The following is a 57,671-nucleotide window of genomic DNA, read 5'->3' as shown; positions in this document are numbered from 1 at the left end:
GAAACTTTCATGCAACAACGATATTTGCCGTAAGACATAACGGAAAATGTGCGATGTCAGGTGATGGGCAAGTAACTTTTGGTAATTCAATTGTGATGAAACATAGCGCAAAAAAGGTTAGAAGATTATTTCATGGAAACGTAATAGCAGGCTTTGCGGGGTCAGTAGCAGATGCTTTTACTTTATATGATATGTTTGAGGGAAAACTGGAGGAATACAATGGCAATCTCCAAAGAGCATCAGTAGAACTGGCGAAAAAATGGAGAAGTGACAAAGTATTGAGACAGCTTGAAGCGATGCTGATTGTAATGGATAAAGACAATATTTTGCTCATATCTGGAACAGGCGAGGTTATCGAGCCGGACGATGATATATTGGCAATCGGCTCTGGAGGAAGTTATGCATTAAGTGCGGGAAGAGCGCTGAAACGATATTCAGGAGATACGTTATCGGCTCGTGAGATTGCGGAAGCAGCGCTTACAATTGCTGGCGAGATATGCGTATACACAAACTCTAATATTATAATTGAAGAATTATAAAGGAGATATGAATAATGAAATCAAAACATGTCCAATTAACTCCGAGACAAATTGTCGAGAAGCTTGATCAATATATTGTCGGCCAAAAAGAAGCAAAAAGAGCGGTTGCCATTGCGCTTCGCAATCGGTATAGAAGAAGTTTGCTGAAAGATCATTTGAGAGATGAAGTTGTACCGAAAAACATTTTAATGATTGGCCCAACGGGTGTCGGAAAAACAGAAATTGCCCGTCGCATTGCAAAATTAGTCAATGCGCCGTTTGTGAAAGTGGAAGCAACGAAATTTACAGAGGTTGGATATGTCGGTCGTGACGTAGAATCTATGGTTAGAGATTTAGCGGAAACGGCTTTTAGGCTTGTGAAAGAAGAAAGAATCCAAAGTGTGAAAGAAGTAGCGGAAGCGAATGCGAATAAGCGTCTTGTCGATCTTCTTGTCCCGTCTATCAAAAAATCCCAACAAATGAAAAATCCATTCGAGATGTTTTTCGGCGGTGGGAACAATGTTGAAGAAGATGATGCGAAACCGACAGCTGAAGAAGAGACAATCTTGAATAAAAAAGCATCGATCCGAGCAAAACTTGCAGCAGGCGAACTGGAAAGCGAGCTTGTAACAGTTGAGATTGAGGAGCAGCCTCCATCTATGTTCGATATGCTTCAAGGTTCAGGCATGGAGCAAATGGGACTGAACATGCAAGATGCGTTAAGTAATTTAATGCCTAAAAAGAAAAAGAAACGTAAAATGAAAGTTTCTGAAGCACGTATTGTCTTGACGAATGATGAAGCTTCTAAATTAATCGATATGGATGAAGTTGCTCAAGAAGCCGTTGTTCGCACGGAACAAATGGGCATTATATTCATTGATGAAATCGACAAAATTGCCAGCAAGTCATCCGGCAGTTCTTCTGCAGACGTTTCGAGAGAGGGAGTACAGCGAGATATCTTGCCGGTAGTTGAGGGGTCAACAGTCGTAACGAAATATGGTGCAGTAAAAACTGATCACATTTTATTCATTGCAGCCGGGGCATTCCATATATCTAAACCTTCTGATTTAATACCGGAGCTGCAAGGACGTTTCCCGATTCGTGTAGAGCTGCAAAAACTGTCTGTCGAAGATTTTCAGCGTATTTTGCATGAACCGGATCACGCTTTGACAAAACAATATATTGCTTTATTAGAAACTGAAGGTATACAAATAGAATTTTCAGACAATGCTATACGTAAGATAGCTGAGGTTGCCTATGAAGTGAACCAAAATACCGATAACATCGGAGCGCGTCGATTGCATACAATCTTAGAAAAACTTTTAGAAGATCTGTCATTTGAAGCACCAGATATTACGATGGAGAAAATTATCATCACACCTCAATATGTTGAAGAAAAATTGGGAAGCATTTCGAAAAATAAAGACTTAAGTCATTATATTCTTTGAATTCAATGACAAATATGTTCTAATACTATAATTAAACGTAACAACGTACCGTTATTATCTAGTGAAAAGACAACCACTTGACATATACCAATAATGGTAGCATCTACTTAGGAGGAACTTTATCAATGAACTTACTTGAAAAAACAAGAAAAATTAATGCTATGCTTCAAAATGCAGCTGGCAAGCCGGTAAACTTTAAAGAAATGGCTGAAACATTAAGCGAAGTAATCGATTCAAATGTTTACGTAGTAAGCAGACGAGGAAAATTACTTGGAATTGGTATTAATCAACAAATCGAAAATGAGCGCATGAAGAAAATGTTCGAAGATCGCCAGTTCCCTGAAAATTACACAAATTCTTTGTTTAATCTGCAGGAAACATCTTCAAACCTTGGCATCGACAGCGAATATACAGCATTCCCTGTTGAAAACAAAGAGTTATTTATCAACGGATTAACAACAATCGTACCAATCATCGGTGGTGGAGAGCGTTTAGGAACATTAATTTTAGCTCGTTTGGAAGAAGAATTCCGTGATGAGCACTTAATCTTGGCTGAATACGGTGCTACAGTAGTTGGTATGGAAATCCTTCGTGAAAAAGCGGAAGAAATTGAAGGCGAAGCAAGAAGCAAAGCAGTTGTTCAAATGGCAATCAGTTCATTATCATACAGTGAACTTGAAGCGATTGAACACATTTTCGAAGAATTAAACGGCCACGAAGGTTTGCTGGTTGCTTCTAAAATTGCTGACCGTGTCGGTATAACACGTTCAGTAATCGTAAATGCATTACGTAAATTAGAGAGCGCTGGTGTAATTGAATCCCGTTCACTTGGTATGAAAGGGACATATATTAAAGTTATGAATGACAAATTCCTTGTTGAATTAGAAAAATTAAAAAATCAATAATAAAAACAATAAAGCGGCATCTATAAAGATGTCGCTTTTTGTTGATTAAAAATGAAAAAGTAGAAAAATTTGTTGAAAATTCTTGAAAATTTGTAACAAAAATAGATACTATATTCCTATTGATATAAAGTTCGTTTTTGCACCTCGTAAGATGAATTTGAGTTAAAATGCGATTTTATCGACAATAAGGAGAGAAAAACACGCTGGAATACATTTTTTTGGTATTTAGATGTAAATTTGTAAAATAGGACAAAAGTTTGCAGTCTTTTTAAAGTTTTTGCCTTATTATGTATAAGTAACGGAAATTATGTCGAAAAAACGCTGGAAAATTAAGAAAATTGACATAATAAGTCGATTAATCGATAGACAATGCCAAATTACTCCTATAAAGTAAGATTTATATGGATATAAAGTATTTCTGTGGTAATTGAGATGTAATTTTCCAAAAATATTGAACAATAGAGGTGAAGAAGATGTCGCTTTTTTCAGGAACCATTACATCTTTAGAATACGCACTAGATTATGCATCACAAAAGCAAAAGGTAATCTCGAATAATATTGCCAATGCTGATACACCCAATTATAAAGCTAAGTCTGTCAGTTTCAGCAAGATGCTCGAATCTGAAATGAACAGTTCATTATCTGCGAATAAAACAGATAACAGGCATTTTGATTTCACTTCAACGACAGGTACAAATGGAGTATATGTGAACAAAAATGTTTCTTACAATCATAATGGCAATAGTGTAGATATTGATCAGGAGATGAGCTCTCTTGCGATGAACCAAATATACTACAACGCAGTTACAGACAGAATAAACGGGAAGTTTCAATCGTTGCAAAATGTCATTAAGGGAGGAAGATAATAATGACAATATTCCATAGTATGAATAATACAGCTTCCGCTTTGACTGCCCAGCGCCTGAGAATGGATGTCATATCGTCGAATATGGCCAATGTAGACACCACTCGGGGAACGTATGAAAATGGTGAATGGGTACCTTATAAACGGAAGTCTGTTGTGTTGCAATCAAAAGAAAACGGATTCTCAAGTTTTCTGAATACAGCAAAGGGTAAAGAGACAGCCGCCGGAAACGGTGTGAAAGTAACTGAAATAGTGGATGATGAGGAAACACCGTTTAAGCTGGTTTATGATCCGACACATGCGGATGCCAATGGGGATGGTTATGTAGAAATGCCGAACGTCGATCCGCTGAGGGAAATGGTAGACTTAATGAGCGCCACACGTTCTTATGAAGCGAATGTCACTGTGTTTAATGCTTCGAAAAGTATGATGATGAAGGCACTTGAAATCGGTAAATAGATAGGGGAATGAATTATGTGGGTATCAGGGATAACTTCCGGCAGTGAGGCTTCAACTATCAGTGCTGCAGGAACAAAACAAATAGCAACAACAGCAGAGGCACATAAAAAATTTTCAAGCTTTTTAAAAGATTCCATTGAACAAGTAAATGCGGCGCAACTTCAGTCAGACGCTGTTACAGAAAAACTTGTGCGCGGTGAAAATGTCGACTTGCACACAGTAATGATTACATCACAAAAAGCAAGCGTTATGATGCAAACAACTTTGGAAATGCGAAATAAAGCAGTGGAAGCATACCAAGAAATTATGAGAATGCAAGTTTAAAGTGCATCATATCCTTTTACATTGACTATTAAACGTACATAACAGAGAGAAAACAAGGTTGCATGGGGGATTATGATGAAAGAAAAATTTACGTCTGCCAAAGACAAATTCGTCGCATTTTGGAACAGCAGGCAGAAAAAACAAAAAATTTTGCTTATCAGTACAGTCAGTATTGCCATTATTATTATTGTTATTGCATCAATCTTTGCATCTAAACCACAGCTAGAGCCTCTGTATTCAAATTTGACTCCTTCTGAAACAGGAACGATTGTTGAAAACTTGACCAGTAGAGGAGTCATAACCGAAATAACAGAAGGAGGAACAGGGATTCTTGTTCCAAAGGAAATGGTAGATACATTGAAGGTTGAACTGGCTGCGGAAGGTATTCCGTCATCAGGCAGTATAGACTATTCATTTTTCAGCCAAAATGCCAGTATTGGAATGACTGATAATGAGTTCAATGTCATTAAACTGGAAGCTATGCAATCTGAGCTTGGCAATTTGATTAAAGGCATACAAGGCGTCAATGATGCAAGGGTGATGATTACATTGCCGGAGACAGGGATTTTTGTAGCAGATACTACAGAACAAGCTTCTGCTTCAATAGTGCTCGATACGGCCCCTGGGTATAAATTTGAGAATGAACAAATTCAATCACTTTATCATTTAGTCTCAAAAAGCGTGCCGAACTTGCCGGTTGAAAACATTGTCATTATGAATCAATTATTTGAATACTACGATTATAAAGGCGAAGAAAACAGTAATGGCACTGTTATAGCCAATCAATTGGACGTAAAGCGAGAAATTGAGAGAGACATACAGCGCCAAGTGCAAAATATGCTTGGAACAATTATCGGAAGAGATAAAGTGGTAGTTTCGGTTACGTCAGATATCGATTTTTCACAGGAGAAAAGCGAACATAGTTTGGTTGAGCCGGTTGATGAGGACAATATGGAAGGCATCACAATTAGCGCTCAGCGTCTTACAGAAACATTCAGCGGAGAAAATGCTGCCGGTGGAGTTCCTCAAGGTGAAGACAATGGAGATTCATTAGATACATATTTAGAAGGCGATACCGGAGACGGCGATTATGAAAGAGTCGAAGAGACTATTAATAATGAAGTCAATCGCATTCGAAAAGAAATTGAAGAAAGCCCTTATCGGGTAAGAGACTTGGGAATTCAAGTAATGGTAGAACCGCCCTCAGCTGATGATCCAAGTTCTTTATCTCAGCAAAGTGTGGATGATATCACGCAAATACTTGGTTCAATCATACGGACAAGCATTGATAAAAAAACTTTAGAAGCTCCGTTGACAGAAGAGGAATTGCAAGAACGTATATCTGTATCTGTTCATGAATTTAATGGGAAACCGGAAACCGTTCCGCAAGAGACAAAATACATCCCATGGTGGGTTTATGTGATTGGTGCCGCTCTTTTATTGGCACTGATAGCCGTATTAATACTTTATATTCGTAACCGTAAAAAACAGCAGCAGGAAGAAGAACTTCGACTTCTTGAAGAAGGGCAACTTGCCGAGCAAGAAATCGATGTTCCAGATGTCACTTCGGAAGTTGAAAATGAAGCGACTGTTAAGAGAAAGCAATTGGAGAAATTGGCAAAAGAAAGACCGGATGAGTTCGCGAAACTATTGCGAACTTGGTTAACAAAGGATTAGGAGGAAATAGAGTTGAAAAAAGAGAAAAAAGGTGAACTGACCGGCAAACAAAAAGCAGCAATTCTTCTCATTTCCTTAGGTCCTGATGTATCTGCTTCTGTCTATAAGCATTTGTCGGAAGAGGAGATAGAAAGGCTAACTCTTGAAATATCAAGTGTGCGCAATGTCGATTCAGCCGAAAAAGAGAGGGTTTTAGATGAATTTCATAATATTGCGCTAGCTCAAGATTATATAACGCAAGGCGGAATCGGCTATGCAAAGGAAGTGTTAGAGAAAGCACTTGGGGCAGAACAGGCTGCAGCCATCATCAATCGCTTAACATCATCGTTGCAAGTAAGGCCATTTGATTTTGCAAGAAAAGCTGATCCGGCACAAATATTAAATTTTATTCAAAATGAGCATCCACAAACAATCGCGCTAATTTTATCGTATTTAGATCCGACACAAGCCGGGCAAATTCTTTCTGAACTTCCTCAAGAAGTTCAGGCTGATATTGCTAGAAGGATTGCGACTATGGACAGCACTTCTCCTGAAATAATTAATGAAGTTGAGCAAATTTTGGAGAGAAAGCTTTCAACAACTGTAACGCAAGACTATACTCTGACCGGCGGCATCGAATCGGTTGTCGATGTTCTAAACGGTGTAGACAGAACGACTGAGAAGACGATACTGGATGCATTAGAAATTCAGGATCCGGAGCTTGCTGAAGAGATCAAGAAGAGAATGTTTGTATTTGAGGATATTGTTACATTGGATGGCCGAGCAATTCAGCGTGTAATTAGAGATTCTGAAAATGAAGATCTGAAACTGGCTCTTAAAGTTGCTAGTGAGGAAGTTAAAGAAATCGTGTTCAAAAATATGTCAAAACGTATGATTGAAACGTTTACAGAAGAAATGGAATATATGGGACCTGTTCGTTTACGTGATGTAGAAGAAGCGCAAACACGCATTGTTTCAGTAATCAGACGTCTGGAAGAAGCTGGAGAGATTATCGTGGCTCGCGGCGGAGGAGATGATATCATTGTCTAGGATCATTAAATCCGCATGGGCGAAATCAGACTTAGTCGAGCAAAAAAAAATTAAAATTAAGACTGTTAAAATGAATACGGATTTTGAAATTACTGAAGAAATCGTTCAGCCGAGCTTCGACCAAGAAGAAATAGACCTTATCTATAAGAATGCACAAGAAGAAGCACAAGCTATTATTCAAAAAGCTATCCGGGAAGCGGAAGCAATTCGTAAACAGGCGGAAGCTGAAAAGGAAAATTGGTTTCAAATAGAAAGAGTCAGCTTGGAAGAGGATGCAAGGCAGATTGGGTACAGTGAAGGTCACGATATGGGAATGCAGCAAGGATATGCAGAGATGCATGAACAAATTTTGCAGGCACAAAAAGTCATTGAGCTAGCAAAAGATGATTATCATCGGTACTTGGATGCATCTGAAAAAACGATTTTAGAACTTTCAGTTGAAATAGCCAATAAAATCTTGAATGCGGAAGTAGAAGAAAAACAAGAACTTTACATCAATTTAGTCAGAAAAGCAATTAAAGAAGTCAAAGAACATAATAATATTCGTCTGCGCATTCATTACTCGAAATATGAATTGATTTTATCGCAAAAGGAAGAGTTAATGAGCATTATGCCAAAAGAAACAGATTTTCACATTTATCCGGATGAAGAGCTAGATGAAACAAGTTGTGTAATTGAATCTTCTAACGGCAGAATAGATGCCAGCATCGATAGTCAAATTCAAGAAATAAAGCGAAAGCTGCTAGAACTGTTGGAAGGGGAATAATGCATTGAAAGTAGAGCAATTATTGCCTTTTATACAAGAGATCGATACATATAAGCGATATGGAAGAGTAAAAAGGGTAGTAGGGCTAATGATTGAGTCACAAGGCCCTGCCAGCTCAATCGGTGACCTATGTTACATACATGTTGGTGTAAAATCATCTAAAAGACTAATCCGTGCGGAAGTAGTAGGTTTTAAAGAAGAAAATGTTTTGTTAATGCCATATACAGCTTTAAATGATATTGCTCCCGGCTGTATCGTCGAAGCAACGATGAGACCATTGGAAATCAAAGTGGGAGCAGATCTGATTGGCAGTGTCGTCGATCCTTTAGGTATGCCTCTTGACGGTTCACCTCTTCCAAAAGGATTGGCGACAATTGGCACAGACCAAAATCCGCCTAACCCGATGAATCGACCGCCCGTTAACGAGCCGATTGAGGTAGGGGTGCGTTTAATTGACAGTTTATTGACTGTCGGCAAAGGGCAACGGGTCGGTATTTTTGCCGGAAGCGGGGTAGGAAAAAGCACCTTGCTTGGCATGGTTGCCAGAAATACGACAGCAGATTTGAATGTTATCGGATTAATTGGGGAACGTGGCCGGGAAGTACGGGAGTTTATTGAGAAGGATTTAGGACCGGAAGGCTTGAAGCGTTCCATCATTGTTGTAGCGACATCTGACCAGCCTGCGTTAATGAGGATTAAAGGTGCTTATACAGCAACAGCAATAGCGGAATATTTTCGCGATAAAGGCTTAAATGTCATGCTGATGATGGACTCGGTAACCCGTGTGGCTATGGCACAAAGGGAAATAGGCTTAGCAGTTGGTGAACCGCCGACTACGAAAGGTTACACTCCGTCTGTTTTTGCAATATTGCCGAAATTGCTTGAAAGAACCGGAACCAACCAGCTCGGATCAATTACAGCATTTTATACTGTGCTGGTTGACGGTGATGATATGAATGAACCGATCGCAGATACAGTACGGGGGATATTGGACGGACATTTTGTATTAGATCGACAGCTTGCCAACAAAGGACAATATCCGGCTGTTAATGTATTGAAGAGCATTTCGAGGATTATGAGCAATATTATAACGTCTGAACATAAGGAAAGTGCCATCAAATTCAGGGAACTGTTGGCGAAATACATCGAAACCGAAGATTTGATTAACATTGGCGCATACAAAAGAGGAACTTCAAAGGAAATTGATGAAGCAATTTGGAAATATCCACAAATCATTGCGTTTTTAAAACAAAGAACAGACGAAGCAGTTACAAGTGAAGAAGGCATTCAAGCGCTGATTAATCTAATAGGAAGTGTGGAATAGATGGGCTCCTTTCAGTATAAATTTGAGAAGATTCTTGCAGTGCGCGAAAAAGAAAAAGCCGATGCGCAAGCAAAGTATAGTGAATCGGTAAACAAATTTGAGGAAGTTGCCAATAAACTATACAAGCTTCTAAAAAAGAAAGAAGACTTGCTTGATTATCAGCAAGAAAAGATGATTGGCGGTTTATCTGTTATCGAATTGCGACAACATCAAGTGTTTTTAGATAATGTCGAAAAAACAATCGCACACTGCCAGCAGCAAGTCATTGTTGCAAGACAACGGATGGAAGCGTACCAAGCTGTTTTGATTGAAAGAAATATAGAAGTAAAGAAATATGTAAAAATAAAAGAAAAGCAGTTTGAAAGATTTGTAAAAGCCAACAAGGCACAAGAGTCGATACAAATGGATGATATTTCAATCCAAACATTTATAAGCAAAGAAGATTAGGTGATTGTATGGGAAAGAAAATAAATGAAGAATATGTAAATGAAGAAAAGCCATACAATAAATTCCAATGGGTGTTGATTGCAGTTATTCCGTTATTTTTTGTAATTTTAGTCACTCTTATTTTAATGACTGTAGCAGGCGTAAATGTTTTTCAATACGGAAAAGAAATAGGCAGTAAAATTCCCGGGATTTCGACGATGGTGCAGGAAGAAGAGGAAGAGAAAAAATCTGTTGTCCAAGATGGACAGAAGATTGTAGATCTGGAAGCGGAATTAGCGGATGCCAATGCTCAAATGGCAAAGATGGAAGAATCAATTGTAAATAAAGATGAAGAAATCCAGAGCTTAAACATACAAAAGCAAAGATTGGAACGGGAAGTCGAAGAGCTGAAGCTGCAACATGAAGATAGTAAGCGGGCTTTTAAGGACATTATCCGTACTTACGAGACCATGTCTCCAAAGAAAGCGGCACCGATTATTACTGCGCTAGAAGAAGATGAAGCGATAAAAATCCTATCGAAAATGAAGGCTGATACTTTATCGGCAATCCTTGAAAAGATGGAGCCGGCTGATGCAGCAAGATTCACACAGAAGCTGAGTGAAAATAGTAACGATGATATTCAATAGATTTGGAAGGGGGTGAATACATGAATGTGTCGATAATCCAAACATTGCAACCGGCTAAAAAAACAGTTGAACAAACTTCCAATGCTGCAGCTAATAAGGGTGTTTTTGGAGCGGTGCTGTCGAAAACAATGGAGACTGCAGGCTCAAAAGAAACTGCTTCTTCTATTAATAGTAATGAAACAGAGACAGCTGCAGAAAAGCGATTGCAGTCTTTGCTGGATATCTTGCAGCTGGAAGACTTGAATCAATTGGAAAATGGCCGACAGCTGGCAGAAGCTTTGTTATTTGCGACGCAAGATCAACAACTGACTGCCATATTTGAGAATGCAGGCGATATATTTAGTTCGGAATCACTTGAACAACTTCAAGGTCTTCTATCTAATCTGACAAATGAATCTGATTTACTGCAGCAGTTAAACAGCATTGTCAATCAAGCAATCAATGAAGGCAACATAACACAGCAACGGATTTTATCTGTTGATGAAGGAATTAAATTGGCGAAAGTATTTGCGTTATTTCAAAATTTTCTCGATTTATCAGAAGAAAATGCAATAAAGTTAGATAAGTTGAAGCAAAACTTAGAGCAATTGGAAGCAAAACTTGAAAGCTTGCTGGTTCCAAAAGAAAAAAACTCACTGGAGCTGACATTGAATAAGAATAGCTCAACAGTTTTTGCTCAATCAGCTTTAACCGGCAATAGTGACTTTGCTCATAATCCATTTATGAATATGTCAAAGCTTGAGCAATTTGTTCTGAATACGCAAATGGGCGATAAAGGTTCGGTTAATAGCGAACAGCTCATAAAGTCTTTTGAAAATATTATTAGTAAAGCTAAATTCACTAATCAAAACGGCATGCAAAAGCTATTCATTAAATTGAATCCGGAACATCTCGGTTCATTGCGTATAGAAATCATTCAGCAAAACGGGACAATGATTGCTAAAATTGTCGCATCGACTCAGCGTGCTAAGGAGATGCTCGACAGTCAGCTGCAAAGCTTAAAGCAGGCATTTATAAATCAAAATATTCAGGTTGAAAAGTTGGAATTATCTCAGCAGTTCGAAAGTTTGTCGCAAGAGCGCAATTTCTTCCGTGACCAAGGTCAGCAGCAAAGCGGTAGAGAGACTGGCTCTGAAAAGTCTGATATAGATGATCAAATGACAGAACAATTTCAAACACAATTCGAAGAGGCATTATTAGAAGCGGAAGTGTAGGTGAAAAGCATGACTTCAATCGATTCGTCCCTTTATTTATCAGCATATCAACAAAAACAGGCTCAAAGTACAAACAGCAATGATTACTTAGGAAAAGACGCTTTCTTAAAAATATTAATGGCACAACTGCAAAACCAAGATCCCATGAACCCGATGGAAGATAAAGATTTCATTGCACAGATGGCCCAGTTTTCTTCTTTAGAGCAAATGACGAATATGGTTACTTCTTTTGAAAAGTTGGCAAATTCACAAGCGCAAAGTCAAATGATTGCATACAGCGATTTTGCGGGAAAAACGGTCAAATGGGACATGCTTGTGGGAAGCGTAGATGGAAAGCATTCAGAGACGCTTTCCGGCAAAGGTGTCATTGAAAAAGTGCAGTTTAAAAATAGTTCTGTAGAATTTGTTTTGAACGATGGAACGGTACTGAAGCCTGAAAATATTTCTGAAGTGTTAAGCATAAATGCTTCTCAATCATCAAGCCAATCAAGTGAAAGTAAAGCGCCGAGTTATGATCAAGATTTAGTGCAAGCAAGTTCGCTAATCGGAAAGACGGTTTCATGGAATCACAATGGTCAGGAAAAGATGGCTATTGTAAATGCTGTATCTATTAAAAACGGCAAAATTGAATTTGAAATTAATGATGATTTGCAGACGAGATTAACGGCTGACCAATTGCTGAAAGTGTCTCAATAAGGAGTGAGTCAAGATGAAAACGAACTTTCATCATTATGCTGTAACTCCATTAATTGCGAACAAGAAGGTTAATCATTCTGCAGCGGCGTATAAAGCGAACGAAACAAAATTTGCTGAAACATTCCGGCAAACACTTGGGCAATCAGATCAATCATTATCAATCAGCAGGCATGCTCAAATGCGAATGCAACAACGGGATATTCACATTGATAGTGAAACGTGGAGATCAATTGAACAAAAGGTCAATCAAGCAAAAGGAATGGGTGTTAAAGATTCGCTCGTACTGCTCGATGAGGCTGCATTAATTGTTAGTGCCAAAAATAATGTTGTTGTAACAGCAATGAGCAGAGAAGAAGCTTCTGCACAAATTTTTACGAATATCAACGGGACCATCATAATGTGAAAAGGCTGGACCTTATAGGAGGCCTTGATGTGCGAATGGACTGCAGCGCATCGGATAAGAAAGGGGAAAACATATGTTACGTTCAATGTATTCAGGAATTAGCGGTTTGAAAAACTTCCAAACGAAACTCGATGTTATCGGCAATAATATCTCGAATGTTAATACATACGGGTTTAAAAAGAGTCGAGTGACGTTTAAGGATATGATTAGTCAAAATGTTGCTGGGGCAAGTGCACCATCTGCTGAATTTGGAAGAGGCGGAGTCAATCCAAAACAAGTTGGATTAGGGTCGCAAATAGCTGCAATTGATACTGTTCATACAGGTGGTAACTTACAATCAACAGGCAGACTTCTAGATTTAGCAATTTCTGGAGATGGGTATTTTGTGTTGCAAAATGAAGATGCTTCAAATACCAGTTTTACCCGTGCCGGTAACTTTTATTTAGATGTTGATGGCCATTTGGTGAATTCAGATGGTTTATATGTAATGTCTACTGACAAAGGAAAAATCACAATAGACCCTGAGAACTCAAAAGATATTTCAATTAGTACAGATGGAACAGTATCATTTATTAATTTAGATGGTGCTACCGAGACTGCTGGTACAATTCAATTAGCTAAGTTTGCCAATACTGCTGGATTGCAAAAAGCAGGGAATAATTTATTCGTTGAGACTACAAACTCAGGTGCTCCAATATATGAAGCGAGAGACACGCTAGGAACAATCGAATCATCCATGCTTGAAATGTCCAACGTTGACCTATCTGAGGAATTCACCGAAATGATTGTAGCCCAACGTGCGTTCCAGGCTAATACTCGTATCATTACGACATCAGATGAAGTGCTGCAAGAGCTAGTTAACTTAAAGCGATAATGTATGTTGGGAGGGAGTGAGCCGGGCTTCTAGACTGTCTCGGCTCGCCGTTGCATGATTAAAGTGACAAAATTGAATGGAAAAAGCTATCATTTGAATGCCATTTATATAGAAATAGTAGAAAGCAATCCTGATACGACGATCACGATGGCAAATGGGAGCAAATATGTTGTGAAAGAATCTGAGCAGGAAGTATTACAAGCGATACATAATTATTATCAATCTATTAAAATCTTGGGCTATTTCGAAAGGGAGGATGGTGACGATGAAAAATAAAGCATTGAGCGCTATGTTAATAATCCTTGTCTCCATAACGTTAGTCGGAGTTATTGCACTTGTTTTGATTTTAAATAAGGATGGTGGGAGTGCGTCAGCAGGTGCTCCTAGTGCAGATGAATTAGTAGAGGCTTCAGTTATTGTTCCTGAAGTAACGACCAATTTGGCGGATAATGATTTTGTCAAGATTGCTTTTACAATTCAGACGAACGATAAGAAGGCGAAGCAAGAGCTGGAAAAACGTATGTTCCAAGTCAATAATATCATCATTTCAGAATTGTCGGAGCTGAATGCTGAACAGCTGCAAGGCAAACAAGGCAAGGAGCAGCTGCAAAACATCATGAAACAAAGTATAAACGGCATCATGCAAGAAGGAACAGTAGAAAAGGTATACATTACCTCCTCGATTATCCAATAAAGAGCTTGCGGTTGACTATATTATTCTTTGCGATATACGGAGGTGAGAAAGTTGTCTAGTGAAATATTATCACAAAATGAGATTGATGCACTGTTGTCCGCATTATCAACTGGAGAAATGGATGCGGAGGAATTAAAGAAAGAAGAGTCTGTCCGTAAAGTGAAGGTGTATGACTTTAAACGGGCATTACGGTTTTCTAAGGACCAGATTCGCAGCTTGACACGCATACATGAAAACTTTGCAAGGCTGATCACAAACTACTTTTCAGCTCAATTGCGCACATTTGTACAAATTACAGTTGCATCTGTCGACCAAGTGCCTTATGAAGAATTTATTCGGTCTATTCCGAATATGACTATTTTAAATGTGTTTGAGGTACCTCCTCTTGACGGCAGAATTGTTATGGAAGTTAACCCGAACATTGCGTATGCGATGCTTGATCGAGTGTTGGGTGGAAGAGGAGCAAGTTTAAATAAGGTTGATAGTTTAACAGAGATTGAAACAAAAATAATGGGCAATTTGTTTGAAAGAGGATTTGAAAACTTGCAGGAAGCATGGGCAACTTTGGAGGATATTGATCCAATATTGACGGAATTTGAAGTGAACCCGCAATTTCTGCAAATGGTATCGCCGAATGAAACGGTTATCGTTATTTCGTTAAATACTCAGATTGGCGAGGCATCAGGGATGATTAATATATGCATTCCCCATGTTGTTCTTGAGCCGATTATTTCAAAATTATCCGTGCATCATTGGATGCAAACAGCTACGAAGGACCGGCTTCCAGAGGAAACCACTATGATTGAAAACCGGGTGAAAACAGCAGATGTGTCTGTTGTCGCTGAAATCGGGAAAGCAGACATCTCTATACAAGACTTCTTATATTTGGATGTCGGAGATGTAATTGATTTGAATGTTCATTTGGGACAGCCGCTTACAGTCAATGTCGGTGGAATACCGAAATTTACCGCTCAGCCTGGAAAGGTTGGCAAGAAAATGGCTATCCAAATTTTAGATACCTTAAAGGGGGGAGACGACGAAGATGTTGAGTGAAGATATGTTATCTCAAGATGAAATTGATGCACTATTAAAAGGAACAGATGATGAAGATGATGATACCTACACTGAAGTTGTAGCGAAAGAACCAATTCTTGATAATTATGTGAACAGCATGGAAAGGGATGCGCTAGGAGAAATCGGAAACATTTCTTTCGGTAGTTCAGCTACAGCCTTATCGACTCTCTTAAACCAAAAAGTAGAGATTACTACGCCAACTGTATCGTTGATTGAGAGAAAGAGATTACAGGAAGAGTTTCCGCATCCGTATGTTGCTATCGAGGTTAAATATACAGTTGGTTTTTCAGGAGCGAATCTGCTTGTCATTAAACAAAGCGATGCTGCTATAATCGCAGATTTAATGCTAGGCGGCGATGGATTAAACACAACTGGTGTTTTAGGGGAAATACAGTTAAGTGCCGTGCAGGAAGCGATGAATCAAATGATGGGTTCAGCAGCAACATCAATGTCGACCATTTTTAATAAGAAAGTAGATATTTCTCCGCCAAGTATCGAGTTATTAAATATTGAAACAGGCGAAGGAGAAGAATCGATTCCGCAGGATGATCCGTTAATTAAAATTTCATTCCGCTTAAAAATAGGCGAATTGATTGATTCAAACATTATGCAGCTGTTGCCGGTACACTTTGCTAAAGAATTAGTGAATGAATTATTAGATCCAGTTGAAGAGCAGGCACCGCAAGCGAAAGCGGCTGAACCGGTAAAGGAACCCGTTTATCAGCCATCTTCTGCTATGGAAAGTGTTTATACACAGCCGCAAGTACAGCAACAGTCAATGTATACAGAACCTGTACCAATGAACACAGCCTACAACCCGCCTCCAAGCGGACCGCAACATTTAGGTTCTGCCTATGGTCAGCCATCGCAGCCTGTAAGCGTACAGCCTGCACAGTTTTCAAGTTTTGAAACGCCTCATCTGCAACCGAATGAAGCAAAAAATTTAAATATGCTGCTTGATATTCCGTTGCAGGTAACAGTTGAGCTGGGTAGAACAAATCGCTCGGTGAAAGATATTTTGGATTTATCGGCAGGTTCAATTATCGAGCTCGATAAGCTGGCAGGTGAACCGGTTGATATTCTGGTGAACAGCCGTCTGGTTGCTAAGGGCGAAGTAGTTGTAATTGATGAAAACTTTGGAGTAAGAGTAACTGACATTTTAAGTCAGGCGGAACGATTGAATAAATTACGTTAATTAATGGAGGTAAACTTAAAATGGCTCATAGAATTTTGATTGTAGACGATGCAGCATTTATGCGCATGATGATTAAGGACATTTTAACAAAGAATGGTTTTGAGGTTGTTGGTGAAGCAGCTGACGGCGCTCAGGCAGTATCTTTATATCAAGAATTAAAACCAGATTTGGTTACGATGGATATTACAATGCCGGAAATGGACGGGATTACAGCTTTAAAAGAAATTAAAGCAGCAAACCCGTCTGCGAAAGTGATTATGTGTTCTGCAATGGGGCAGCAGGCTATGGTTATCGATGCGATTCAAGCAGGAGCGCGTGACTTTATCGTAAAACCGTTCCAGGCGGATCGTGTTACCGAGGCAATCAATAAAGTATTAAATTAATATAATCCAAAGTACCACTAGAAATAACAACAGTTTTGCCTCCGGAGATTATAATACCGGGGGCGGAAGCTGTTCTAAACTCAGAATCATAATTTTAACTGGTAGTTAGAGGTGTAACATATTTTGATTTACCTGAAAAAGATAAGCCGAATTATTAGTTTAATTGCTTTATTGTTATTTCCGGCATACACGATAGTCAGCGCGGAACAGTCAGATAAGATGGTTAATGATTATTTTCAAAAAGAGAAGGGAGAATCGGAAGCAGAAGAGCCGATTGTACAGGAGAATCAAGTACAGAGTTCAGCTTCTGCTGCGGATTTTTCTTTTTTTGATATGTTTCGAATGATTGCAGCCTTTTTATTTGTTGGCGCTCTATTATATTTCTTGCTCAAGTTTTTGAATAAAAAAAATCAAGCTTATCAAAAAGGACATATTGTTTCTAATTTGGGAGGAACGAGTGTCGGAAACAATAAGTCGATTCAAATTGTGAAGATAGGAAATAAGCTGTACATAGTCGGTGTCGGCGAGAATGTTCAATTGTTAAGTGAAATAACCGACCCGGAAGAGATTGAGAAATTGCTGCAAGACCATAATGAGGCGATCGACAGCATGTTGAAACCGGCAGATCTTTTATCAAAAATCAAAAACAAACGTGTAAAAGATGACAGCAGCCATTCATTTGTTGAGCAATTTCAAAAACAGTTAAATGAGATGGCGGCAACAAGGAAGAAATTAAAGAGAGAATTGCAGGAGACGGAGGATCAAAAAGATGAATGAGTTTATGGAATTTTTTAATACAAGTGATCCTTCGAATGTATCCACTTCCGTAAAAATGCTGCTTTTACTGACTGTCTTGTCTTTAGCTCCAAGCATATTGATTATGCTGACTTGCTTCACGAGGGTCATAATCGTGCTTGGGTTTGTCAGAACAGCTTTGGCGACTAACCAAATGCCGCCAACACAAGTGCTAATAGGCATTGCTTTGTTTATTACATTTTTTATTATGGCTCCAGTTTTCCAAGAGGTGAACGACAAGGCGTTGACACCGCTTTTTAATGAAGAAATCAATCTTGAGGAAGCGTATGAAGAAGCGGCAATGCCCTTTAAGGAATTTATGAGTGCCCATACGAGACAAAAGGATTTGGAGCTGTTTCTTTCTTATGGCGATATGGACCGACCGGAATCGGTTGAAGATATTCCCTTGACTGCGCTTGTTCCGGCATTTGCAATCAGTGAATTGAAAACAGCCTTTCAAATCGGCTTTATGATTTTTATTCCTTTTTTGGTTGTCGATATGATTGTCGCCAGTGTCTTAATGTCTATGGGTATGATGATGTTGCCGCCCGTCATGATTTCCTTGCCTTTTAAAATCTTATTATTTGTGTTAGTAGACGGTTGGTATTTGGTTGTTAAATCGTTATTACAATCCTTTTAGTTGGTGAAATGATATGAATCAAGAGTTAGTTGTAAGCATAGCAGAGCGAGGGATTTATACAATATTGATTATGAGCGGGCCGCTTTTGATTTTGGCCTTAGTTGTCGGTTTGATTGTCAGTATCTTTCAGGCGACAACACAAATTCAGGAGCAGACGCTGGCTTTCGTTCCGAAAATTGTCGCGGTATTAGTCGGTCTTGTCTTTTTCGCTCCTTGGATGATCTCGCATATGGTCTCTTATACGGCCGAAATTTTAGGTAACCTTTCTAGGTTTATAGGATAACGGCATGGAAGTTTTAGTACCTTCTTTTTCCGGTTTTCTATTAATTTTAGTGAGAGTGACATCTTTTTTTATTACGATGCCGATTTACTCACATAGAAGTCTTCCTGCCATGCACCGAATAGGAATCGGGGTTTTCCTTTCTTGGATTATGTATTACACGATGGAAATTCCCGTTTTTGAGATTGATGCAAGCTATTATTTATTAATTATAAAGGAAGCGCTTGTCGGACTATTGATTGGTTTTATCGCTTATTTGATGCTATCAGCGATTCAAATTGCCGGAGGTTTCATCGATTTTCAGATGGGGCTGGCAATTGCCAATGTTATTGATCCGCAGACAGGCGTCCAAAGTCCATTGGTCGGTCAATATTTATATATGTTTGCGTTACTGTTTTTGTTGGCGACAAACGGTCATCATTTGTTAATGGACGGGATTTTCTACAGCTATCAGTTTGTACCGATTGATCAATATTTTATTGATTTCAGTCGTGAAGGTTTATTAGAATTCGTCATCATGAGTTTTAATCAAATGTTTATCATCGCCTTTCAAATGGCAATTCCGGTTGTCGGAAGCTTATTTATTGTCGATGTAGCTCTAGGTATTCTTGCGAGAACGATGCCGCAGCTCAATGTCTTTGTTGTCGGCTTGCCCATCAAATTGTTTGTAAGCTTCGTTGTTTTATTAATAGTAATGGGTGTTACGATGACGGTGGTCGGACAATTATTTGAATATACGCTTTTGACAATGAGAGGCTTAATGGACTGGATGGGAGGCGCGTAAATGGAATGGTTGTCGCTTGATCTGCAATACTTCTCCGGTGAAAAAACGGAGAAGGCCACTCCGAAAAAAAAGCAAGATGCCCGTAAAAAGGGGCAGGTGGCGAAAAGTCAGGATATTAATACGGCTTTCGTTTTGTTGGCTGTTTTCTTTCTTTTGTTTTTAATGGGCGACTATATGAAAGGAATTATATTGCAAGTCTATGAAATAGCATTTGTGCAATATATCGGAATGCCGCTGACAGAGGCAAGCATTCAAGTGATTTTTATTCAAATGCTGGAACTATGTGCAAAATTACTCATTCCGGTTATGGCGGCTGCCATGATTGGAGGCGTAGTTGCTAATTATATACAGGTCGGTTTTCTATATACGACAGAAACGCTTCAATTTAAATTAAGTAAAATTAATCCTGTGCAAGGTTTTAAAAGAATTTTCTCTTGGAGAGCGATTGTTGAGTTTTTGAAATCTATTTTAAAAATTTCTTTAGTCGGAGTACTAGTTTTTCTCGTCATTCGTTCGAGAATTACCGAAATATTGATTTTATCACAAAAAAGCATAGGCGCAGCATTGGGGACATTGGCTGATTTAGTAGTAAAAGTAGGTCTATTAGCTTCACTATTATTATTGTTGCTTGGAATTTTAGATTATTTATATCAAAAATATGATCATGAGAAAAACTTACGAATGTCGAAACAGGACATTAAAGATGAATATAAAAATATAGAGGGCGACCCTTTAATTAAGTCGAAAATTAAGCAGCGGCAAAGGGAGATGGCTATGCAACGGATGATGGCGGAAGTTCCGAATGCGGATGTTGTCATTACCAATCCTACACATTATGCAATTGCCATCAAATATGATGAATCTAAAATGGATGCTCCTTTCGTTGTAGCTAAAGGTGTTGACTTTATCGCGCAAAAGATTAAATTCGTCGCAAAGGAAAATGATATTGTGATGGTTGAAAACCGTCCTTTAGCGAGAGCGTTATATGACCAAACAGAATTAGGACAAGGCATTCCAGAAGATTTCTTTAAAGCAATTGCCGAAATACTTGCTTTTGTATATAAATCAAAAGGGAAGATCTAGTTTCGATTACATAAAAATATAGTTGCAAAATGGTTAACATCTTTTGTTGATTTTCATTAGATTACTTGTTAATCTTCGCTGTGGGTGGCGACTCCTGTGGGAGAAGCGTGCAGGCCGATACACCGCAGGAGCGTTTAGCGACGAGGAGGATTGGCGCATGCCCCACGGAAAGCGTCCACCCGCAGCGGAAATCAACGCAGCTGTTTCATATCATTAAAATTAAGAAAAGATTTAAAGGATTGTGCATAAAACAAAGAAGGACCGGTGACGGTTTTAATAATTATAAAGTTTATATTTTTGAACTAAGATGGCAGTCCAACCTTATACCTGCCATGCTCGGTCCTAAGCTGCCTCCCCCAAGAAACCAAAGGCGGGTTTCTCGTGTGGGGCTCTCAGGATGAGAGTCACAGCGACGAAGATATGCGGACGTAGCGCTCTTAGTCGCTGTTCCTGCTTAGAATTTGTCTAGCTGCAGCGGCCAGCCCCTCGAGGTCATAAGCCAAATCACTTCAGAAATTTTACAATTTCCTACGTGATTCGTCTTATGCAGGTCGGGGCTGAACCGGCCGCTTCCGCTTTTCGGTTCCCGCATGGCTCCTTTATCATTGAAGTATTTTCATGAGGTTGATTCAAAAATGAAAAAGGACCGGTAACGGTATCCTAAATAGGAGAGAAAGTTATGTCAGCAAGAGATTTGACGGTTATTTTAAGTGTTGTTGGGATTATCGCTACACTTATTATCCCTATACCTACTTGGCTTTTAAGTATTTTAATATTATGCAATATTTCTCTTGCTCTAATAGTTCTGCTCACAGCAATGAACATGAAAGAGCCGTTAGAATTTGCTATTTTTCCTTCTTTATTATTGCTTTTGACATTATTTCGCTTAGCGCTGAATGTGTCTACAACACGTGCAATTTTGACGACAGGAGATGCAGGGGATGTTGTAAAGACATTTGGTACATTTGTCGTAGGCGGTAATGTGTTAGTCGGTATGGTAGTATTTTTAATTTTGATTATTATTCAGTTTATCGTTATTACAAAGGGTTCTGAACGTGTATCAGAAGTTGCTGCGCGTTTTACGCTGGATGCAATGCCGGGGAAGCAAATGAGTATTGATGCTGACTTGAATGCCGGATTAATTTCAGAAAAAGAAGCTAGAGAACGCCGTGAAAAAATCAGCTCAGAAGCAGATTTTTATGGTTCGATGGATGGTGCCAGCAAGTTTGTAAAAGGGGATGCGATTGCCGGTATCATTATTGTCTTTATTAACTTAATATTCGGTATGATTATCGGAGTTGTGCAATTGGATTATAGCTTCGGTGAAGCAGCAGGGCATTTTGCTTTATTGACAGTTGGTGACGGTATTGTAACTCAGGTGCCGGCGCTGCTTGTATCGACTGCGACAGGTATTGTTGTAACGAGAGCCGCTTCTAAAGGCAATCTTGGATCAGATATTACAAGTCAATTATTCGCATATCCGAAAATGATGTACATAACAGGGGGAACGATTTTACTGCTTGGATTTGTTACACCAATCAATGATTTGTATACAATTCCGCTTGCCGGTGCTTTAATTATCGGCGGATATATAATTAGCCGTCCAAAGCCGGAAGAAGAAAAAGAATTGCAGGAAATCGAAGAAGAATTACATACAGATGAACTGAAAAGTCCCGAGAGTGTGGTTAATCTTTTAAATGTCGATCCAATTGAGTTTGAATTTGGCTACGGGTTGATTCCGCTTGCCGATACGAATCAGGGCGGCGACTTGCTTGATCGGGTTGTAATGATTCGCAGGCAGTTGGCCATCGAGTTAGGATTGGTTATTCCGGTTGTCCGCATTCGCGATAATATCCAACTTAATCCGAATGAATATCGTCTGAAAATAAAGGGCAGTGAAATGGCAAGGGGAGAATTGCTTCTTGATCATTATTTGGCAATGAGCCCGGGTACGGATGATGATAGTATCGAGGGAATCGATACTATAGAGCCGTCATTCGGACTTCCTGCTAAATGGATCAGCGAGGAAATGAAAGACCAGGCGGAAATGCTCGGTTATACGGTTGTCGACCCGCCTAGTGTTGTTTCTACTCATATAACGGAAATCATTAAAAATAATGCGCATTTGCTTATCGGACGTCAAGAGACGAAGCAGCTGATTGATCACTTAGGAGAAACATCGCCAATCTTAGTAGAGGAAGTTACACCGAATCCATTATCAATTGGTGAAATCCAAAAAGTGTTGGCAAAGCTGTTGAAAGAGAAAATTTCGATTCGTAATTTGCCGATTATTTTCGAGACATTAGCCGATTATGGCAAGCTGTCATCTGATACCGATTTATTAACGGAGTATGTCAGACAAAATTTAGCGAGACAAATCACTCAGCAATATTTAAATGGAGCCGCTTCTTTAAAAGTCATTACCGTTTCAGGAAAAGTGGAAAAGATGATTGCTGATAGTGTACAGCAAACCGAACATGGTAACTTTTTATCGATGGATCCGAATGATACGCAAGAGATTTTGTCAACGCTTGCGGGTAAACTTGAAGAGCTGTCAATGATGGATCAAGTGCCAATCGTTCTTTGCTCGCCGGCTGTCCGTATGTATGTCCGTCAAATGACGGAGCGATATTTCCCGAATGTGCCAATTCTTTCTTACAATGAATTGGAAGCGGATGTTGAAATTCAAAGTGTTGGGGTGGTGAATGTTGGCTGATGAAAGTGAAGAAGTTTAATGCTCCAACGATGTCTGATGCACTTGTTAAAATTCGCGCCGAATTAGGGCAAGATGCTGTCATATTAAATTCAAAGGTTTTATATACAGGCGGATTTCTTGGTTTTTTCAAGAAAAAGATTATAGAAGTAGTGGTAGCAGTTGATTCAGATATGCCCAATTTAGAGCTTCCGAAAATAAAACATAAAAAAGTGATGCCGAAACCCCAGCCGGCAAGTACTTCAGAAATAAAACAACCGATTTTCGAACCGGGAAAAATCCTTCCTGTATCCTCGTCCGTAAAGAGTATGCAGGAGGAAATTTCCGAAATTAGAAAAATCGTCAAAAGTCTAAATGCCGGCAAGCAAGGTTTCTTGCATGAATATATCAAAAAAATAATGGATGTTCTGACTGAACAGGAAATATCAGCAGAAATGATTGATGATGTTGTCTTAATATTATCGGACAAATTAGAGAAAGAATCTTTGTCCTATGCTGAATGTCTGGAACTGACAAGAACATTTATGCTATCGAAGCTGCCTTCTTCAGAGCCGGCTTTCTTCCGGAAAAAATATATTAATGTTGTAGGTCCAACCGGAGTCGGCAAGACGACAACTATCGCCAAGTTGGCAGCGGAAAGTGCGATGAAATATGGAAAGAAGATTGCCTTTATTACAACCGATACGTATCGTATTGCAGCCATCGAGCAATTGAAGACGTACGCTACTATTTTAAATGTTCCGATTGAGGTGGCTTATAATTTAGAGGATTTTCAGAAAGCCACTGAAAAATTTGCTCATTACGATTTAGTATTTATCGATACAGCAGGCCGGAATTTCCGTAATGATGAATACGTTAAGGAACTGAAAAACATTATTGACTTTGAAAAAGAGCTGGAAACGTATTTAGTTTTGGCTTTAACGAGTAAACAAAGAGATATGGAAGAGATTGTGAAACAATTCTCACTTATTCCGATTATGCATATTATTTTTACGAAATTAGATGAAACATCATCATTCGGATCGATGTTCAACATGGCAGCCAATTACAATTTAAGTGCTGCTTATGTTACGAATGGACAAAATGTACCGGATGATATTATGAAAATGACATCTGCTGAGATCGTACAATCCATATTAGAGGGTGTTGACAATGGCCGATCAAGCTGAATTATTACGGTTGAAAATTAGACAGCATCAAGGGCTGAATGTTGCTAAGACGGTAGCGGTTATAAGCGGTAAAGGCGGGGTCGGAAAATCGAACTTTTCGTTAAACTTTTCCATTTTATTATCAAAATTAGGTAAACGAGTGTTACTATTTGATATGGATATAGGAATGGGAAATATTGATATTCTTTTGGGAAATGGTTCTGAAAGGACAATTGTTGATTTCTTTCAAAATGGCTATTCCATGAAAGAAGTAATTACAAATGGTCCTGCTGGTCTTTCTTATATTAGCGGAGGGACAGGACTGACGAATCTTTTTTCAATGAGCAGCCGTCAATTTGAAAGATTCACGAATGAATTTGCTAATATTCAAGGGGAGTACGATTACGTTATTTTTGATTTAGGGGCAGGTATTTCCCAAGAGTCGAACAAATTCCTTATGTGTGTAGATGAGATTATTACAATTACGACGCCGGAACCTACGTCAATAATGGATGCTTATTCGATTATAAAGTTTTTGCATTTTCAATGCGAAGACACGCCAATTTTTCTCGTCTGCAATAGGACGGCGAGAGAAAAGCAAGGCAATGCGACGATAAATAAGATTCAAAGTACTTTACAAAGGTTTATTGGTAAAGAAATCATCCCTCTTGGATTATTGCCGGACAGCAAAATTGTTTCGAAAGCCGTCATCCGACATACACCATTCTATATTCTGAATCCAAATGCCGATATTAGTTTGGCATTATATCAATTAACTTCAAATTATTTAACGCATGCTTATGAAGAGACGGAACCTGTTCTTATGAAGCAGTCGTTCATTGGCAAGTTGAAAAATTATTTTATTGGAAGGTAGGATCGTCATATGGAGAAGCCTAAGGTTCTTATTGTCGAGGATTCGGCCTTCATGAGGAAACTTATTACTGATTTTTTAATGGAGGATCAAAGCTTTAATGTCATCGGATATGCAAGAAACGGAAAAGACGCTATTGATAAAATAAAACAACTGCAGCCGGATGTTGTGACTTTAGATGTTGAAATGCCGATTATGGATGGCTTGGAAGCGTTAAAGATTATTATGGCAGAATGTCCTTTACCGGTCATAATGCTTTCAAGCTCCACACAATCTGGTGCGGATAACACGGTTTTATCAATGCAATATGGAGCCTTTGACTTTATTGCGAAGCCTTCAGGGGCCATTTCGCTAGATTTGCATAAGGTGAAAGAAGAGCTGAAAGAAAAAATTACTGCAGCCAGTAAAGCGAAAATATCCCGTTTTCAAAAAAACTTGACAGTCACAAAGCAAAAGCTGTCAGAAACGGTAATATATAGCGAAATAGAATCATCCTATAATAGAACTATAGTTCCAAAGACTTTTAGTCAAACAAGTCAGAAAGTAATTGCAATTGGGACTTCTACAGGAGGACCGAGGGCACTTCAAAGAGTCTTGACCAATCTGCCTGAGACAATTGATGCACCTATTGCAATAGTTCAACATATGCCGGCCGGATTTACAAAATCACTGGCAAATCGTTTAGATTCTTTATCTGCTATTTCTGTAAAAGAGGTCGAGGATAGCGAGGTTTTACATAAAGGAACAGCTTATATCGCTCCGGGAGGTTATCATTTTAGGGTTATTGAGAAGGGGAAAGATTTAGTCGCTAAATTGGGCAGGGAGGAAGCTGTAAATGGGCATAGGCCATCTGTGGATGTGTTATTTAAATCAATCAGTGCATTAGAAAACTATTCTGTAATTTGTGTCATCATGACAGGTATGGGCAATGACGGCTCAAAAGGTTTAATTACTTTAAAGCAGAGAAGGCCGACTATTTCGATTGCGGAATCTGAGGAAACCTCCATTGTATTCGGAATGCCCCGGGCTGCTATTGCAACTAATTTAGTAGATGATGTGGAGAATGTAGAAAATATTGCGCGTACGATAGTGAAATATTGCTAATCATTGAGGGGTGCTGCTGTAATGGATATGAACCAACAATATTTAGAAATGTTTATTGAAGAAAGTAAAGAAAATATTCAAAACTGTAATGATCAATTACTGGAGCTGGAGAAAAACCCGGCAGACTTGACAATCGTCAACGAAATCTTCCGTTCGGCACATACTCTGAAAGGTATGGCTGCAACAATGGGCTATGAGGATATTGCGAATTTAACGCATAAAATGGAAAACATTCTGGATGCGATCCGCAATAATAAGCTTTTTGTTACAGCGGAGATGCTAGACGTAGTTTTTGATGCTACGGAAGATTTGGAAGAAATGGTGTTGGATATTGCAACGGGAGGAAATGGCAAGAAGGACGTAACGAATGTAGTGGAAAGGCTTCTGGCTTTGGAAAAAGGCAAGTCAGTCGGAGAAATCCAAAAGGCAAGAGAACAAGTAGCTGCAGCCGCTTTGGCTATTGAACTCCCTCGTACTGAAATGAAAAGCCATTATGATGAGTTTGAAATCACTGTTTTGGAACAGTCGAAAGAACAAGGATTTTCAAGCTATGAGATCACAGTTATACTTCGTGATGATTGTTTGCTGAAAGCTGCCAGAGTGTTCATGGTTTTTGAATTGTTGGAGAAAATGGGTGAAGTCATAAAATCTACTCCTTCTGCCGAACAATTGGAAGAAGAGCAATTTGATTCCGAGTTTACAATTACTTTCATAACGAAGGAGTCTGCTGAAGAAGTAGAGAGAAAGATTATGAAAGTATCGGAGATTGATAAAGTTTGGCTGCAACCTATTTCTTTTGAAATAATTAAAACGAGTGAAAAGAAGCTTGCAATCGAAGAAGTGCAAGCAAATATTGAGGCTGCCGCTGAAGTAAAGGAAGATACAGCACTTGACTCAGCCGGCAATGAAAAGAAGCAAAGTAATCAAAAAGCACAAAATATGAGCAAAACTATACGTGTCAATATTGAACGCTTAGATATTTTAATGAACCTTTTCGAAGAATTGGTCACAGACCGTGGCAGACTTGAACAAATCTCTAAAGATTTAAATAATCAGGAGCTGCATGAAACGGTTGAAAGAATGTCCAGAACGACAGGAGATTTGCAGAACATTATTTTGAATATGCGAATGGTTCCCGTTGAGACAGTATTTAATCGTTTCCCGCGCATGGTCAGACAATTGGCAAGAGATTTGAACAAAAAGATCAATCTTGAAATCGTTGGTGCAGACACAGAGTTGGACCGTACCGTAATTGATGAGATTGGCGATCCGCTTGTCCATCTAATTAGAAATGCGCTTGATCATGGAATAGAAACACCGGATGTTCGGACGGCAAATGGCAAGGATGAAGAAGGAACGGTGGTGTTGAAGGCATACCACAGCGGCAATCATGTATTTATCGAAATTGAGGATGATGGAGCGGGAATAAGCCGTAAACGCGTTTTACAGAAGGCAATCAGTAAAGGCATTGTCACTGAGCAAATAGCTGCTTCTTTAACAGACCGCCAAGTATATGAGCTTATTTTTTCATCCGGTTTCTCAACAGCTGAAGTTATATCAGATGTATCAGGGCGCGGTGTAGGCCTTGATGTAGTGAAAAATACAATTGAAGCTTTAGGAGGTTCTATTTCAATTGATTCGAAAGAAGGGGAAGGCAGCATTTTCTCTATTCAATTGCCGCTGACATTATCGATTATTTCTGTCATGCTTGTAGAAATACAAAAAGAGAAGTTTGCTATTCCACTATCGTCTATTATTGAAACGGCCATTGTAAAAAAAGAAGAAATCATGAATGCGCATAATCAACAAATTATTGATTTCCGAGGAAAAGTTGTGCCGTTGCTGGATTTAACAAATATATTCGAAGTACCTGTATATGAGAAAGATGATGAATATGTGTCAGTTGTTATCGTCAGAAAAGGAGACAAAATGGCCGGACTTCTCGTCGACTCATTTATTGGGCAGCAAGAAGTTGTTTTAAAAGCATTAGGTAATTATTTATCATCTGTATTTGCCATTTCCGGAGCGACGATTTTAGGTGATGGACAAGTTGCTTTAATTATAGACTGTAACGCTTTGATTAAGTAAAGCTTGTTTAGGGAGATTCCTTCTGCCGAAAATGAAGAAACTCGTAAGTTACTAAACAGTATGCATTATATTTTTTGTAAACATGTCTTTAAATAAGGGGAGAGTAAGCATGACAGCTACTAATCTAGCGGCGATGAAAGTAGTGGTATTTCAATTAAAAGAGAAGGAATATGCGATTCCGATTCAGCAAGTGCGGGGAATCGAGAAGATTTTGCATATTACAAGAGTGCCGAATACTGCTCATTACGTAAAAGGTGTCATCAATTTACGCGGTGTCGTTACACCGATTATTGATCTGAGGGCAAGATTTGACCTAGAAGAATCGCCACTTACGGATGATTCAAGAATTATCATTGTTCATATCGATGAATTGGAAGTGGGGCTAATTGTTGATATTGCTAACGATGTAATTGATATTCCAAGCAGCCATCTTGAGCCGCAGCCGGAAGTAGTAGGCACGGAAGAAGCGGAATATATTACTGGTGTCGCGAAAATTGATAAACGCCTATTAATTTTAATTGATTTGAAAAAGATTCTTGCACCAGCCGACTTGACGGATACAGCAGGAGAAGAATAAGTATGTCTTATTTAGAAAACTTATCAAAAATACATCTCGATATTTTAAAAGAAATAGGAAACATTGGAGCAGGTCATGCTGCTACTGCCTTATCAGTGCTTTTAAATAAAAAAATTGATATGAATGTTCCGGATGTAAGAATAATCTCTTTTAATGAAATGATGGAACTCGCCGGCGGAGCTGAAAATGTGGTAGCTTGCGTGTTCTTTCGGATAGAAGGAGAAGTGCCGGGCAGTATGTATTTCATCCTATCTTTAGAACAAAGTGAACGTTTCATACGTGAAATAACGGGAGATATAAGTTTTTCTATCGAAACTGCTTCTGAAATGGAACTGTCTGCCTTACAGGAATTAGGCAACATTATGGCGGGCTCCTATTTTTCTTCGCTATCTGATTTTACACAATTGAACTTATTATCTACAGTGCCTTCCCTTTCGATTGAGATGGCCGGCGCGGTGCTCAGTGCGGGACTGCTTGAACAGTCTAAAGTTAGTGACTATGCAATTGTCATAGATACGAAACTGATAGAAGGTGAACGGGAACTCAATAGTATTAACGGCCATTTTTTCTTATTGCCTGATCCGGATTCTTTTGAGACGATATTTGCTGCTTTAGGAATCGATTCGAATGAGTGAAACTATAAAAGTGATAAAAGTCGGAATTGCAGATATGAATATTGTAAAGTCTCCATACAGCATCCGGACTGCAGGATTGGGTTCTTGTGTAGGTGTAGTGCTTTTCGAACCATTAAAGCAAGTTGCCGGAATGGTGCATATTATGCTTCCTGACTCTTCTTTAGCGATAGAAGGTATTTTAAATGCAGCAAAGTATGCAGATACGGGAATAAGAGAGCTTGTTCGAAAGTTAGAGACAGAAGGCTTGCGCTGTTCGATGATGAAAGCAAAAATTGCCGGTGGAGCGCAAATGTTTCAATTTTCATCCGGAAACGACCTAATGAGAATCGGCCCGAGGAATGAAGAAGCTGTCAGGAAGACATTGCAACAATTGAATATTGAATTATTGGCTGCTGATTGCGGAGGGAATAATGGAAGAACGATCGAGTTCGATCCAATTACAAAAAAATTGTCCATACGAACGGTTAATAAAGGTGTTAAAGAGCTGTAATCGGCTTTAACGGGGAGAGATTAAAAGAACATGAACAGTCAGCGAGATGGTTATCTTTGCTGACTGTTTTTTAAGATGATATGTTATGTACCTTTTAACTATAGGCGGCAAGGAGGGGTAACATGCTGCAGGTAATGAACGAAGAAGATCAATGCTGGCAAAAGTGGATTGATGGAAGAGATCAGCAGGCCGGTAATTTCCTGGTGAAAAAATATATGTCTCTTGTTTCCTACCATGTGCAAAGAATTTCAGTGGGTTTACCTAAAAGTGTTTCCAGGGATGATATTAGAAGTCTTGGGATGATGGGACTATTTAATGCGCTTGAACGGTTTGAGCCGGACAGGGATTTGAAGTTCGATACATATGCATCATTTCGTATCAGAGGTGCCATTTTGGATGGTCTAAGAAAAGAAGATTGGCTGCCGAGGAGCGTAAGGGAAAAAACAAAAAAAATTGAACATGTTATTGAGAAGCTCGAGCAAGAAAAAATGAGAAATGTGACAGTTGAAGAAGTGGCTTCTGAATTAAAAATACCGGCTGATGAAATTATCCATACCATGAACGAAAATTTCTTTTCGAACGTAATTTCCGTCGATGATCAGCCCCAAGATGTTGAAGAGAAAGAAGGGCAAAGTTTTTTATTTAAGGATGAAAAGACGATTATGCCCGAAGAGAGTTTAGTCCGCGGCGAACTGTATGAGGAATTGGCAAAAGTAATTTCAACTTTAAATGAAAACGAACAGCTAGTTTTGCAACTTTTTTATAAAGAAGAATTGACGTTGACAGAAATAGGGAGAGTAATGGGGTTATCTACCTCCCGAATATCACAAATTCATTCAAAAGCAATATTCAAGCTGAGAACAACACTTTCAAAAATAATATGATTTTAAAAGGAAAGAGGGAATGAAGCATGAGTAGCCTCTTTGATATTAGCGTTTCAAGCGATCGAATAACAGCAATGGTTGTTTTGAAAAAGGATGCTCCAGAAGAAAGTGTCATTACAGCAGAACAAATTAAAGAAGAACTGCAAAATAAGAAGATTACTTTTGGAATAAAAGAAGATGTTTTACATTCCTTGGCTGATGCTAATGAAAAGACAGAGTTTCCGCTTTTGATAGCGGAAGGGAAAGCGGCCTGTATTGGCGAAGATGGTTATATTGTCAATAAAATGATAGTCGAGAAAGCTAAACAAGATCACGGACAGAAAACGTTAAATTTCCGCGATGTAATAAAAATTCCTTCGGTCAGCAACGGACAACTAATCGCCGAAGTGGTACAGCCGTCAATGGGTGTGCCGGGGATTGATGTATATGGCAACACTATCCCTGCAATAAAAGGAAAACCGGTTAAGATGAAAGCCGGTAAAAATGTTATGATTCATGACGATAAATTTTATGCAACACTCGATGGGCAATTATCAGTTACAACTGACAGCATCCATGTTTACCCTATCTTTGAGGTAAATGGAGACCTTGATCTGAATACCGGGAATATTGACTTTATCGGGAATGTTGTCATTCGGGGTAACATCCCTTCCGAATATACAGTAAAGGCGGGTGGGGATATACATGTATATGGACTGGTAGAAGCGGCACATTTAGTTGCCGGTGGTTCAATACATATATCAGGTGGTATTGCCGGCGGTATGCGAGGCTCCGTTGACGCAGCTATTGATATACACGCCAATTATTTAAATCTGGCTGTTTGCAGCGCCGGTCAAAATATTTTTGTCGATCGGTCGATTTTGCACAGCAAAGTAAAAAGCGGAGGCAATATTATTGTACGAAGCGGCCATATTATCGGCGGGGAAATTAATGCAGCTAAAAGTGTGGAAGCTGTCGACTTCGGCAATCATCACTATATGCACACCGTTATAAAAATCGATGCCAATCAAATGCTGATTGAAAAAGAACTTCATTTGAAAAATGAGCTTAGGGCGAATAAAGACTCGCTTATGAAGCTTTACATGCTTTCGCAACGGTTGAATCAACGGCTGGAGATGGCCCGAACGCTGTCGGATGAAGAGAATCGATTGCTGAAAAAGCAAGAATTAACTGTTAAAACGTTAAATAAAAGAAACGCTGAAATAGAAGAGGAAATTTCCTCTATCAAGGAAGAACTTATCACGATGGCTAAAGAATCATTTGTTTTAGCTAAAGGTGAGGTTTTCCCTAACACACAAATTTACTTCGGAGCGTATTCGAAAAATATTAAGACTGTCACAGCTAAAGTGAAAATGACTATTCGCAATGGTGATATTAGTACCTTGCCATTGTAAAGGAGAATGTCAAAATGAGCTTAAAAGCCATTGAATTGCAAGTCGCCTTGCCAAGAACACATGATGCAGGGAAATTGCAAGAGCAAATGCAACAAAAAGGTCAGCTAAATCATGATTTTGCAGCGCGTGAAATGAAGAAAGAAGCAGGAAGAAAAGAAAAAACAGTTGTGAAAAAAAAGCAAAAAGACAATGTGAAATTGAAAAGGGAAGAAAATTCCGTGCATCATGATAGTTCATTAACTTTGCAAGAACAGGAAAGTGAAGTAAATGAAACAATCAATTCCGCAAAACATCCATATAAAGGTAATGCAATTGATTTTTCAGGATAGAGGGTAAAAAATATGACTTTAGTATTAATCATCAGTTTTATTTTGCATGCATTCAGTATTTTTGCCATTATCATTTTATATTTGCGGCAAAATAAATATATACAGGCAGAACAATCAATGGAAAAACTGCAAAAAGATGTAGAAGCTGTTATTCAAAGCTTTTTGCTCGAAATACAGGAAGAAAATAAACAGTTGTCAGCAAGAGTCGAAAATAATAAAAATACCCGTGTTCAAGCAGCAGCAGTTTCGGATTCAGGTTCCGCTGATGCTTCGTCGGACAATGCTTCAGTGATTGAAACTGCAAAGGTTAACCTGGCTGTTTCTACAGTGAAAAAAGCGTATCATTCAGCTTCTGACCAAGAACTAAAAGAGACGTCCAATCATTATGAACCGCCCATGCCGGATGTGGAAGATCAGCTTGAGCTGTCTGTAATAACAGGCGAAAATAAAGAAGAGAAAGATAACAAGCGGTCATTTAAGGAAACTTTTGAACACCAGTTGAAACAGCAATCATCAGAAGAAAGAGCGGTTGAAATGATGAAGAATGGTTATAATATAGAAGATATTGCGAAAGAATTAGGCAAAGGTAAAACAGAAATTGAGTTATTGTTGAAATTTCATTCATAAACTATGAATAAACCTCTTGATAATCATTTTTTACTATGCTATATTAATTCATGGTGTTAATACACACGTTCAAGTATTCAGTTAACAGGTGCTGTGTGAACAGTTTTTAACTGGAGTCGATCTGAACGGAGGATAAAAAAACCTAGGAGGAAATACACATGTCAGTAATTTCAATGAAACAATTGCTTGAAGCTGGTGTACATTTTGGACACCAAACTCGCCGTTGGAACCCAAAAATGAAGAAATACATCTTCATGGAGCGTAACGGTATCTATATCATCGACCTACAAAAAACAGTAAGAAAGATCGAAGAAGCTTATAACTTCGTTAAAGAAGTAGCTGCTAACGGCGGTACTGTTCTTTTCGTTGGTACTAAGAAACAAGCTCAAGATTCAGTTAAAGAAGAAGCAATCCGTGCTGGTCAATACTATGTAAACCAACGCTGGTTAGGTGGTACTTTAACTAACTTCGAAACTATCCAAAAGCGTATTGCACGTCTTAAAGATATCGAAAAAATGGAAGAGAACGGCACATTCGAAGTTCTTCCTAAAAAAGAAGTTATTCAACTTAAAAAAGAGCAAGAGCGCTTAGAGAAGTTCTTAGGCGGAATTAAAGATATGAAGGGTCTTCCAGATGCGATCTTCGTTATCGACCCTCGTAAAGAGCGCATTGCTGTTGCAGAAGCTCACAAATTAAACATCCCTCTAGTAGGTATCGTTGATACTAACTGTGATCCGGATGAAATCGATTATGTAATCCCTGCAAACGATGACGCAATCCGTGCTGTAAAACTTTTAACTGCTAAAATTGCTGATGCAATTCTTGAAGTTAAACAAGGTGAAGACCTATCTGAAGCACCTGCTGCAGAATAACTTAAACAACAAAAGGTGATAAGAGGATAAGGCCTTTTATCACCTTTTTTTGAAAAATAAGCTTTATTTCTGTTTGATAAAGCCAATAATAGTTTTGATAAAAACATTAAAAACCATTGTACGTTAACCGAACGGTTGAAATAAAAGTACATAAAAAACAAGGAGGACCTTCTTAATGGCTATTACTGCACAAATGGTAAAAGAACTACGTGAAAAAACTGGTGCTGGAATGATGGACTGCAAAAAAGCACTAACTGAAACTGATGGAAACATGGATGCTGCAATCGACTACCTTCGTGAAAAAGGTATCGCGAAAGCTGCTAAGAAAGGCGATCGTATCGCTGCTGAAGGTTTAACTTTCATTCAAGTTGAAGGTAATGAAGCTGTAATTCTTGAAGTTAACTCTGAAACTGACTTCGTTGCTAAAAACGAAGGGTTCCAAGTACTAGTTAAAGAATTAGCTGCTCACCTATTAGCAAACAAACCTGCAACTGTTGAAGAAGCATTAGCTCAAACTATGGCTAACGGTTCAACTGTTGAAGCTCATATCAACGAAGCTGTTGCTAAAATCGGTGAAAAACTGACTCTTCGTCGTTTCGAAGTAGTTTCTAAATCAGACGCTGACGCATTCGGCGGATACCTTCACATGGGCGGACGCATCGGTGTTCTAACTGTTCTTGAAGGTTCTACTGATGAAGCTGCTGCAAAAGATGTAGCTATGCACATTGCTGCATTAAAACCTCTATACGTAAGTCGTGACCAAGTATCTGCTGAAGAAATCGATAGAGAGCGTAAAGTTCTTACTGAACAAGCTCTTAACGAAGGTAAACCTGAAGCAATCGTTGCGAAAATGGTGGAAGGCCGTCTTGGCAAATTCTTCGAAGATATTTGCGTACTTGACCAAACTTTCGTTAAAAACCCAGATCAAAAAGTTGGCCAATTCGTTGCTGCAACTGGCGGTAAATTAACTAACTTCGTACGTTTTGAAGTTGGTGAAGGTATCGAGAAAAAAGTTGATAACTTCGCTGAAGAAGTAATGAGCCAAATCAAAAAAGACTAATTAATAGCTGGTTAATCGTAAGAAATCAATAGGGAACACATTGTGTTCCCTATTTTTTGAATGTATATATCGATTAAAGAAGATAAGTTGCCCGCAAAATACATAATTAAAGGGTAATGATCAAGAAGTTGGAGGTTCTAATGAGTAGCGCTAAATATAATCGTGTTGTATTAAAATTAAGTGGAGAAGCATTGGCTGGTTCAGACGGATTCGGAATTAATCCATCTGTAATTAAGTCTATTGCTGAGCAAGTGAAAGATGTAGCTGATCTTGGTGTGGAAGTGACTGTCGTAGTCGGCGGCGGTAACATTTGGAGAGGCAAAATCGGAAGTGAAATGGGCATGGACCGTACAACAGCTGATTACATGGGTATGTTGGCGACAGTCATGAATTCATTAGCTTTACAAGATAGTCTTGAGCAGCTTGGCATAGAGACACGTGTTCAAACATCTATTGAAATGAGACAAATTGCTGAACCGTACATCAGAAGAAGAGCGGTGCGTCACTTAGAGAAAAAACGCATTGTAATTTTTGCGGCTGGAACAGGCAATCCATACTTCTCTACGGATACAACTGCAGCATTAAGAGCAGCAGAGATTGAAGCAGACGTTATTTTAATGGCTAAGAATAATGTTGATGGCGTATACAATGCAGATCCTCGCAAAGTCGAAAGTGCAGTTAAATATGAAGAATTATCTTATTTAGATGTAATTAAAGAAGGTCTGGAAGTAATGGATTCAACAGCTTCTTCATTATGTATGGATAATGATATTCCATTAATCGTCTTCTCTATAACAGAACCAGGAAACATAAAACGTGCTGTTATGGGTGAAAATATCGGAACTACTGTTAGGGGGAAAAAATAAGATGGCTAAACAAGTAATTGCTTCTGCAAAAGAAAGAATGGATAAAGCGGTTCAAGCGCTTTCAAGAGAATTGGCAACAATTCGCGCTGGCAGAGCGAACGCTTCATTACTTGATAAAGTGACAGTTGATTATTATGGAGCTCCAACTCCAATTAACCAATTGGCAGGTGTTTCTGTGCCTGAAGCTCGCCTATTAGTTATCCAACCTTACGATAAAACAATTTTAGGTGAAATCGAGAAAGCAATTTTAAAATCTGATCTAGGTTTGAACCCTTCAAATGACGGATCAATCATTCGTATTGCGATTCCTGCTTTAACAGAGGAGCGCCGTAAAGAATTAGTGAAACAAGTGAAAAAAGAAGCGGAAGAGTCAAAAGTTGCTGTCCGCAACATTCGCCGTGATGCTAATGACGACTTGAAAAAACTTGAAAAAAATAACGAAATTACTGAAGATGAGCACCGCGGCTATTCAGAAGATGTCCAAAAGCTTACTGATGCTCATATTCAAAAAATCGATGAAGTAGCAAAAGAAAAAGAAAAAGACATCATGTCAGTTTAATGTTGTTGAAAAGCCCCTTTGACAGGGGCTTTTTTACAAGAAAGTAGAATTTTGAACTTTGATAGGTGTCTAACCTTACACCTGCCATGCTCGGAGGCCTACAGGAAGTAGCTCACATCGGCGAAGACATGCGGCCGTGGTGTTTTTAGTCGATGTTCATTACTAGCCACTAGCCACCCCGCCCAAGAAAACAAAGGCGGGTTTCTTGTGTGGGGCTCTCACGATGAGAGTCACAGCGACGAAGATATGCGGACGCAGCGCTCATAGTCGCTGTTCCTTTTTAGATTTTGTCTAGCTACAGCGGCCAGCCAGTTTTTATCTTGGATAATCTCCCTTGAGTATCTTGTCAAATTCATGACTGATAAGTGATGAATTTGACAGCTCGGTCATAAGCCAAATCACTCCAGAAATTTTACAATTTCCTACGTGATTCGTCTTATGCAGGTCAGGGCTGAACGGGCCGCATCCGCTTTTCGCTTTCCGCATGGCTCCTTTTGATTTGCAGCATATTTAAGATGGTAATCCTCTGAAGATGGCTGCAAATTTGAGTATATGCTTTACCAAAAGAACCGGTGACAGTTTTTCTTTTACACTGCATTTGCTTTATAATTCAAAGGTATGGGAACGATAAATATAGGTCAATTTCATTAATAAGTAATAATACAGATAGGCTATTTCCTGTTTTTCTGCTATTATTAAGTGGATTCAACTATTTTTAAGTAGTAAGCTATTGGAGGATTTGGATTATGAAAGGATTTTGGAAGCGTTGGTTTAAAAGTAATGCTTCTGCTGATATAGATGATACAAAAATTGATTCTATAAAGAACTCTGCGATTATACCCGAGCATGTAGCGATTATCATGGATGGAAATGGCCGCTGGGCAAAGCAAAGATCGCTTCCGCGAATAGCAGGTCATCGTGAAGGCATAAAAACGCTAAGAAAAACAACTAAATTAGCAAATGAAATTGGTGTTAAAACATTGACTGTATACGCATTTTCCACAGAAAACTGGAAACGTCCTGAAAAAGAAGTAGCATTCCTGATGAAAGCGCCAATCGAGTTTTTGGATACGTTTCTGCCGGAATTGATTGAAGAAAACGTGAAAGTGAACATCATGGGGGATACAGAAGCTTTGCCGCATCATACAAGAAAAGCGGTAGAAAAAGCAATGAAGGATACGGAACATAATGATGGACTTCTATTGAACTTAGCCTTTAATTATGGAAGCCGTGCTGAAATCATCCAAGCTGTCGAGAAAATCGCACATGATGCAAGAACAGGCAAGCTTAAACATGAGGAGATTTCTGAAGAGCTATTCTCTTCTTATTTAATGACTTCTCAAATCGGTGATCCTGATTTGCTGATCAGAACGAGCGGAGAAATTCGCTTGAGCAATTTTATGCTTTGGCAATTGGCATATACAGAATTTTGGTTTACAGATGTTCTGTGGCCGGACTTTTCAGAGAAAGAATTTCTGGAGGCTATTGAAGTGTATCAAAAACGTTCGCGAAGATACGGTGGCTTGTAACGCTTTATAAGCGATAGAAGGTGAGGATTTATAAATCATGAAACAAAGAATTATTACAGCTGTTATAGCTGCAGCTGTATTTTTACCGATTGTCATATATGGAAATCTGCCTTTTCAGATTTTGATTTATTTAATGGCGACTGTCGGTTTGTATGAATTATTGAAGATGCACAAAATTGGACCAGCATCATTCCCGGCTATTATAGCTTTTATTATGTTGTGGGTGATACTTGTTCCCTCAGCATATATAACGACACTTGAAGATTTGAATTTGAACAAAGTTAATGTATTTGCACTCGGTGTTATTGTATTGCTCATGTATACAGTTGTGACGAAAAACCGTTTTACTTTCGACCATGTCGGTTTTGTCGTGATAACTTTAATATATGTAGGTATGGGCTTTTATTACATAGCTGAAACGCGAGAAACAGGTTTAGTGTATGTTTTCTTTGTATTGTTTACTTTATGGGCTACCGATTCCGGGGCGTATTTTGTAGGCCGTTCATTAGGGAAAAATAAGCTTTGGCCGGAAATCAGTCCAAATAAAACAATTGAAGGAGCAATCGGCGGCATTTGCAGTGCACTTATTGTTGCGCTTATTTTTCATTTTGTGACGGATATTGATTTGTCACTTGTTAAAATTTTGGTTATGTCCGTAATCATTGCTATATTCGGTCAAATGGGAGATCTTGTTCAGTCGGCTTTCAAACGCTATTACGGCGTGAAGGATTCAGGAACGATTTTACCGGGCCATGGCGGTATACTAGATCGTACAGACAGCTGGATTTTCGTATTCCCTATTTTACATCTTTTATATTTGTTATAGTTTTGTACTAGATTTGGCAAGCAGTTAAATATACTATAAAGAAAACTTGCCTTAAATTGGCGACTACGTCGAATGTTTCACCTTGTTGCCATTTTATATAACTTTTCTATAGTATAAGAAAAACCTTCACCGGTCCTTTTGTGAGGCGCATACTCTGGTTTTGCAGTCATCTTCAGGTGAATGCCTACCTATTGGCGCTTTCAAATCAAAATAGGAGCCATGCGGGAACAGAAAAGAGGGAGCGGTCCGTAAGTAAGGACCATTGACTAAGGTCGCTACGTCCGCATATCCTCGTCGCTGTGACTCTCATCGTGAGAGCCACGTGCGGGAAACCCGGTTTCGGTTTCGGCCAGGAAAAGGAACAACGGCTAAAGGCGCCACATTTACATGTCTTCGCCGATAAGACCAGCATCCTGTAGGTCTCCAAGCATGGCAGGTGTATGGTTAGACACCTATCTAAGTCAAAAAATAAATATTATCTTTAAAAATAGAATAGACTTTGCAAAAGTCTCGACAGGAGGTCTAACGATTGAAGAAGATTAGTCTTTTAGGGGCCACAGGATCAATTGGTAGACAGACGATGGATGTTGTACGTGAAAATAAAGATCAATTTGAAGTTGTCGCTTTTTCGGCAGGAAACAATATTGAACTGACGAGAAAGTATATCAAGGAATTTTCTCCGGCTCTTGTATCTGTAAAAGAGAAAGAAGATTGCGAGGCATTGCGCACAGAATTCCCGTCTACGAAATTTACATATGGGAATGATGGTTTAGTAGAAGTGGCTGTGTATCCGGAAAGCAGCATCGTATTAAACTCGGTTATTGGAAGTGTTGGACTATATCCGACTTTAAAAGCTATTGAAGCAAAAAAGGATATTGCTTTGGCAAATAAAGAAACGCTCGTAACAGCTGGACATGTTGTTATGGATGCAGCTAAAAAGCACGGCGTTAACATATTGCCGGTAGACAGCGAGCATTCTGCTATTTTTCAGGCATTGCAAGGCGAGCAGGAGAAAAATATCGAGCGATTGATTATTACAGCTTCAGGCGGGAGTTTCCGTGATTATACGAGAGCGGAACTTGAAGGTGTTACTGTTGAGCAAGCATTAAATCATCCAAATTGGTCAATGGGTGCTAAAATAACTATAGACTCAGCTACTATGATGAATAAAGGTCTCGAAGTCATTGAGGCGCATTGGCTTTTTGATATGCCTTATGACAAAATATCAGTACTTATGCATAAAGAGAGCATCATTCATTCAATGGTGGAGTTCCATGACGGCAGCATTATCGCTCAGTTGGGAACACCGGATATGAGAGTGCCGATCTCTTATGCGCTCATGTATCCGGATCGCCTGCAAAATGCATCTAAGGATCGTCTTGATTTAGCAAAAATCGCGACTTTGCATTTCCGGGAAATGAGCTTTGAGAGATTTCCTTGTTTACGCTACGCATATGAAGCGGGGAAAGTCGGTGGCACAATGCCTACAGTGCTAAATGCGGCCAACGAGGTTGCGGTGGATCTATTTTTAAAAGGGAAAATTTCTTTCTTGGAAATTGAAAGTTTGGTTTATCGGGCATTAGAGAAGCATGAAGTAATCAGTAAGCCGAATTTGGCAGCGATTCAACAAACGGATCAGGAAACGAGGAAGCAAGTTCTTTCGTTCCTGTAATTATAAGGTGGTGTATTCGTGCAAACGTTACAAACAGTTGTTTCCTTTATACTTATTTTCGGAACGCTCGTTTTCGTCCATGAATTAGGACATTTGTATTTTGCGAAGCGCGCCGGTATTCTATGCCGTGAATTTGCGATAGGCATGGGACCGAAGGTATTGTCCTTCACTAAAAATGAAACACTTTATACGATACGTCTTTTGCCTATTGGCGGATATGTACGAATGGCAGGAGAAGACCAAGAAATGACCGAAATTAAGCCTGGCTTTCGCGTCGGCTTAAAATTCGGGCAGGACGGAAAAGTTCAAAAAATTATTTTGAACAATAAAGATAAGTATCGTGATATAAAAGTCATTGAAGTAGAAAGTCTGGACCTAGAGCATCGCCTCGAAATCCGAGGTTTTGAAGATGAAGAAGATACAGTCATGCAAACGTTTGAGATTGATCCGAAAGCAGTTATTGTTCAGGACGGTGTAGAAAACCAAATTGCTCCTTACAATCGCCAATTTGTCTCAAAATCATTGTGGCAGCGAACAATGACCATTTTTGCAGGTCCAATGATGAACTTTGTATTAGCGATTATTATTTTTATTGTGATTGCTGCTATACAAGGTATATATGTCGATGATGCCAGAATTGGCCAACTGACTGATGACGGAAGAGCAATTTCTGCCGGACTGCAGGAAAATGATGAAGTTCAGGCAATTGATGGAGCAGAAGTTTCTTCATGGAAGGATATCGAAATTGAAATTCAAAACCATCCGGAAGAGGAAATTGTTTTTACAGTTGTGCGTGACGGGGAAACGCTCGATATTCCGGTCACACCGAAAGAGATTGAAAGAGAAGGGAAACAAATCGGAGTTATCGGTGTTTATCCGCCGACCGATAAATCATTCTTGTCAGTCATTACTTACGGATTCACAGAAACGTATAATTGGACCAAACAAATTTTTGTTATGCTCGGTCAACTGATTACTGGCCAATTCTCGATTGACATGCTTTCCGGTCCGGTTGGGATTTATGTTTCAACTGAGCAGGTTGTCCAGCTTGGGATTTTAACAGTTCTGAAATGGGCAGCTGTGTTAAGCATTAACCTCGGTATTATGAACTTGCTGCCGATTCCGGCGCTCGATGGCGGAAGATTGTTATTCTTCGCGGTTGAAGCTGTACGAGGCAAACCGCTTGATCGTCAAAAAGAAGGTCTTGTTCACTTGATCGGATTTGCGTTGCTGATGTTGCTAATGTTGGTCGTAACGTGGAATGATATTCAAAAGTTCTTTTTGTAGGAGCATGAAGCAAACTGAATAGGAAAAGATGAATAAGCGGAGGAATTTTTCTTTCGCTTATTCCTATTGGGGAATAATGTAGAAGCTTAGTTTTACAACTTGAGGTGAAATGATGAAGCAATCAAATATGTTTATTCCAACCATGAGAGAGATTCCGTCAGATGCGGAGGCCAAGAGTCACCGTCTTTTGCTGAGAGCCGGTTACATACGACAAGTAGCAAGCGGTATATACAGTTTTTTGCCGCTTGGAAAAAGAGTGTTGAAGAAGATTGAAGCGATTATTAGAGAAGAAATGGGCGCTACAGGTGCAAACGAAGTGCTGATGCCGTCATTACAGCAAGTTGAGCTTTGGCAGCAATCAAAGCGCTGGCTCTCTTACGGGTCGGAATTAATGAGGGTACGCGACCGAAACAATCGTGAATTTGCGCTTGGACCGATACATGAAGAAGTTATTACGAGCCTTGTGAGAGACGAACTTAATACTTATAAAAAATTACCGATGATATTTTATCAAGTCCAAACGAAGTTTCGGGATGAAAAACGTCCGCGCTTCGGTCTGTTGCGTGCAAGAGAATTTATTATGAAAGATGCTTATTCTTTTCACGCAACGAAAGAAAGCCTCGATCAAACATATAAGATGCTTTTTAATGTATATGAAACGATATTTAATCGCTTAGGTCTTGATTTCCGTACAGTTATTGCTGATAGTGGTACTATGGGAGGAAAGGACACACATGAATTTATGGCGCTGTCTGAAATTGGTGAAGATACAATTGCTTATAGTGACAGTTCCGAATTTGCTGCTAATATCGAAATGGCACCGGTCATTATGACATATGAAAAAAGCGATGAAATGCTAAAAGCGATAGAGAAAGTTGAAACAATCAATGTGAGAACAATAAAAGAAGTTTCAGATTTCTTTAAGGTCGAAGCGAAGCAATGTATAAAAGCGATCCTTTTTCATATTGATCAAAAACCTGTTCTTGTGCTTGTCCGTGGAGACCACGAAGTGAATACAATAAAGCTTAAAAACTTATTTGATGCGGCTACGATTGATTTAGCTGCCCCTGAAGAAGTGAAGATTGCATTAAACTGCTCGGTTGGTTCAGTCGGCCCTATTGGCGTTGATACAATACAAATAATTGCCGACCATGCTGTTGCCGGTATTGTAAATGGCGTTTGCGGAGCAAATGAAGATGACTACCATTATATAAATGCCAATCCGGGTCGCGATTTTGAAGTGGCTCAGTACTTTGATTTGCGATTTATTCAAGAAGGAGATGCTTCTCCTGATGGTCAAGGTAAAATCCGTTTTGCGAAAGGTATAGAAGTCGGACATATTTTTCAACTTGGAACACGATACAGTGAAGCTATGGATGCCTATTTTCTTGATGAAAAGGGACAGAATCAGCCGCTGATTATGGGATGCTACGGAATTGGAGTTTCAAGGCTTATGGCGGCGGTTGCAGAACAATATAACGATGGAAAAGGCTTAGTATGGCCAAAACAACTTGCTCCTTTTCATGTTCACATTATAGCTATCAACATGAACAATAAAGAACAAGTTGTACTTAGCGGACAATTGTATGCAATGTTGCAAAAACAAGGTTATGAAGTGTTGTTTGATAATCGTCATGAACGTGCAGGCGTCAAATTTAATGATTCGGAATTAATGGGCTTGCCTGTTCGAATAACAGTAGGACAGAAAGCGACCGGAAAAATAGTGGAAGTGAAAAGTCGTTCTACAGGGGAGACGTTTGAGGTACATATGGATGATCTAATTACAATCGTTAATGAAATACTGGGAAGCGAAAGTCAATAATGTATTGAGTTTTATATGTATGTTATAATTACGGCTGATTATGAAATTAGCGCTGATTTAAAAAGATAGAAAGAAGGAGGATCGGCAGTTGACTCAACATTCTAACGAAGGAAGAGAGAGGTTTCAACTTCTACTCCAACAACTGAATTTAACGGAGGATGCAATTGTTTCGTACTTTAACCATGCAGAAATTGCGAAATTATTGATAGAAAGATCCTCGCAAAGATGGCATTTTGAATTTTTATTAGAAGAAATATTGCCGAGCGATGTTCATAAACGATTCTCGACGCAATTGGTTAAAACTTTTGCGCACATCGCTCAGGTGACATATACAATCTCTGTGCGCAATCAAAATATGACAGAAAAACTAATTCACGATTATTGGACAGACTGTCTGTCGGAAATTGATGGGGGATCGCCCGCTTTGCTTTCATTGTTGAATGGACAGAAGCCCAAAGTCGTCGGTCAAAAATTAGTCGTCAATGCCCGTAACGACGCTGAGGCGGGGCAATTAAGAAATAAATATTCAGGAATTATATCCTCTATTTATCAATCGTTCGGTTTCCCACAGCTGTCTCTTGATACGGAAGTTTCAGCTTCTGCAGAAGAGTATACGCAATTCCTTGAGGAAAAGCAGAAGGAAGATGCCCAAAAAGCGATGGCGGCTGTAGTTGAGATGCAGAAGAAAGAACAAGATTCCGGTTCAGTCGAAGTACAGGAAGGACCGGTTAAAATCGGCTATACAATTAAAGATGATGCAGACTTTAAACGTATGGAAGAGATTATTGACGAAGAGCGCCGTATAGCTGTTGAAGGCTATGTCTTCTTTACAGAATTGAAAGAACTGCGTAGCGGCAGAACGTTGCTGACAATTAAAATGACTGACTATACAAGCTCTATTATGGTGAAGATGTTCTCACGCGATAAAGAAGATGCGGCTATTTTAGCTCGTGTAAAAAAAGGAATGTGGGTACGTGCTCAAGGAAGTATCCAAAACGATACGTTCGTGCGTGATTTAGTCATGATCGCCAATGACCTGAATGAAATAAAAGCGCCTGCGCGACTGGATAAAGCTGAGGAGAAAAGGGTCGAGCTTCATTTACACACGCCAATGAGCCAAATGGATGCGGTGAGCTCGGTTTCTGATTTAGTATCGCAAGCGAAAAAATGGGGACATAAAGCGATTGCCATTACCGATCATGCTGTAGCGCAGTCGTTCCCTGAGGCATTTGGAGCCGGAAAGAAAAATGATATAAAAATCTTATATGGATTGGAAGCCAATTTGGTCGATGACGGCGTACCGATTGCTTATAATGTCGAACATCGTCTGCTTGAAGAAGCGACATATGTCGTATTTGACGTCGAGACAACCGGTTTATCAGCTGTTTATGACACGATTATCGAACTTGCGGCAGTGAAGGTGCGCGGAGGAGAAATCATCGATAAATTCGAGTCCTTCGCTAATCCGCATCACCCGTTATCGGCAACAATCATTGATTTGACCGGCATTACAGACGATATGCTTGTCGATGCACCTGAAGTATCAGATGTTCTTACAAGATTTAAAGAATGGGCAGATGACAGTATACTTGTAGCGCATAATGCGAGCTTCGATATGGGCTTCCTTAATGTCGGATACAAACAGATGGGTTCCGAAAAAGCAACGAATCCGGTTATTGATACACTTGAATTAGGGCGCTTCTTATATCCGGAAATGAAGAATCACCGTCTGAACACCTTGGCCAAAAAATTTAACATTGAATTAACGCAGCATCACCGGGCAATTTACGATACGGAAGCAACTGCGCACTTGCTTATTCAAATGTTGAAGGATGCCGCTGAAAAAGAAATTTTCTATCATGATGAATTGAACGAACATATGGGCGAAGGAAAGGCTTACCAACGTTCCCGACCATACCATTGCACGCTGCTTGCGCAAAATGAAGTCGGGTTGAAAAATTTGTTCAAATTGATTTCTTTATCCCATATTTCTTATTTCTACCGGGTTCCGCGTATTCCGAGATCGGTGCTGCAAAAGCATCGTGAAGGTCTTATTGTCGGCTCGGCGTGCGATAAAGGTGAAGTATTTGAAGGAATGATGCAAAAGTCACCGGATGAAGTAGAAAAAACCGCTGAGTTTTATGATTACTTGGAGGTCATGCCTCCGGAAGTTTACGCGCATTTAATCGAGCTTGAATATGTGCGCGATCAGCGTTCACTCGAAAATATCATTTCTAACATCGTCAAGCTGGGCCAAAAGTTAAACAAGCCTGTAGTAGCGACAGGAAATGTGCATTATTTGCATCCTAATGATAAGATTTATCGTAAAATATTGGTGAATTCAATGGGCGGAGCCAATCCGCTGAACCGTCATAAACTGCCTAACGTTCATCTTCGCACGACTGATGAAATGCTTGAGGCCTTCTCTTTTTTAGGGAAAGAAACGGCACATGAAATTGTTGTAACAAACACAAATGCTATAGCAGATCAAATTGAAGTGATTAAACCGATTAAAGACGATTTGTATACGCCGAAAATCGAAGGCGCCGATGAAGAAATGAGGCAAATGAGTTATGATATGGCTCGGAGGATTTATGGAGATGAACTGCCGGAAATTGTCGAAGCCCGTCTTGAGAAAGAATTAAAAAGTATTATCGGACACGGATTTGCCGTTATTTACTTGATTTCTCATAAGCTCGTAAAAAAATCATTGAACGACGGCTATCTGGTAGGTTCGCGTGGTTCCGTCGGTTCTTCTTTTGTTGCGACGATGACGGAAATTACCGAAGTAAACCCGTTGCCGCCGCATTACGTATGTCCGAACTGCAAAAACTCCGAATTCTTTAATGACGGATCGGTCGGTTCAGGATTTGACTTGAAAGATAAAGATTGTCCTAAATGTGGCACACCTTACAAAAAAGACGGCCATGATATTCCGTTCGAAACGTTCCTTGGATTCAAAGGGGATAAAGTACCCGACATCGATCTGAACTTCTCTGGAGAATATCAACCGCGCGCGCATAACTATACAAAAGTGCTGTTCGGTGAGGACTATGTATACCGCGCCGGAACAATCGGTACGGTAGCAGAAAAAACGGCTTACGGATATGTGAAAGGTTATGCGAACGATAATAACCTTCATATTCGCTCAGCTGAGATTGACCGGCTTGTAGCGGGCTGTACAGGCGTTAAACGAACGACTGGTCAGCATCCCGGTGGTATTATCGTAGTTCCGGATTATATGGATATTTACGATTTCTCTCCAATTCAGTATCCGGCAGACAGCCAAACATCTGAATGGAAAACGACACACTTTGATTTCCATTCCATCCATGACAATTTGCTGAAGCTGGATATACTGGGGCACGATGATCCGACTGTAATCAGGATGCTTCAAGACTTGAGCGGAATCGATCCTAAAACGATTCCTACTGATGATCCTGAAGTAATGAAGATTTTCAGCGGTACAGAATCATTGGGCGTTACCGAAGATCAAATTATGTGTAAAACCGGTACACTCGGGATACCTGAGTTCGGTACAAGGTTCGTTCGTCAAATGCTTGAAGATACGAAACCGACTACATTCTCTGAGCTAGTGCAAATTTCCGGTCTTTCTCACGGAACAGACGTATGGCTCGGAAATGCTCAGGAGCTCATCCATAATCGTATATGTACACTGAGCGAAGTAATCGGCTGTCGTGATGATATTATGGTTTACTTGATTTATCAAGGATTGGAACCGTCATTGGCATTTAAAATTATGGAATCTGTCCGAAAAGGGAAAGGGCTGTCCGAGGAATTCGAAGCAGAAATGCGTAAAAATGAAGTGCCGGAATGGTATATAGATTCTTGTAAAAAGATTAAGTATATGTTTCCTAAGGCGCACGCGGCTGCTTACGTTTTAATGGCTGTCCGTATCGCCTATTTCAAAGTGCATCATGCACTATTATATTATGCGGCGTACTTTACTGTTCGTGCCGAAGACTTTGACATTGAAGCGATGGCAAGAGGATCGGCTGCAATCCGGGCTAAAATCGAAGAAATCAATGCTAAAGGTCTCGACGCTTCTCCAAAAGAAAAAAATACATTAACTGTACTGGAGCTGGCATTGGAAATGTGTGAAAGAGGCTATAGCTTCCAAAAAGTTGATTTATACAAATCAAAAGCATCCGAGTTCTTGATTGAAGGGAATACGTTAATTCCTCCATTCGATTCGATTCCCGGCCTTGGAACGAACGCGGCTATCAATATTGTTAATGCAAGGGAAGAAGGAGAATTCCTTTCTAAAGAAGACTTGCAGAAACGCGGTAAAGTATCGAAAACAATTATTGAGTACCTGGATAAACAAGGTTGTCTCGATGCGCTGCCGGACCAAAATCAGCTTTCGCTTTTCTAACGATTTACGGTCAAAAAAGTACTGCGGAACATACAAAAGATTACCATTGTTTGCATCCTTGCTAGTTTTATGGTATATTCTAATTGGAAAGACAGTACTTATAACACATGCCAAGAGCGGGGAAACCCGCTCTTTCGTATTGTTACCGGACAAAAATTAGTGAGTATGAAAGCCATTTTCGTGAAAGTATATACAAAAAAGCTTCTTACATAATAGCTTACAATGGTTATTGCTCTCCGCTTTTGATAGTTTTTGCTCACAGTTGACTAAAGAAATTAACGTCTTAGAATTACTTGAACTGTTAGGAGGGATTATATGAGTAAAAAAGTAACAGAAATAGTTGAAGAATTGCTTACAGATATTCTGGAGCAAGAACAGCTGGAATTAGTGGATATTGAATATGTGAAAGAAGGCAAAAGCTGGTTCCTGCGCGTTTTTATAGATAAGGAAAATGGTGTCGATATCGAAGATTGCGGATTGGTAAGCGAGAAGCTTGGCGAAAAGCTGGATGCAATCGATCCGATACCGCAAAATTATTTCCTGGAAGTGTCATCGCCTGGTGCGGAAAGACCATTGAAAAAGCCACAGGACTTCTTAAGAGCAATCGGCAAGCATGTCAATATTAAAACATACGAGCCAATCGAAGGCAGCAAAGAGTTTGAAGGTACGCTTCTTTCATATGACGAGAAAGAAATAAAACTTTCTATAAAAATTAAAACAAGAACTAAAGAAATCACATTACCTACTGAAAAAATTGCGAAAGCACGTCTTGCTGTTATTTTTTCTTAATGAGAATTTATGTTAGGGGGATTCACTAATGAGCAGTGAACTATTGGATGCTCTAGTTATTTTAGAAAAGGAAAAGGGCATCTCAAGAGATGTATTAATTGAAGCGATTGAGGCAGCATTAGTATCTGCTTACAAAAGAAACTTCAATCAAGCGCAAAATGTGCGTGTTGACCTGAACCTTGAGCGCGGAACAATGCGCGTATTAGCAAGAAAAGATGTAGTAGATGAGGTGTTCGATTCTCGCCTTGAAATCTCTTTAGAGGATGCAAGAAGAATTGATCCGAACTATTCTGTCGAAGATGTAGTAGAATTAGAAGTGACACCGAAAGATTTCGGACGTATTGCAGCGCAAACAGCGAAACAAGTTGTGACACAACGCGTGCGCGAAGCGGAGCGCGGTATCATCTACAATGAATTCATCGACCGCGAAGAAGATATCATGAACGGAATTGTACAGAGAGTAGATTCACGTTATATTTACGTGAGCCTTGGCAAAATTGAAGCATTGCTTCCGGCGAGCGAACAAATGCCTAATGAACAATACAAACCGCATGATCGCATTAAAGTATATATCACGAAAGTGGAAAGAACTTCAAAAGGTCCGCAAATCTATGTTTCAAGAACACATCCTGGTCTTTTGAAACGTCTATTTGAAACAGAGGTTCCTGAAATTTTCGACGGCACAGTTGAAATTAAATCTGTTGCTCGTGAAGCAGGAGACCGTTCAAAGATTTCTGTGCATACAGATATCCCGAATGTTGATCCAGTCGGTGCTTGTGTTGGTCAAAAAGGTCAACGTGTTCAAGTTATCGTTAATGAACTAAAGGGCGAAAAAATCGACATCGTGAAATGGTCAGAAGATCCGGTTGAATTTGTAGCTAATGCATTAAGCCCGTCTAAAGTTCTTGAAGTATTGGTTAATAAAGAAGAAAAAGCAACGACTGTTATCGTTCCTGATTATCAGCTTTCATTAGCAATCGGTAAACGCGGTCAAAATGCTCGTCTTGCAGCGAAGCTTACAAACTGGAAAATCGATATTAAGAGCGAATCTGATGCACGCGAAGCAGGCATCTATCCAGTAGAAAAAATGGAAGAAGAGCATGAAGAAGAGGGATTATTGAGTCAAGCAAGCATTGAGTCAAGCTACGATGACTTATATGACGATGAAGATATCGATTAATTGAGGTGATATAGATGTCAAATCGCAAAAAAATCCCAATGCGCAAATGTATTGCTTCAGGTGAAATGAAGCCGAAGAAAGAGATGATTCGCATCGTCCGTTCTAAAGAAGGCGAAGTATCAATTGATCCGACAGGAAAAAAATCGGGCCGAGGAGCATACTTGACTTTGACTAAAGAAGCAATTTTATCTGCGCAAAAAAAAGATGTATTAGCCCGCCACCTAGACGCAACAATCGATTCCGGTCTATATGAGGAGTTACTCCGATTAGCGGAAGAGGAGAAGTAATGAACAAAGTGAATCAACCAAAATGGTCAAATCTATTAGGATTAGCCTATCGAGCACGGAAAGTAATAGCGGGAGAAGAGCTGGTGATTAAAGAAGTGCGGAGCGGAAACGCGAAGTTAGTTCTTTTGTCAGGCGACGCTTCCTCTAATACAGAAAAAAAGATAACCGATAAATGCACTTATTACAACGTTCCATTACAAAAAGTGGAGAGTAGAGAACAGTTGGGCAATGCCATCGGAAAAGATGCGCGTGTTGTTGTCGCAGTGCTTGATGATGGTTTCGCTAAAAAGCTGAAGACGTTGTTGCATTAATTTATACGGGGGTGTACGTATGACTAAAGTACGTGTGTATGAATACGCAAAGAAACAAAATGTATCAAGCAAAGTGATAATAGAAAAGCTAAAAGAAATGAATATAGAGGTATCAAATCATATGGCAGCAATCGACGATTCGGCAGTAAACAAATTAGATCAATCTTTCCAGCCTAAAAAGGATGAAAAGACAGCAAAAGCAAATACAAACCAAACAGAAGCAGTTGCTTCAGAAAATAAATATGAAGACCGCCATGACGAAAACAGCGTCAGCAAACAAAAACTTGTGAAGAAAAAACCACCGGTAGCGCAAGGCAACAAGAAACCGGGTGGCAACCAGTTCAACAAAGGTAAAAAGCAAAACAGAAACAACAGAAAAGGGCAAACTAATAGAGCCCCACAAATGCATACACCAAGAAAAGAAAGAGAATTACCTGAAAAAATTACATTCTCTGAGTCTTTAACAGTTGGTGAACTAGCTAAAAAACTTCACCGTGAACCATCTGAAATCATCAAGAAGTTATTCTTGTTAGGCGTAATGGCTACAATTAACCAAAGCCTTGACAAAGATGCAATTGAATTGATTTGCAGCGAGTACGGTGTAGAAGTTGAAGAAGAAATCAAAGTTGACTTAACAGACCTTGATGCTTACATCGCAAGTGAAGAAGAAGCAACTGAAAACACAGTAGAGCGTCCGGCTGTAGTTACAATCATGGGTCACGTTGACCATGGTAAAACAACATTGCTTGACTCTATCCGTAACACAAAAGTAACGGAAGGAGAAGCAGGTGGTATTACACAGCATATCGGCGCATACCAAGTTGAAGTTAATGATAAGAAAATTACTTTCCTTGACACTCCAGGTCACGCTGCGTTCACAACGATGCGTGCGCGTGGAGCGAAAGTTACTGATATTGCGATTATCGTAGTAGCGGCTGATGACGGTGTTATGCCGCAAACAGTTGAAGCAATCAACCATGCGAAAGCGGCTGAAGTGCCAATTATCATCGCAGTAAACAAAATGGATAAAGAAGCGGCAAATCCTGACCGTGTTATGCAAGAATTAACAGAGCACAACCTTGTTCCTGAAGCATGGGGCGGAGATACAATTTTCGTACCGATGTCTGCTAAAAAAGGCGAAGGTATCGATGAATTGCTAGAAATGATTCTTCTTGTAAGTGAAGTGGAAGAATATAAAGCAAATCCAAATAAATTAGCTACAGGTACAGTAATCGAAGCGCAACTTGATAAAGGTCGTGGAGCTGTTGCAACATTACTTGTTCAAAACGGTACGCTAAAAGTTGGGGATCCGATTGTTGTCGGTACTACTTTTGGTCGTGTTCGAGCAATGGTAAATGATATGGGACGCCGTGTTAAAGATGCAGGTCCTTCAACTCCAGTTGAAATCACTGGTTTAAATGAAGTGCCTCAAGCAGGCGACTTATTCGTTGTCTTCAAAGATGAGAAAACAGCTCGTCAAGTTGGGGAAGCACGCTCTCAACAACAAGTTCAATCTCAACGTAATGAAAAAGCTGTCGTGACTCTAGACAACTTATTCGAACAAATGAAACAAGGTGAAATGAAAGAAATCAACTTGATTGTTAAAGGTGATGTTCAAGGCTCTGTAGAAGCTTTATCTGCATCACTTCAAAAGATTGAGGTTGAAGGCATTAAAGTTAAAATCATCCACAGTGGCGTAGGGGCAATCAATGAGTATGACATTATGCTTGCTGATGCATCTAGTGCAATTGTAATCGGTTTTAACGTACGTCCGGATGTTAACGCTAAACGTGCAGCAGAATCTGCGAAAGTAGATGTTCGCTTATACAGCATTATTTATAAAGTTATGGAAGAAATTGAATCAGCAATGAAAGGTATGCTTGATCCTGAATACGAAGAAAAAGTAATCGGACAAGCGGAAGTGCGTACAACATTCAAAGTATCAAAAGTTGGTACAATCGCTGGTTCTTACGTAACTGAAGGTAAAATTACTCGCGACAGCAGCATTCGCTTAATCCGTCAAGGTATTGTAATCTTTGAAGGTGAAATCGATGCGCTTAAACGCTTTAAAGATGATGCTAAGGAAGTATCTGCAGGTTATGAATGTGGTATTACAATCAAAAACTATAATGACCTGAAAGAGGGAGACATCATCGAAGCATATGTGATGGAAGAAATCGAACGTAAATGATCGGTTATGTAGAATTCGAAGCGATTATATATGAAGCCCACTCTCTTAAAGAGAAAAGGGCCGTATTGCAGCGAATACTAACAAGACTTTCAAACAAATGCAATGTATCAGTGGCGGAGGTTGGATACCAAGACTTATGGCAGCGCACAAAGCTTGCCGTCGTCACGGTATCTTCCTCGCAAGCCGCTTCAGAAAAAGAAATTCAAAAGGCATTGAAGCTGGTTGATTCATTCCCGGAAATTGAACGAACGATTACGGATTATCAATGGCTTTAATGACAACGAGGTGATAGTATGAGCCTTCGTGCAAATCGTGTTGGTGAGCAAATGAAGAAGGAATTAACCGAAATCATAGGACGCAAATTGAAAGATCCTAGAATCGGTTTCGTAACAGTTACTGATGTAAGGGTAACGGGTGACTTGCAGCAAGCAACAGTATACATATCTGTGCTTGGCAACCAAGAGCAAAAGGAAAATACATTAATCGGACTTGCGAAAGCAAGCGGATTTATCCGCTCAGAAATCGGCAAGCGCATTCGCTTACGTATTACACCTGAGATTTCGTTTGAATGGGACGAATCGTTAGAATATGGTCAACGAATCGAAACATTAATTCATCAAATTCATTCAGAAGAAGAGAATAAGAACGAAGAAGAATAAAAATGGAAGGCCGACTCAAATGCATCGTATTCCTTTCTCCTATAAGGGAGAAAGGGGTATATCGCCTGAGTTGGCCTTTTTTTAAAAGTATATGAATGAAAAGGACCGGTGACGGTTTTTCTAAGAAAGTATATATTTTGGAACTGAGATGGGTGTCTAACCTTACACCTGCCATGCTAGGTCCTAAGCCACCCCGCCCAAGAAACCAAAACCGGGTTTCTCGGTCGGTTCGTCTTAGTCCTGCCGCATGGCTCCTTTTCCATTGAAGTGGATCGAGGAGTAAAAACAAAAATGAAAAAGGACCGGTGACGGTTTTTCTGGATAGGAGTGTTTGTGAGTGGATGGGATTTTGCCTTTAATGAAGCCAAAGGGCATGACATCACATGATTGCGTGTGGAAAATACGGAAACTATATAAAACAAAAAAAGTCGGGCATACAGGTACACTTGACCCGGATGTGACCGGCGTATTGCCGATTTGTATTGAAAGAGCGACTAAAATAGCAGAATATATTACAGATGCAGGCAAGAGTTATGAGGGAGAAGTGACGATTGGCTTTTCGACGACAACTGAAGATGCGAGCGGAGAAGTAGTGGCAAGAGCTGAGGGCGAAAAGAAATTTTCCCGTAAAGAGATAGAAGAAACGTTGCAATCATTTCAAGGAACAATTGTACAAACTCCTCCAATGTATTCTGCTGTCAAAGTAAACGGAAAAAAACTGTATGAATATGCACGTGCCGGTATAGAAGTAGAACGTCCGAGCCGAGAGGTGAATATTTATGAAATTGAACTTTTGGATGACCGCGAGGAGTGGACCGGAGAAACTATTTCTTTCCGATTCCGTGTCAACTGTTCAAAAGGAACGTATATTCGAACATTGGCCGTCATGATTGGAGAAAAACTGGGCTATCCTGCGCATATGTCACACCTTATACGCATTCAATCTTCAAGCTTTACATTGGATGACTGCTATACGCTTGAGCAGCTTGAGGAAATGGACCTTGAGGAGCGCTACGAGCTGTTGCGCCCGTTAGAAGAAGGGCTGTCGCATTTGCCGAAATTGGCTATTAATGATAAAGTAGCAGAGAAAGTAATCAATGGTGTCGCGTTAAAGAAACCGGAGGACTTCTCAATAGAAACAGGCGAACCGTTTGTTCTTGAATTTAACGGGACTGCTTTGGCTATTTATCAAATTAAAGAAAATAATCTTGACATAATGAAACCCGTCAAGGTTTTGAGAATATCTTTAAACTAATACACTAAATTGCAAAATTTTAGGCTTATGTAAAAGAGCCCATATAAATAGATATAATATAGCAGGAAAGAGGAGAAAGAATGTGAAAGTAATCGAGCTAGATTATCCTCATACTTATAAAAAAGAAGATTTCCCGCCGCTGTCTATTGCTTTAGGCTTTTTTGACGGCGTTCATAAAGGTCATCAGCAAGTAATTCAATCGGCTATTGAAACAGCGAAAAAAAACGGTTGGAATTCTGCAGTCATGACATTTTACGAGCATCCGCTGACGGTGTTAGGTAAACAAAAAAAGGTGCAGTACATTACCCCTTTGCAAGACAAAATAAGCTTGATCGATAATTTAGGAGTCGATTATCTTTTTATCGTCCATTTTTCTGAGAGTTTTGCCTCACTTCTTCCTCAGCAATTTGTCGATCAATACTTAATCGGTTTGCACGTGTTGCATGTTACAGCAGGATTTGATTACAGCTATGGAAGGCTGGGTAAAGGGTCAATGGAAACGATGCCGTTTCATTCCAGAGGCGTTTTTTCGCAAATGATTATCGATAAAATTTCCCTCGGCGATGAAAAAGTCAGTTCTACAGCGATTAGAGCGGCGCTTTCAGAGGGGAAAGTGGATGACTTTGTTGATTTGGCAGGACGTAAGTACGTTACTAAAGGAATTGTTGTACACGGAGACAAGAGAGGAAGACAGCTTGGTTTTCCGACTGCCAATGTAGAAATGGATGAAGATTATTTGATTCCGGCTAACGGAGTTTACGCGGTAAAGGCAACTGTTCATAACCGGACTTTTAACGGTATTTGCAATATAGGCTTTAAACCTACCTTTAAAAACGAAAGGCCGGAAAAGCCTTCAGTCGAAGTACATATGCTTCAATTTGATGAAATGATTTACGATGAACAAATTGCGATTGAGTGGCATACGCGGCTTCGGAGCGAAAAGAAATTTTCCGGTATTGATGAGATTATCGCACAATTGACGCAAGATAAACAAAATGCGGAGCGGTATTTTAAGGAAATGTGATTACATTCTTGCTTTTTTGCGAATTACAAGGTATTATATTAAACGTATGAAATGAACCTGTGCTTGGCTAGTCGAGTCACCGACGCTATGCTCGGCAATAGGGGATTTAAAAAAATTATGAGGTGAATTAATAATGGCAATTTCACAAGAACAAAAAAACCAAATCATCGCAGAATACAAAACGCATGCGAACGATACAGGATCTCCTGAAGTTCAAATCGCTGTTTTAACTGCAGAAATCAATGCATTAAACGAGCACTTACGTACTCACAAAAAAGATCACCACTCTCGTCGTGGTCTATTGAAAATGGTAGGTAAACGTCGTAACCTACAAACTTACCTACGTAATAAAGACGTTACTCGTTACCGTGAATTAATTAACAAACTAGGTTTACGTCGATAATTTACGAAGAGATGGGGAGCGTTCCCTATTTGAAAAAGCGGGATTTATCCCGCTTTTTCTTATAGTTTCTGTTTATTACGGGCAATTTAGCATAGTTTATACTGTTAATGACAAAGTTTTTCGTGCATAATAATATTAGTAGTGAAAAAAAATGAAAAGCTTTTACATACATGAAAAAATTTATTTGAATATTTTCGTATATAGTTTGTAGAGAGGGGTTTATAAAACATGGACCAAACAAAAAAAATATTTTCCATAGATTGGGCTGGTCGTAAGTTGACTGTAGAAATCGGACAGTTAGCAAAGCAAGCGAGCGGTGCAGCACTTATTCGCTATGGAGACACAGCTGTTCTTAGTACAGCAGTAGCTTCAAAAGATCCAAAGACAGTTGATTTCTTTCCGCTGACTGTCAATTACGAGGAGCGTTTATACGCAGTAGGTAAAATACCGGGAGGATTCATTAAACGTGAAGGACGTCCTAGCGAAAAAGCTATTTTGGCGAGCCGTTTAATTGACAGACCAATTCGTCCTTTATTCGCTGATGGTTTCCGAAATGAAGTACAAGTAGTAAGCACTGTAATGAGTGTTGATCAAGATTGTTCTTCTGAAATGGCTGCAATGTTTGGTTCTTCATTAGCATTATGCATTTCTGATATTCCTTTCGAAGGTCCGATTGCTGGAGCTATTGTCGGCAGAATCGACGGAGAATTCGTTATTAATCCGAATGTTGAGCAAATGGAGAAAAGCGATATTAACCTGACAGTTGCAGGTACTAAAGATGCAATTAACATGGTAGAAGCAGGCGCGAATGAAGTACCGGAAGAAGTGATGCTAGAAGCAATCATGTTCGGTCATGAAGAAATTAAACGTTTGATTGCATTCCAAGAGGAGATTGTCGCTGAGGTTGGTAAAGAAAATCGCGAAATCGCACTTTATGAATTAGATGCAGAGCTTGTTGCGGAAGTTTCAGCAATGTGTGAAGCAGAAATTAACGAAGCTGTTCAAGTTCAAGAAAAGCATGCGCGTGAAGAAGCGATTACAGCTGTAAAGGAACGCGTTCTTGCTCACTACGAAGAGCAAGCAGCAGAAGATGATACTTTAAAACAAGTAAAAGAAATTTTAGGTAAGCTTGTGAAAAACGAAGTTCGCCGACTTATTACAGAAGAGAAAGTTCGCCCAGACGGTCGTAAACCGGATGAAATTCGTCCGCTGTCATCTGAAACCGGTCTTTTAGCTCGTACACATGGTTCAGGTTTATTTACGCGCGGTCAAACGCAAGCTTTATCAATCTGTACGCTTGGAGCATTAGGAGACGTGCAA

59 protein-coding genes (2 of these 59 cut by a window edge) are annotated in these 57,671 nt (G+C 39.5%); all 59 read left to right on the top strand.

The window, feature by feature from the left end; translation table 11 throughout:
* Nucleotides 1-539: the 3' portion of an ATP-dependent protease subunit HslV gene (hslV, locus tag IEO70_RS13980; RefSeq protein WP_190998984.1), read on the top strand. The gene continues 4 nt to the left of window position 1, outside the view; the window shows 539 of its 543 coding nt (coding positions 5-543); its start codon lies beyond the left edge, outside the window; the stop codon is at nucleotides 537-539.
* A gap of 14 nt (nucleotides 540-553) precedes the next feature.
* Complete coding sequence (gene hslU / locus IEO70_RS13975; protein ID WP_190998983.1) at nucleotides 554-1,966, top strand: HslU--HslV peptidase ATPase subunit; 1,413 nt, start codon at nucleotides 554-556, stop codon at nucleotides 1,964-1,966.
* A gap of 125 nt (nucleotides 1,967-2,091) precedes the next feature.
* Nucleotides 2,092-2,871, top strand: a complete 780-nt coding sequence (gene codY, locus IEO70_RS13970; RefSeq protein WP_190998982.1) for a GTP-sensing pleiotropic transcriptional regulator CodY — start codon at nucleotides 2,092-2,094, stop codon at nucleotides 2,869-2,871.
* A 473-nt stretch (nucleotides 2,872-3,344) separates the two neighbouring features.
* Nucleotides 3,345-3,737, top strand: a complete 393-nt coding sequence (flgB, locus tag IEO70_RS13965) for a flagellar basal body rod protein FlgB (protein ID WP_190998981.1) — start codon at nucleotides 3,345-3,347, stop codon at nucleotides 3,735-3,737.
* 2 nt (nucleotides 3,738-3,739) lie between these two features.
* The gene (flgC, locus tag IEO70_RS13960) at nucleotides 3,740-4,195 is read left to right on the top strand and encodes a flagellar basal body rod protein FlgC (protein WP_190998980.1); all 456 of its coding nucleotides are present in this window, start codon (nucleotides 3,740-3,742) and stop codon (nucleotides 4,193-4,195) included.
* 15 nt (nucleotides 4,196-4,210) lie between these two features.
* Nucleotides 4,211-4,519: a flagellar hook-basal body complex protein FliE gene (gene fliE, locus IEO70_RS13955; protein ID WP_190998979.1), complete on the top strand. Its 309-nt coding sequence runs from the start codon at nucleotides 4,211-4,213 to the stop codon at nucleotides 4,517-4,519.
* Nucleotides 4,520-4,594: 75 nt separating this feature from the next.
* Nucleotides 4,595-6,196, top strand: coding sequence for a flagellar basal-body MS-ring/collar protein FliF (fliF, locus tag IEO70_RS13950; protein WP_190999010.1), 1,602 nt, complete (start codon nucleotides 4,595-4,597; stop codon nucleotides 6,194-6,196).
* A 12-nt stretch (nucleotides 6,197-6,208) separates the two neighbouring features.
* Entirely contained in the window at nucleotides 6,209-7,225 is a 1,017-nt protein-coding gene (gene fliG, locus IEO70_RS13945; RefSeq protein WP_190998978.1) for a flagellar motor switch protein FliG, read from the top strand.
* A complete protein-coding gene (gene fliH, locus IEO70_RS13940) occupies nucleotides 7,218-7,991 on the top strand; it encodes a flagellar assembly protein FliH (RefSeq protein ID WP_190998977.1) in 774 nt (257 codons plus the stop codon). Before fliG ends, fliH begins: the two co-directional genes overlap by 8 nt.
* 4 nt (nucleotides 7,992-7,995) lie before the next feature.
* Nucleotides 7,996-9,315 (top strand): flagellar protein export ATPase FliI, encoded by a 1,320-nt coding sequence (gene fliI / locus IEO70_RS13935; protein WP_190998976.1) that lies wholly within the window; start codon nucleotides 7,996-7,998, stop codon nucleotides 9,313-9,315.
* Entirely contained in the window at nucleotides 9,316-9,762 is a 447-nt protein-coding gene (fliJ, locus tag IEO70_RS13930; RefSeq protein WP_190998975.1) for a flagellar export protein FliJ, read from the top strand.
* Nucleotides 9,763-9,770: 8 nt separating this feature from the next.
* Nucleotides 9,771-10,388, top strand: coding sequence for a magnesium transporter MgtE N-terminal domain-containing protein (locus IEO70_RS13925; RefSeq protein WP_190998974.1), 618 nt, complete (start codon nucleotides 9,771-9,773; stop codon nucleotides 10,386-10,388).
* Nucleotides 10,389-10,408: 20 nt separating this feature from the next.
* Nucleotides 10,409-11,602, top strand: a complete 1,194-nt coding sequence (locus IEO70_RS13920) for a flagellar hook-length control protein FliK (protein ID WP_190998973.1) — start codon at nucleotides 10,409-10,411, stop codon at nucleotides 11,600-11,602.
* A gap of 9 nt (nucleotides 11,603-11,611) precedes the next feature.
* On the top strand, nucleotides 11,612-12,298 hold the full coding sequence (gene flgD / locus IEO70_RS13915; protein WP_190998972.1) for a flagellar hook assembly protein FlgD: 687 nt from the start codon (nucleotides 11,612-11,614) through the stop codon (nucleotides 12,296-12,298).
* Between the two features lie 13 nt (nucleotides 12,299-12,311).
* A complete protein-coding gene (locus IEO70_RS13910) occupies nucleotides 12,312-12,701 on the top strand; it encodes a TIGR02530 family flagellar biosynthesis protein (protein WP_190998971.1) in 390 nt (129 codons plus the stop codon).
* A 73-nt stretch (nucleotides 12,702-12,774) separates the two neighbouring features.
* Nucleotides 12,775-13,575: a flagellar basal body rod protein FlgG gene (gene flgG, locus IEO70_RS13905; RefSeq protein WP_190998970.1), complete on the top strand. Its 801-nt coding sequence runs from the start codon at nucleotides 12,775-12,777 to the stop codon at nucleotides 13,573-13,575.
* A 54-nt stretch (nucleotides 13,576-13,629) separates the two neighbouring features.
* Nucleotides 13,630-13,851 (top strand): flagellar FlbD family protein, encoded by a 222-nt coding sequence (locus IEO70_RS13900; protein WP_190998969.1) that lies wholly within the window; start codon nucleotides 13,630-13,632, stop codon nucleotides 13,849-13,851.
* Nucleotides 13,841-14,269 carry a flagellar basal body-associated protein FliL gene (gene fliL, locus IEO70_RS13895; RefSeq protein ID WP_190998968.1) on the top strand — a complete coding sequence of 143 codons (429 nt, stop codon included), beginning with the start codon at nucleotides 13,841-13,843 and terminating at the stop codon, nucleotides 14,267-14,269. The genes IEO70_RS13900 and fliL overlap by 11 nt, the downstream gene beginning before the upstream one ends.
* 51 nt (nucleotides 14,270-14,320) lie before the next feature.
* Nucleotides 14,321-15,322 carry a flagellar motor switch protein FliM gene (gene fliM, locus IEO70_RS13890; RefSeq protein ID WP_190998967.1) on the top strand — a complete coding sequence of 334 codons (1,002 nt, stop codon included), beginning with the start codon at nucleotides 14,321-14,323 and terminating at the stop codon, nucleotides 15,320-15,322.
* Nucleotides 15,312-16,538, top strand: a complete 1,227-nt coding sequence (gene fliY / locus IEO70_RS13885) for a flagellar motor switch phosphatase FliY (RefSeq protein WP_190998966.1) — start codon at nucleotides 15,312-15,314, stop codon at nucleotides 16,536-16,538. Before fliM ends, fliY begins: the two co-directional genes overlap by 11 nt.
* 20 nt (nucleotides 16,539-16,558) lie before the next feature.
* Nucleotides 16,559-16,921: a response regulator gene (locus IEO70_RS13880; RefSeq protein ID WP_190998965.1), complete on the top strand. Its 363-nt coding sequence runs from the start codon at nucleotides 16,559-16,561 to the stop codon at nucleotides 16,919-16,921.
* Nucleotides 16,922-17,044: 123 nt separating this feature from the next.
* Nucleotides 17,045-17,698 carry a flagellar biosynthetic protein FliO gene (locus IEO70_RS13875; RefSeq protein ID WP_190998964.1) on the top strand — a complete coding sequence of 218 codons (654 nt, stop codon included), beginning with the start codon at nucleotides 17,045-17,047 and terminating at the stop codon, nucleotides 17,696-17,698.
* Nucleotides 17,691-18,356: a flagellar type III secretion system pore protein FliP gene (gene fliP, locus IEO70_RS13870; RefSeq protein ID WP_190998963.1), complete on the top strand. Its 666-nt coding sequence runs from the start codon at nucleotides 17,691-17,693 to the stop codon at nucleotides 18,354-18,356. The genes IEO70_RS13875 and fliP overlap by 8 nt, the downstream gene beginning before the upstream one ends.
* A 13-nt stretch (nucleotides 18,357-18,369) precedes the next feature.
* The gene (fliQ, locus tag IEO70_RS13865; protein WP_190998962.1) at nucleotides 18,370-18,639 is read left to right on the top strand and encodes a flagellar biosynthesis protein FliQ; all 270 of its coding nucleotides are present in this window, start codon (nucleotides 18,370-18,372) and stop codon (nucleotides 18,637-18,639) included.
* 4 nt (nucleotides 18,640-18,643) lie between these two features.
* Nucleotides 18,644-19,420: a flagellar biosynthetic protein FliR gene (fliR, locus tag IEO70_RS13860; RefSeq protein WP_190998961.1), complete on the top strand. Its 777-nt coding sequence runs from the start codon at nucleotides 18,644-18,646 to the stop codon at nucleotides 19,418-19,420.
* Nucleotides 19,421-20,503, top strand: a complete 1,083-nt coding sequence (gene flhB, locus IEO70_RS13855) for a flagellar biosynthesis protein FlhB (protein WP_190998960.1) — start codon at nucleotides 19,421-19,423, stop codon at nucleotides 20,501-20,503.
* Between the two features lie 679 nt (nucleotides 20,504-21,182).
* A complete protein-coding gene (gene flhA / locus IEO70_RS13850; protein ID WP_190998959.1) occupies nucleotides 21,183-23,219 on the top strand; it encodes a flagellar biosynthesis protein FlhA in 2,037 nt (678 codons plus the stop codon).
* Nucleotides 23,219-24,385 (top strand): flagellar biosynthesis protein FlhF, encoded by a 1,167-nt coding sequence (gene flhF, locus IEO70_RS13845; protein WP_190998958.1) that lies wholly within the window; start codon nucleotides 23,219-23,221, stop codon nucleotides 24,383-24,385. The genes flhA and flhF overlap by 1 nt, the downstream gene beginning before the upstream one ends.
* Nucleotides 24,369-25,238 carry a MinD/ParA family protein gene (locus IEO70_RS13840; RefSeq protein WP_190998957.1) on the top strand — a complete coding sequence of 290 codons (870 nt, stop codon included), beginning with the start codon at nucleotides 24,369-24,371 and terminating at the stop codon, nucleotides 25,236-25,238. The genes flhF and IEO70_RS13840 overlap by 17 nt, the downstream gene beginning before the upstream one ends.
* A 9-nt stretch (nucleotides 25,239-25,247) precedes the next feature.
* The gene (locus tag IEO70_RS13835) at nucleotides 25,248-26,339 is read left to right on the top strand and encodes a protein-glutamate methylesterase/protein-glutamine glutaminase (protein WP_190998956.1); all 1,092 of its coding nucleotides are present in this window, start codon (nucleotides 25,248-25,250) and stop codon (nucleotides 26,337-26,339) included.
* A 21-nt stretch (nucleotides 26,340-26,360) separates the two neighbouring features.
* Nucleotides 26,361-28,427 (top strand): chemotaxis protein CheA, encoded by a 2,067-nt coding sequence (locus IEO70_RS13830; protein WP_190998955.1) that lies wholly within the window; start codon nucleotides 26,361-26,363, stop codon nucleotides 28,425-28,427.
* 109 nt (nucleotides 28,428-28,536) lie between these two features.
* Nucleotides 28,537-29,004, top strand: coding sequence for a chemotaxis protein CheW (locus tag IEO70_RS13825; protein WP_190998954.1), 468 nt, complete (start codon nucleotides 28,537-28,539; stop codon nucleotides 29,002-29,004).
* 2 nt (nucleotides 29,005-29,006) lie between these two features.
* A complete protein-coding gene (locus IEO70_RS13820) occupies nucleotides 29,007-29,639 on the top strand; it encodes a chemotaxis protein CheC (RefSeq protein ID WP_190998953.1) in 633 nt (210 codons plus the stop codon).
* Nucleotides 29,632-30,129 (top strand): chemotaxis protein CheD, encoded by a 498-nt coding sequence (locus IEO70_RS13815; RefSeq protein WP_190998952.1) that lies wholly within the window; start codon nucleotides 29,632-29,634, stop codon nucleotides 30,127-30,129. Before IEO70_RS13820 ends, IEO70_RS13815 begins: the two co-directional genes overlap by 8 nt.
* Before the next feature lie 122 nt (nucleotides 30,130-30,251).
* Nucleotides 30,252-31,013, top strand: a complete 762-nt coding sequence (locus tag IEO70_RS13810) for a FliA/WhiG family RNA polymerase sigma factor (protein ID WP_328820933.1) — start codon at nucleotides 30,252-30,254, stop codon at nucleotides 31,011-31,013.
* 26 nt (nucleotides 31,014-31,039) lie between these two features.
* Nucleotides 31,040-32,407, top strand: coding sequence for a DUF342 domain-containing protein (locus IEO70_RS13805; protein ID WP_190998951.1), 1,368 nt, complete (start codon nucleotides 31,040-31,042; stop codon nucleotides 32,405-32,407).
* 14 nt (nucleotides 32,408-32,421) lie between these two features.
* The gene (locus IEO70_RS13800; RefSeq protein WP_190998950.1) at nucleotides 32,422-32,736 is read left to right on the top strand and encodes a hypothetical protein; all 315 of its coding nucleotides are present in this window, start codon (nucleotides 32,422-32,424) and stop codon (nucleotides 32,734-32,736) included.
* Between the two features lie 12 nt (nucleotides 32,737-32,748).
* Nucleotides 32,749-33,363: a DUF6115 domain-containing protein gene (locus tag IEO70_RS13795; protein ID WP_190998949.1), complete on the top strand. Its 615-nt coding sequence runs from the start codon at nucleotides 32,749-32,751 to the stop codon at nucleotides 33,361-33,363.
* Nucleotides 33,364-33,521: 158 nt separating this feature from the next.
* Nucleotides 33,522-34,235: a 30S ribosomal protein S2 gene (gene rpsB / locus IEO70_RS13790; RefSeq protein WP_190998948.1), complete on the top strand. Its 714-nt coding sequence runs from the start codon at nucleotides 33,522-33,524 to the stop codon at nucleotides 34,233-34,235.
* 175 nt (nucleotides 34,236-34,410) lie between these two features.
* Nucleotides 34,411-35,295: a translation elongation factor Ts gene (gene tsf / locus IEO70_RS13785; protein ID WP_190998947.1), complete on the top strand. Its 885-nt coding sequence runs from the start codon at nucleotides 34,411-34,413 to the stop codon at nucleotides 35,293-35,295.
* A 140-nt stretch (nucleotides 35,296-35,435) separates the two neighbouring features.
* Nucleotides 35,436-36,161, top strand: coding sequence for a UMP kinase (gene pyrH, locus IEO70_RS13780; protein ID WP_190998946.1), 726 nt, complete (start codon nucleotides 35,436-35,438; stop codon nucleotides 36,159-36,161).
* 1 nt (nucleotide 36,162) lies between these two features.
* Nucleotides 36,163-36,720 carry a ribosome recycling factor gene (gene frr / locus IEO70_RS13775; protein WP_190998945.1) on the top strand — a complete coding sequence of 186 codons (558 nt, stop codon included), beginning with the start codon at nucleotides 36,163-36,165 and terminating at the stop codon, nucleotides 36,718-36,720.
* 746 nt (nucleotides 36,721-37,466) lie between these two features.
* Nucleotides 37,467-38,249 carry an isoprenyl transferase gene (locus IEO70_RS13770; RefSeq protein ID WP_190998944.1) on the top strand — a complete coding sequence of 261 codons (783 nt, stop codon included), beginning with the start codon at nucleotides 37,467-37,469 and terminating at the stop codon, nucleotides 38,247-38,249.
* A gap of 37 nt (nucleotides 38,250-38,286) precedes the next feature.
* Entirely contained in the window at nucleotides 38,287-39,075 is a 789-nt protein-coding gene (locus IEO70_RS13765; RefSeq protein WP_190998943.1) for a phosphatidate cytidylyltransferase, read from the top strand.
* 529 nt (nucleotides 39,076-39,604) lie between these two features.
* Nucleotides 39,605-40,747, top strand: a complete 1,143-nt coding sequence (locus tag IEO70_RS13760) for a 1-deoxy-D-xylulose-5-phosphate reductoisomerase (protein WP_190998942.1) — start codon at nucleotides 39,605-39,607, stop codon at nucleotides 40,745-40,747.
* 18 nt (nucleotides 40,748-40,765) lie between these two features.
* On the top strand, nucleotides 40,766-42,034 hold the full coding sequence (rseP, locus tag IEO70_RS13755) for an RIP metalloprotease RseP (RefSeq protein WP_190998941.1): 1,269 nt from the start codon (nucleotides 40,766-40,768) through the stop codon (nucleotides 42,032-42,034).
* Nucleotides 42,035-42,146: 112 nt separating this feature from the next.
* Nucleotides 42,147-43,856, top strand: a complete 1,710-nt coding sequence (locus tag IEO70_RS13750) for a proline--tRNA ligase (protein WP_190999008.1) — start codon at nucleotides 42,147-42,149, stop codon at nucleotides 43,854-43,856.
* Nucleotides 43,857-43,944: 88 nt separating this feature from the next.
* The gene (locus IEO70_RS13745) at nucleotides 43,945-48,252 is read left to right on the top strand and encodes a PolC-type DNA polymerase III (RefSeq protein WP_190998940.1); all 4,308 of its coding nucleotides are present in this window, start codon (nucleotides 43,945-43,947) and stop codon (nucleotides 48,250-48,252) included.
* A 315-nt stretch (nucleotides 48,253-48,567) separates the two neighbouring features.
* Nucleotides 48,568-49,041, top strand: a complete 474-nt coding sequence (gene rimP, locus IEO70_RS13740) for a ribosome maturation factor RimP (RefSeq protein WP_190998939.1) — start codon at nucleotides 48,568-48,570, stop codon at nucleotides 49,039-49,041.
* Between the two features lie 28 nt (nucleotides 49,042-49,069).
* Complete coding sequence (gene nusA / locus IEO70_RS13735; protein WP_190998938.1) at nucleotides 49,070-50,221, top strand: transcription termination factor NusA; 1,152 nt, start codon at nucleotides 49,070-49,072, stop codon at nucleotides 50,219-50,221.
* Between the two features lie 14 nt (nucleotides 50,222-50,235).
* Entirely contained in the window at nucleotides 50,236-50,508 is a 273-nt protein-coding gene (gene rnpM / locus IEO70_RS13730; RefSeq protein WP_190998937.1) for an RNase P modulator RnpM, read from the top strand.
* Complete coding sequence (locus IEO70_RS13725; RefSeq protein WP_190998936.1) at nucleotides 50,508-50,819, top strand: YlxQ family RNA-binding protein; 312 nt, start codon at nucleotides 50,508-50,510, stop codon at nucleotides 50,817-50,819. Before rnpM ends, IEO70_RS13725 begins: the two co-directional genes overlap by 1 nt.
* 19 nt (nucleotides 50,820-50,838) lie before the next feature.
* Nucleotides 50,839-53,010 (top strand): translation initiation factor IF-2, encoded by a 2,172-nt coding sequence (gene infB, locus IEO70_RS13720; RefSeq protein WP_190998935.1) that lies wholly within the window; start codon nucleotides 50,839-50,841, stop codon nucleotides 53,008-53,010.
* On the top strand, nucleotides 53,007-53,285 hold the full coding sequence (locus tag IEO70_RS13715) for a DUF503 domain-containing protein (RefSeq protein ID WP_190998934.1): 279 nt from the start codon (nucleotides 53,007-53,009) through the stop codon (nucleotides 53,283-53,285). Before infB ends, IEO70_RS13715 begins: the two co-directional genes overlap by 4 nt.
* Before the next feature lie 18 nt (nucleotides 53,286-53,303).
* The gene (rbfA, locus tag IEO70_RS13710; RefSeq protein WP_190998933.1) at nucleotides 53,304-53,669 is read left to right on the top strand and encodes a 30S ribosome-binding factor RbfA; all 366 of its coding nucleotides are present in this window, start codon (nucleotides 53,304-53,306) and stop codon (nucleotides 53,667-53,669) included.
* A 337-nt stretch (nucleotides 53,670-54,006) separates the two neighbouring features.
* Entirely contained in the window at nucleotides 54,007-54,924 is a 918-nt protein-coding gene (gene truB, locus IEO70_RS13705; RefSeq protein WP_190998932.1) for a tRNA pseudouridine(55) synthase TruB, read from the top strand.
* 82 nt (nucleotides 54,925-55,006) lie between these two features.
* Nucleotides 55,007-55,948 (top strand): bifunctional riboflavin kinase/FAD synthetase, encoded by a 942-nt coding sequence (ribF, locus tag IEO70_RS13700; RefSeq protein WP_190998931.1) that lies wholly within the window; start codon nucleotides 55,007-55,009, stop codon nucleotides 55,946-55,948.
* Between the two features lie 133 nt (nucleotides 55,949-56,081).
* Complete coding sequence (gene rpsO, locus IEO70_RS13695) at nucleotides 56,082-56,351, top strand: 30S ribosomal protein S15 (RefSeq protein WP_190998930.1); 270 nt, start codon at nucleotides 56,082-56,084, stop codon at nucleotides 56,349-56,351.
* Between the two features lie 228 nt (nucleotides 56,352-56,579).
* On the top strand, nucleotides 56,580-57,671 hold the 5' portion of the coding sequence (gene pnp, locus IEO70_RS13690) for a polyribonucleotide nucleotidyltransferase (RefSeq protein WP_190998929.1). The gene runs 1,023 nt beyond the window's last position; the window shows 1,092 of its 2,115 coding nt (coding positions 1-1,092); the start codon lies at nucleotides 56,580-56,582; its stop codon lies off the right edge, out of view.

It is taken from the genome of Peribacillus faecalis (genome assembly GCF_014712675.1).
In the GTDB taxonomy this organism is placed as follows: Bacteria; Bacillota; Bacilli; order Bacillales; family DSM-1321; genus Bacillus_AD; species Bacillus_AD faecalis.
The sequence above is the reverse complement of the archived record's forward strand: the minus strand, read 5'-3'. Positions and strand labels throughout refer to the sequence as shown.

Bases quoted from the DNA above. Each gene is read 5' to 3' on its own strand.
- hslU (WP_190998983.1), top strand. From the start codon at position 554: ATGAAATCAAAACATGTCCAATTAACTCCGAGACAAATTGTCGAGAAG.
- codY (WP_190998982.1), top strand. From the start codon at position 2,092: ATGAACTTACTTGAAAAAACAAGAAAAATTAATGCTATGCTTCAAAAT.
- flgB (WP_190998981.1), top strand. From the start codon at position 3,345: ATGTCGCTTTTTTCAGGAACCATTACATCTTTAGAATACGCACTAGAT.
- flgC (WP_190998980.1), top strand. From the start codon at position 3,740: ATGACAATATTCCATAGTATGAATAATACAGCTTCCGCTTTGACTGCC.
- fliE (WP_190998979.1), top strand. From the start codon at position 4,211: ATGTGGGTATCAGGGATAACTTCCGGCAGTGAGGCTTCAACTATCAGT.
- fliF (WP_190999010.1), top strand. From the start codon at position 4,595: ATGAAAGAAAAATTTACGTCTGCCAAAGACAAATTCGTCGCATTTTGG.
- fliJ (WP_190998975.1), top strand. From the start codon at position 9,316: ATGGGCTCCTTTCAGTATAAATTTGAGAAGATTCTTGCAGTGCGCGAA.
- IEO70_RS13925 (WP_190998974.1), top strand. From the start codon at position 9,771: ATGGGAAAGAAAATAAATGAAGAATATGTAAATGAAGAAAAGCCATAC.
- IEO70_RS13920 (WP_190998973.1), top strand. From the start codon at position 10,409: ATGAATGTGTCGATAATCCAAACATTGCAACCGGCTAAAAAAACAGTT.
- flgD (WP_190998972.1), top strand. From the start codon at position 11,612: ATGACTTCAATCGATTCGTCCCTTTATTTATCAGCATATCAACAAAAA.
- IEO70_RS13910 (WP_190998971.1), top strand. From the start codon at position 12,312: ATGAAAACGAACTTTCATCATTATGCTGTAACTCCATTAATTGCGAAC.
- flgG (WP_190998970.1), top strand. From the start codon at position 12,775: ATGTTACGTTCAATGTATTCAGGAATTAGCGGTTTGAAAAACTTCCAA.
- IEO70_RS13900 (WP_190998969.1), top strand. From the start codon at position 13,630: ATGATTAAAGTGACAAAATTGAATGGAAAAAGCTATCATTTGAATGCC.
- fliL (WP_190998968.1), top strand. From the start codon at position 13,841: ATGAAAAATAAAGCATTGAGCGCTATGTTAATAATCCTTGTCTCCATA.
- fliY (WP_190998966.1), top strand. From the start codon at position 15,312: ATGTTGAGTGAAGATATGTTATCTCAAGATGAAATTGATGCACTATTA.
- IEO70_RS13880 (WP_190998965.1), top strand. From the start codon at position 16,559: ATGGCTCATAGAATTTTGATTGTAGACGATGCAGCATTTATGCGCATG.
- fliP (WP_190998963.1), top strand. From the start codon at position 17,691: ATGAATGAGTTTATGGAATTTTTTAATACAAGTGATCCTTCGAATGTA.
- fliQ (WP_190998962.1), top strand. From the start codon at position 18,370: ATGAATCAAGAGTTAGTTGTAAGCATAGCAGAGCGAGGGATTTATACA.
- fliR (WP_190998961.1), top strand. From the start codon at position 18,644: ATGGAAGTTTTAGTACCTTCTTTTTCCGGTTTTCTATTAATTTTAGTG.
- flhB (WP_190998960.1), top strand. From the start codon at position 19,421: ATGGAATGGTTGTCGCTTGATCTGCAATACTTCTCCGGTGAAAAAACG.
- flhA (WP_190998959.1), top strand. From the start codon at position 21,183: ATGTCAGCAAGAGATTTGACGGTTATTTTAAGTGTTGTTGGGATTATC.
- flhF (WP_190998958.1), top strand. From the start codon at position 23,219: ATGAAAGTGAAGAAGTTTAATGCTCCAACGATGTCTGATGCACTTGTT.
- IEO70_RS13840 (WP_190998957.1), top strand. From the start codon at position 24,369: ATGGCCGATCAAGCTGAATTATTACGGTTGAAAATTAGACAGCATCAA.
- IEO70_RS13835 (WP_190998956.1), top strand. From the start codon at position 25,248: ATGGAGAAGCCTAAGGTTCTTATTGTCGAGGATTCGGCCTTCATGAGG.
- IEO70_RS13830 (WP_190998955.1), top strand. From the start codon at position 26,361: ATGGATATGAACCAACAATATTTAGAAATGTTTATTGAAGAAAGTAAA.
- IEO70_RS13825 (WP_190998954.1), top strand. From the start codon at position 28,537: ATGACAGCTACTAATCTAGCGGCGATGAAAGTAGTGGTATTTCAATTA.
- IEO70_RS13820 (WP_190998953.1), top strand. From the start codon at position 29,007: ATGTCTTATTTAGAAAACTTATCAAAAATACATCTCGATATTTTAAAA.
- IEO70_RS13815 (WP_190998952.1), top strand. From the start codon at position 29,632: ATGAGTGAAACTATAAAAGTGATAAAAGTCGGAATTGCAGATATGAAT.
- IEO70_RS13810 (WP_328820933.1), top strand. From the start codon at position 30,252: ATGCTGCAGGTAATGAACGAAGAAGATCAATGCTGGCAAAAGTGGATT.
- IEO70_RS13805 (WP_190998951.1), top strand. From the start codon at position 31,040: ATGAGTAGCCTCTTTGATATTAGCGTTTCAAGCGATCGAATAACAGCA.
- IEO70_RS13800 (WP_190998950.1), top strand. From the start codon at position 32,422: ATGAGCTTAAAAGCCATTGAATTGCAAGTCGCCTTGCCAAGAACACAT.
- IEO70_RS13795 (WP_190998949.1), top strand. From the start codon at position 32,749: ATGACTTTAGTATTAATCATCAGTTTTATTTTGCATGCATTCAGTATT.
- rpsB (WP_190998948.1), top strand. From the start codon at position 33,522: ATGTCAGTAATTTCAATGAAACAATTGCTTGAAGCTGGTGTACATTTT.
- tsf (WP_190998947.1), top strand. From the start codon at position 34,411: ATGGCTATTACTGCACAAATGGTAAAAGAACTACGTGAAAAAACTGGT.
- pyrH (WP_190998946.1), top strand. From the start codon at position 35,436: ATGAGTAGCGCTAAATATAATCGTGTTGTATTAAAATTAAGTGGAGAA.
- frr (WP_190998945.1), top strand. From the start codon at position 36,163: ATGGCTAAACAAGTAATTGCTTCTGCAAAAGAAAGAATGGATAAAGCG.
- IEO70_RS13770 (WP_190998944.1), top strand. From the start codon at position 37,467: ATGAAAGGATTTTGGAAGCGTTGGTTTAAAAGTAATGCTTCTGCTGAT.
- IEO70_RS13765 (WP_190998943.1), top strand. From the start codon at position 38,287: ATGAAACAAAGAATTATTACAGCTGTTATAGCTGCAGCTGTATTTTTA.
- IEO70_RS13750 (WP_190999008.1), top strand. From the start codon at position 42,147: ATGAAGCAATCAAATATGTTTATTCCAACCATGAGAGAGATTCCGTCA.
- rimP (WP_190998939.1), top strand. From the start codon at position 48,568: ATGAGTAAAAAAGTAACAGAAATAGTTGAAGAATTGCTTACAGATATT.
- nusA (WP_190998938.1), top strand. From the start codon at position 49,070: ATGAGCAGTGAACTATTGGATGCTCTAGTTATTTTAGAAAAGGAAAAG.
- rnpM (WP_190998937.1), top strand. From the start codon at position 50,236: ATGTCAAATCGCAAAAAAATCCCAATGCGCAAATGTATTGCTTCAGGT.
- IEO70_RS13725 (WP_190998936.1), top strand. From the start codon at position 50,508: ATGAACAAAGTGAATCAACCAAAATGGTCAAATCTATTAGGATTAGCC.
- infB (WP_190998935.1), top strand. From the start codon at position 50,839: ATGACTAAAGTACGTGTGTATGAATACGCAAAGAAACAAAATGTATCA.
- IEO70_RS13715 (WP_190998934.1), top strand. From the start codon at position 53,007: ATGATCGGTTATGTAGAATTCGAAGCGATTATATATGAAGCCCACTCT.
- rbfA (WP_190998933.1), top strand. From the start codon at position 53,304: ATGAGCCTTCGTGCAAATCGTGTTGGTGAGCAAATGAAGAAGGAATTA.
- rpsO (WP_190998930.1), top strand. From the start codon at position 56,082: ATGGCAATTTCACAAGAACAAAAAAACCAAATCATCGCAGAATACAAA.